Here is a 56635-nt window from a genome sequence, read left to right on the forward strand (position 1 = left end):
CCCCGCCGGCCCACAGCCCCCACCACGCCCCCACCCCCCCCCCACCCCCCCCCGCCCCCCCACCGCGCCGGGGACGGGAGGGGACCAGGGGGCGGGGCGGCAGGGGAATGCGGGGGTCTCGAGGCAGAGGGGCGGACCGGGGGTGGGGACGGCGGGCGGGTGCCTACGAGGTGAGGACCTGCTCCACCGCGTCGGCGAGCAGCCGCTGCCCGTCCGGCGTCGGGTGCACGTCGTCCGGGTACACCAGCCCGGCGTCCACGGTGCTGCCCCCGGCGGCCTCGGCGACCGGCTGGAACGCGCCGAACGCGTCGGCGACCTGCGCGTCGTGGGCCTGCGCCGCCGTCGTCAGCGCCCCGTTGATCTGCTGGATGCCGAACGTGGTGATCGGGTCGGAGTAGTCGAGCGCGTAGTAGCCGACGACGACGATGCGGCCGTCGTAGCCGCCGTCCCCGCGCAGCCGGGTGAGGATCGTGTCGACGTTGGCCCGCACCTGCTCGGCCAGCGCGGTGATGCCCGGGACGTCGCTGCAGGCGCCGGTGGCCTGGCAGATGAACCCGTCGTTCGCGCCGATCTGCAGGGTGACGAGTTCGACGCCGCCCTCCTGCAGCACCCGCACCGCCTCGTCGACCTGCGGGCCGTCGTAGTCGGCGTGCAGCGGGTACTGGTCCCGGAACCCCGGCTCCTGCCCGCGGTCGTTGGTGCAGCCGTTGCTCTGCGCGGCCTCGTCGAGGAAGCTCGCCGTCGTCTCGCCGGGGCAGGTCGCGTTGAGCAGCTCCAGGTCCTCGTCCTCGGCGACCAGCTCGGGGTAGCCGACGAAGGCGTCCTCGTCCTCGTAGCCGTCCGGGTCGTTGCCGATGTAGCCGAACGGCACCGAGTCCCCGAGCGCCAGGTAGGTCACCTCCGCGGGCGCCGCGCTGCTGCTGGTGGCCGAGCTCTCCGGGGCCGCGCCGCCGGAGCCGGGGTCGTCGTCGGAGCCGCAGGCGGCCAGCGCCGTCGCGGTCAGCAACGCCAGCAGCGAGCAGCGGGCCCGGGGCCCCAGGGGCGAGCGCATGGGGTCTCCTCGTCGAGACGGTGACGCGGGGTGAGGCCGTCACCGTAGGGCGTGCGATCCGGGGACGCACGTCCCCCCGCTCAGCCGGGACCGCCGCCCTCCCGCGCCGGGGGACGCCAGCCGGGATCGCGCCCGGCACGGCCCAGCAGGCGGTCGAACGGCGCGGCGTCCTCGGGCACCGGCACGGGCGGGCCGAACAGCCCCTCCGGTGCGGCTCCCCCGCCGGTGGCCGTGAGCACGAAGCCGGCGGCCACCTCGGTCGCGCCGGGGTCGGGCCGGTAGGGCTGCCCGGTGGCGACGGCGAGGTCCCAGCCGTGCACGAGCACCTCGTCGACGGCGACGGCGGCCATCGCGGTCGCCGGCATCGTCACCCCGCCCGCCTCGGCGTCCCCCGCCCAGGCCGACGGGTCCCGCCAGGCCGCGGCGAGCGCCGCCAGGCGTTCGGGGACCCGCGTGCGCCAACTCGGGTGCAGGGCGTCCGCGTCGGCCGACGCCGTGCCGCCGGGCTCCTTCGCCGCGGCCAGCCGGAAGGCCAGCGCGAGACCGTCGAGGTGGTCGAGCAACCCGGCGACGGGCATGCCCGCGCACGGCGTCGGGTCGCCCAGCTGCTCGTCGCGGACGGCGGCCACCACGCGGGAGGTCTCCGCGGCCGCGGCGGCCAGGGCCTGCTGGATCGTGTCCATGCGGGTCCGACCGGCCGGGCGGGCCGGACTCATCGGCCCGCGCGCGGCGTCAGCGGCGGTCGACCACGCCGGGCACCGGCGGCGCCGAGGGCCGGCCGCGCCCGGCGGCCCGCCGCACGACGGCGGTCACCGCCGCCGCGTCCAGCAGCGCGCCGGCGACGACCAGCACCCAGCCGAGCGTGGTCGACCCGGTGACGAGCAGGACGATGCCGACGGCCAGCACGGCCATCGCGACGGCGACGAGCAGGAACTCCCGGGGAACGGCACCCATGGCGGCACTCTGGCACGCCCTCCGCGCGCCGGACGAGGCCTCGGCGCTCGCCCGGCCGGACCGGCCGGTCCTGGGTACCGTCGAACGGTCGCCGTCGTCGGAGGGGGAGCCGGTGGACGCCGCCCTGTCGCTGCCCAGCGTCGGCCCCGACCCGATCGACGCCGGCGACGCGCTGGACGCCGTCGTCGGCTACGCCCTGGGCCGCCGGCCCTTGCGCTTCCGGGCACCGAACGCCCGCGAGGGCCGCTGGGTCCTGGTCAAGGCCTTCGCCTTCGAGCGCTTCGACCGCCAGCCCCCGGAGACGTCGGCGCGGATGACCGACCGCGACGTGCTGCTCGCCGAGGGCCTGCACGGCCGGCTCGACCCGGCCGGCTGGGCCGCCGTCCGGGCCGCGCTGGACGCCGTCGTGCCGGCGGCCGAGCAGGCGGTGCGCCGGGCCGCCGGCCGGGCGTTCTGGGAGCTGCCGGAGGACGAGACGTCGGTGCTGGCCGAGCCCGGCACGGTCGGGTCGGTGCTGCGCGGGATCACCGAGAGCCCCCACGGGCCCTACCTGCTCGCCGCGCTGCACCACCGGCGGCCCGAGCTGTTCCCGCTGCTCGACGGGGTCACCCGCCGGCAGCTGTGGCCGCACACCGCGGAGGGCGACAGCGGCGTGCACGCCGTCGTCCTGCGCGAGCTGCGGGCCAACGCGACCGCGTTCGCCCTCCTCGAGGCCCGGGTGCGCACCGCCGTCGGGCAGCCGGTCACCCGGCTGCGGCTGCACGACGTGCTGCTGTGGCTGGCCGGCTCGCTGCGCACCGAGGCCGCGGTGGCGATGGGGCGCCGGGCCGCGCGGGAGGCCGGCTCCCGCCGGCCCGCCACCGCCGGCGCGCGCTGACCCTCAGGCGCGCGGGACCGCCGTCCAGCCGGTCTCCTGGCGCAGCGTCGCCTTGAGCACCTTGCCGCCCGCGTTGCGCGGCAGCGGCCCGCCCAGCACGCGGACGAACTGCGGCACCTTGAAGTCGGCCAGCCGCTGCCGGGCGAACGCGATGAGGTCCGGCACGAGCGCCTCGGCGGTCATCCCGTCCCGCGGCAGGACGACGGCGCCGACCTTCTCCCCCATCACCGGGTCCGGGACGCCGACCACGGCGACCTCGAGAACGTCCGGGTGCTCGGCCAGGGCGTTCTCCACCTCGACCGAGTACACGTTCTCCCCGCCGCGGTTGATCATGTCCTTGGCGCGGTCCACGATCCGCACGACGCCGCCCGCGGGCAGCTGGTCGATGCGCGCGACGTCCCCGGTGTGCAGCCAGCCGTCGACGAAGGTCTCCGCCGTCCGCGCCGGGTCGCCCCAGTAGCCGGCGACCACGTTGGCGCCGCGGACCAGCAGCTCGCCGACCCCGGCCGCGTCCGGCTGGTGGATCCGCAGGTCGACGACCGGCGCGGCGAAGCCGACCGAGTCGGCGTGGTCGGTGGCGTACTCGTGCGGCAGGAAGGTGGCCAGCGCGGTGGTCTCGCTGAGCCCGAACCCGTTGCCGACCTGCGCGCCGGGGAAGGCCTCGATCAGCCGGCGGACGAGCTCGGGGGCGATGGGGGCACCGCCGTAGCTGACCGTGAGCACCGTGGACACGTCCGTGGTGGCGAAGTCCGGGTGGCGCAGCACGAGCTCGTAGATCGTCGGGACGCTGGTGAGGACCCGGACGCCGTACCGCGGGATCGCGGCCAGGAAGTCCGCGGGGCGGAACTGCGGCATGATCACCGCGGTCCCGCCCAGGTGCACCTGCGTCATGAGCTGCGAGCAGCAGCCGGTGACGTGGAACAGCGGCACCGAGATCAGGGTGACGTTGTGGACCGCCGGGTCGAACTCCCGGCAGCGGACGACGTTCTCGATGGTCGTCAGGAAGTTCTCGTGGGTGACCATCGCGCCCTTGGGCCGGCCGGTCGTGCCGCTGGTGTAGAACAGCGCGGCCACCTCGCCGGGCTCCCGGTCCGGCAGCGGCCCGTCCTCCGGGTCGGCGTCGGGCAGCGGCGCGCCCGGCTCGACGACGTAGCGGGCCCCGCAGTCGCCGAGCACGTAGTCGGCCTCGGCCTCGGCCAGCCGCGTGTTCAGCGGGACGACGATCCCGCCGGCCAGCTGCGTGCCCCAGAACGCCAGCACCCAGTCCACGCCGTTGCCGATGCGCAGCGCCACCCGGTCGCCGTCCCGGACCCCGGCGGCCCGCAGCCCGGCCGCCACCCGCCGTCCGCGGGCCAGCAGCTCCCCGTAGGTGAGGCTGCCGCCGCCGAGCTCGACGATCGCCGTGTGGTCGGCCCGGCGCCCGGCGACGTCGGCCAGCAGCGCGACCAGGTTGCGGCGCAGGCCGGTGTAGCGGCGGATGCCGTCCGGGCCGGCCTCGATCCCGCTGGTGTCGTACGGGTAGGTGCCCCGGTCGCGCGCCACGTCGTCCTCCTGGTCGTTGGTCCCGGCAACCATCCTGCGCCCGTGACGGCCGACACCCGGGTCCGGGCCGGTCCCGCCGGTCGCGGGCGGTCGCGGCCTCGATGATGAACGGACCCCCGCCGGCGCAGACGGGTGGGGCCCCCGCGGGCGGGGCATGCACCGGCGGGTGAGCGACTCCTGGGAGCTGCAGCGGTTCGTCGACGCGCAGGACGCCGCCGGCACGTACGAGCGGGCCCTGGCGGAGCTGCGGTCCGGCGCCAAGCGCACCCACTGGATGTGGTTCGTGTTCCCGCAGGTCGCCGGCCTGGGCCGCAGCCCGACGGCGCAGCGCTACGCGGTCTCCGGCCTGGCCGAGGCCCGCGCGTACCTCGCCCACCCCGTGCTGGGTCCGCGCCTGGTCGAGGCGGCGCGGGCGCTCACCGGCCTGGCCGGCCGCAGCGCCGAGCAGGTCCTCGGCCCGGTCGACGCGGTGAAGCTGCGCTCGTCGATGACCCTGTTCGCCGCGGCTGCGCCGGACGAGCCGGTCTTCCGCGCGGTGCTGGACCGCTGCTTCGGCGGCGCGGAGGACGAGGCGACGACGGCGCGGCTGCGCTGAGCCGGCGCGGACCGTCAGGCCAGCGGGCCCGGCCGGCCGAACAGCCAGCCCTGGCCCTGCGCGCAGCCCATCTCCGCCAGCGCGGTGGCCTGCTCGGCGGTCTCGACACCGACCGCGGTGACGGGGACCCCCGCCGCCGTCCCGAGCTCGACCAGCGCGGCGACGACGGACCGGTCGCGCGGGCTGTCCAGCATCCCGGCCACGTAGGAGCGGTCGATCTTGAGCCCGGCGGCACCGACCGCGGTCAGGTGCCGCGGCGAGGTCCCGCCCGGCCCGGCGTCGTCGACCACGACGGCGGCACCGGCGGCGCGCACGCCGGCGAGCGCGGGGAGGACGGCGTCCAGGGCGTCGAGCACCACCGGTTCGGCCACCTCGACCCGGATCCGCTGCGGGGCGAGGCCGGCGAGGTCGGCGACCGCGGCGATCGCCTCCCCCAGCCGGTCGGCGCGCAGCAGCCGGTCACCGCTGACGTTCACCGCCAGCGCGGTGTCCGGGCCCGCGCCCGGCCAGGCGGCGAACTGGGTGACGGCGGTGCGCAGCACCCAGTCGTCGAGCAGATGCAGCTCCCCGTCGCGGGCCAGCCGGGGCAGGAACGACTCCGGGCCGAGCACCCCCAGCCGCGGGTGCCGCCAGCGGACCAGGGCCTCCACGGCGACCGGTGCGCCGTCGGCAGGCCGACGACGGGTTGGTGGACGAGCGCGAGCTCGCCCCGCTCCGCGGCGCCGCCCACGAGCGTGGCGGCGGGGTCCTCGACCGGCATGGCCGGATCCTCCCGCCCGCGGTCGCGGCGCGCCGACGACGCCCCGAGCGGTGTCCGGTTCGTCGCCGTCCGTTCACCTGCGCGTCGTCGGGCGGGCCTCAGCCGAGGGGCGAGGGCCTCAGCCGAGGGGCAGGGCTCAGCCGACCGGCACGGCCGCGGGCAGGACCTCGGCGAGGGGACGCGGGCGACCGAAGAGCCAGCCCTGCCCGTAGCGGCAGCCCATCGCCCGCAGGGCGTCACGCTGCTCGGTGGTCTCCACCCCCTCGGCCGTGACCCGCAGCCGGGCGCCGGTGCCGAAGTCGACCAGCAGCTGCACCAGCGCCCGGTCCCGGGCGTCCGTCAGCAGGCCCTGCACGTAGGAGCGGTCGATCTTCAGCCCGTCGGCCCGGACCTCCCGCAGGTGGCGCAGCGACGTGCCGCCGGCGCCCACGTCGTCGAAGGTGACGTCGAAGCCGGCCGCCCGCAGCTCGGCGAGCCGGGGCAGCGCGCGGTGCAGCTCGTCGACCAGCAGCTGCTCGGGCAGCTCGACCCGGACCAGCCGGCGGTCCAGGCCCGCGGCGGCGGTCGCCTCGACGAGCAGCTGCTCCAGCCCGGGGGTGAGCAGCCGCTCCGGCGTCACGTTGAGGTTCAGCGCGACGGGCACCCCGCCGGGGCCCGCGGCGGGGCCGGCGGCCGCGAACTCGGCGATCGCGGTGCGCAGCACCCACTCGTCCAGGTCGAGCAGCTGGCCAGCGCGCGCCATCGCCGGGAGGAACGCGTCCGGGGTCAGCATGCCCAGGCGTGGGTGCCGCCACCGGACCAGCGCCTCGACGCTGGCGGTCCGCCCGTCGTCGAGGTCGACGATGGGCTGGTAGAGCAGCCGCAGCTCGCCGCGGGCGGCCACCTCCGGGACCGTCGTCCCGAGCAGCGGGTCGGCGTCGGCGGAGGTGGTGAGCAGGACGGGGCCGACGACCGACGCGCCGCCGTCCCGCTTGCCGGTGTACATGGCCAGGTCGGCCGCGCGCACCAGCTCCGCGGGGTCGACGTGGCCTCCCCCGGACACCGCGACGCCGGTGCTGACCCGCATCGACGGGCCGCCCTCGACGGTGGCGCCGACCGCCAGCACCGCCGCGTGCAGCCGCGCGGCGACGGCCGCGCCGAGGTCGGGGCCGTCGGCGACGTCGATGTCGACGCAGACGGCGAACTCGTCGCCGCCCAGCCGGCTGACCAGGTCGCCGTCCCGGGCGGACTCGCGCAGCGCCTGCGCGGTGGCGACCAGCAGCGCGTCACCGGCGTCGTGGCCGAGCGCGTCGTTGACCGCCTTGAAGCCGTCGAGGTCGAGGTAGACGACGGCGGTCCGGTGGCCGGGCTGCGTGGCGCTGCGGCGGCAGGACTCCTCCACGCGGCCGAAGAAGGCCTGCCGGTTGGCCAGGCCCGTCAGCGGGTCGCGCAGCGCCTGGTCGGCCAGCCCGTGCGCGAGCGCGGACAGCAGCACGGGCATGGCGACGGCGGCGGGACCCTCCGGCGCGGCGACCAGGACGTCGTCCTGCACGTGCTCGGGCGACCGCGTGATCGCGCGGCTGGCCGCCTCGACGACGCTGGTCTCGGGCGGCAGCGTCAGCGCGTCCCACTGCGCCACCTCGGTCAGCGGCCGGCGGCCGTGCAGGGAGCGGCCGTAGCCGTAGGGGCCGGACATCATCGCGGTGAACCGGGCGCGGTCGACGAGGCCGAGCACGTCCTCGTGCTGCGGGTGGCGGACCACCGCGCACGTGACCCGGTCGGCCCGCCGGAACAGCCGGTCGAGGTCCTCGCAGGTGTCGGTGCCGTCCAGCACCGGGACCGCCACGGACAGGTCACCGAGGAGGGCCTTGGCACCACCCTGCTCGCGGGGCGCCCGGAGGTCCGCCCCGGGCCACGGGAGTCTTGTCAGCACGTCTCCCTCTTCGACCCTTCCCGCCCTCCTGAGCAGCGCGGATGCCGTGATCATCGCCCATCGGGGTGACCCCGGGGGCAGGCGCCCCGCGGGGACGTGGCACGGATCACGGGCGGTCGGCTGCGTGGCGGCGGGCACCCCGCTCCCCCAGGCTGGGGCGGTGAGCGACGACAGCAGCGGGTCGGGCTACGTGAACGGCGGCCAGGAGTACTCGCGCGACACCAACTACATCACCGACCGGATCACCGCCGACGGCTCGAGCCGCTGGCCGGTGGAGCCGGGCCGGTACCGCCTGGTGGTGGCCCGCGCCTGCCCGTGGGCCAACCGGTCGACGATCGTGCGCCGGCTGCTCGGGCTGGAGCCGGTGCTGTCGATGGGCATCTGCGGGCCGGTGCACGACGAGCGCAGCTGGACGTTCGACCTGGACCCCGGCGGCCGCGACCCGGTGCTGGGCTACGAGCGGCTGCAGGAGGCGTTCCTCGCCCGCGACCCGGAGTACCCGCGCGGCATCACGGTGCCGGCGATGGTCGACGTCCCGACCGGGGCCGTCGTCACCAACGACTTCGCCCAGATCACCCTGGACCTGTCCACCCAGTGGACGGCGCACCACCGCGACGGCGCCCCCGACCTCTACCCCGAGCACCTGCGGGACGAGATGGACGAGGTGATGCAGCGCGTCTACACCGAGGTCAACAACGGCGTGTACCGCTGCGGGTTCGCCGGCTCGCAGCGCGCCTACGACAAGGCCTACGCCCGCCTGTTCACCGCCCTGGACTGGCTGTCCGACCGGCTGGCCGACCGCCGCTACCTGATGGGCGACACGATCACCGAGGCCGACGTCCGGCTGTTCACGACCGTCGCCCGCTTCGACGCCGTCTACCACGGCCACTTCAAGTGCAACCGGCAGAAGCTGTCGGAGATGCCGGTGCTGTGGGCCTACGCCCGGGACCTGTTCCAGACGCCGGGCTTCGGCGACACCACCGACTTCCCGCAGATCAAGGAGCACTACTACGTCGTCCACGCGGACATCAACCCGACGAGGGTCGTCCCGATGGGGCCGGACACGTCGACCTGGCTGACCCCGCACGGCCGCGAGGCGCTGGGCGGCTCCCCGTTCGGGGACGGGACGCCGCCCGGGCCGGTCGCCGCCGGCGAGGAGGTCCCCGCCGACCACGGCCCGGGAGGCATCGGGCACCGCTGACCCGCGGCTCAGTCGCCGCCGCCGCCTCCGCCGCCGTCCCCGCCGCCGGAGTCCGCTCCCCCGTCCGATCCGCCGTGGTGGCCGCCGTGGTGACCGCCGTGGTGGCCGGGCCCGTCGTCGTAGGAGCTGCCGCCCGGCCCGGAGCCGCCCGAGTCACCGCCGTCGCGCCCCCGGGGGCGACGGGCGGGGGCGGAGCGGCGTGAGTTCACGAGGACCACACCGACCAGGACCAGGAGCACGACGAGGACGAGCCACTTCATGCAGGCACTCTCGCCGAGCGCCGGCGGGCAGGCCACTCCCGCCCCGGACGATCAGTCGCTGCTGCCGCTCCCCGAGTCCGAGGAGCCCCCGGAGTCCGACGAGCTGCTCGAGTCCGAGGAACTGCTCGAGTCCGAGCTGCTCGAGTCCCACGAGCCGCCGCCGTCGGAGCTGCTGCCCCCGTCGGAGCCGCTGCCGCCGTCGGTCCCCGAGGCGCCGCCGTCGCCGGGCCAGGGGTCGCGGTCGTCGCGGGACCGGTCGTCGGCGGGCCGGTCGTCCGAGGAGGCCCCGCCGTCGCCGGCCCAGCCGGGGTGGTGGTGCCGGTGGTCGTCGGTCGAGGTACCGCCGTCACCGGCCCGGGTGCCGGTGCGCGGCGGGACGGGCCAGGGGGCGCCGGTGACCTCCTCGGGCGACGGCGACGTCCGGCGCGGCCCCCAGGCCCCGGCCAGGCGGGCGCCGAGCGCTATCAGCAGGAGGACGACGACGAGGAACACGGCCGTGTACAGCACGGACGCCACTGTGCCGCCCCGGGCAGCGTCTGCCCAGGGCGGCACAGTGGGTGTCCGGCCGGGGCGGAGAGGTCGGGAGTCACTGGGACGCCGCATCGTCCGTGGTGCGTGACTCCAGCCCCCGTTACCTCCCCGCCTCGTGCCGCCACCCGCCTCGCGGGACCGGCGGCGGCACGACCGGTGTGAGCGGCCGGCCGGTACGCGCTCGCGGAGGGGAGCCGGCGCCCCGGACCGGGCAGCTGCGGGCGGCCGGACGGGCCGGGAGCGAGTGACCTCCTCCGGGAGCGCGCAGTCCGCACTCCTCGTGGCCGCGCCGCCGGCGGCCCGCGGTCAGCGGGCAGGGCCGGGCGCGGCCGGGAGGAGGGTCAGTCGGGCGAGGTGCCCGGGCCGTCGAGGACCGCGGCGGACGCACCGGCCGGCGAGGTGTCGACGGGCAGGATCCCGCTCCCCGGGCCGGGGAGGACGGGCGAGGACGCCAGGTCGGCGGGAGCCACCGGGGCGGACGTCGACGAGGTGGTCGTCGAGGAGGACGACGTGGGTGCCGGTGCAGGCGGCTGCTGGGTGTCCGGGCGGGCAGGCGCCGTCGGCTGTGCCGGGGCCGGCGCGGTCCCGCTGGCGGTCGCCGACCGCGGGAGGGCGGCCGGGGTCGTGGCACCGGCGGTGGCGGCGAGGGAGCTCGTCAGACTCGGTGCCTCAGCCGGCTCCTGGGACGGGGTCGCGGCAGGCGTCGGGGCCGAGGCGGGCGTCAGAGCCGGGGACCCGTCGCCGGACGGCGGTGGGGGTGCGAGCCCGTCGGTGACCGGGAACAGGGGCGCCGGGACCTCGGCCGGCACGGCAGGCAGCACCGGCGAGAGGACGTCGGCCACCGGGGCGGCGACGGGGTCCGCCGCCGCCACGACCGGCGTCAGCACGCCGTCGACCACCGGCGCGATGACGGGGAGGACCGGCTCGACCACGTCCCCGGCCGCGACGACCACGGGTGCGGCCACGTCGACGACGGGGGTCACGGCCTCGACCACGGGCTGCAGCACGGGCGTCACGGCCTCGAGAACCGGGGCGAGCGCCTCGACGACGGGCGCCACGACGTCGGTCACCATCGGCGGGACGGCCCGGGTCACGGGAGTCACCACGGGCGTGACCGTCTCCGCGACGGGAGCCAGCGACTCGACGACCGGCGCCACCGCGTCCACCACCGGCGGCACGGCCTCGACGACCGGCGGCACCACCGCATCCACGACAGGCGGCACCACCGGAGTGACCGCCTCGACGACCGGCGCCACAGCGTCCACCACCGGCGGCACGACCTCGACGACCGGAGCCACCACCGCATCCACGACAGGCGGCACCACCGGAGTGACGGCCTCGACAACCGGCGCCACCACCGGCACCACCGGAGTGACGGCCTCGACAACCGGCGCCACCACCGGCACCACCGCGTCCACCACCGGCGGCACGACCTCGGCGACCGGCGCGACCGCGTCGGCCGCGGGCGCCGCGGCGTCGACCGGCGCGGGCACCGACTCCGTCACCGCCGGGACGGCCGGAGCCACGGACGCGACGACCGGAGCCGCCGCCTCGACCGCCGGAGCAGCCGACTCGGCGACAAGTCGACCAGTCGACGCGACGACCGGGGCCGGCGTCTCGACCACCGGAGTCGCGGCCTCCACCACCGGCGCGGTCTCGACGACCGGTGCGGCAGAGTCTCCCCCGCCGACGACCGTGCCGACCGTCCCGGTCACGGCGCCGACCGGATCGGGCAGGACGTCGGCGCGGGCCGTCGAGGCGAGGCCGATCCCGGCCAGCACGCAGGCGCCCAGGAGGCCGAGGAACAGCAGCAGCCGTACCGCCCACGGGTCGAGCCGGCCTTCCGGCGGCGGCCCGGCGCACGGCACCGGCAGCGGGCGCACGCGTCGTGCGCTGCGGAGCCGGAGGACGGACATCGAGGGTGTCCTTCCCCGCCGGACGCCGGCTCACGCACGACGTCCGGCGGGAAGGCCCCCGCTACAGGTAGGGGCGGGTGATGAGCTCGAGACCGTGGCCGGCGGGGTCCATCACGTAGAGCCCGCGCCCGCCGTGCTCGGTGTTCGTCTCGCCCGGCCGGGTGCGCTGCGGATCGGCCCAGAAGTCCAGGCCGCGGGCGACGAGCAGGCCCAGGGCCCGGTCGAAGTGGTCGTCGTCCACCAGGAAGGCGCAGTGCTGCATCTGGATCTCGACCGGTGGCTCGGCGAACTGCAGAAGCACGCCGTCGTCCAGCAGCAGGTTGGTGAACAGGCCCCACCCCGGTGCGGGCCGGGCCTCGAGGAGATCGCGGTAGAAGCGCGCGGACCCCTCGCGGTCGAGGGCGGCGATGATCGTGTGGTTGAAGCGTGCGGGCATGGCGGACTCCGTCCGTGTCGAACCTCGGATTGACCGACCGGTCCGGCGGCACGGCGGACGACGTCGACGCCATGTGCTCCGCGAGCGCGAGACGGACGGGATGTCGTCGACGTCTGCGCCGGCCGGTGACGCTGGAGACCTCCTGCAGCAGGCCCATCCGGGGCTCGACCAGGACGGTAGCAGGCACGGGCCCTCGCGGTCGTGCCCCGCCGTGGCGGCCCCGGCATGCTGCCGGGGTGACCCCGCGCGAGGAGCCCCCGACGCCCGACGAGCTCGTCGCCCGCGTCGCGGCCCTCGCCCGGCGCCGGCCGCGGGTGGTGCTGGGCCTCGCGGGGGCGCCGGCGGCCGGCAAGTCGACGCTGGCCGCCTGGCTCGTCGCCCGGCTGAACGCCCGGCGGCTGCCCGCCGTCGGCGTGCCGATGGACGGCTTCCACCTCGCCGACGCCGCCCTCGACGCCCTGGGCCGCCGCGACCGCAAGGGCGCCGTCGACACCTTCGACGGGCACGGCTACCTCGCCCTGCTGCGCCGCCTGCGGACCGAGCAGGAGACGACGGTGTACGCGCCGGCCTTCGAGCGCGACCTCGAGCAACCGGTCGCGGGCAGCATCGCCGTGCCGCCGGGCACCCGCGTCGTGGTCTCCGAGGGCAACTACCTGCTGCTGGCGGAGCCTCCCTGGCCGGAGGTGTGGGCGGCGTTCGACGAGGTCTGGTTCGTGGGGCTGGACGACGCGACCCGCCGCGCCCGGCTGCTGGACCGCCACGTGCGCTTCGGCAAGGCCCCGGACGCCGCTCGGGCCTGGGTGGACACCGTCGACGAGCCCAACGCCCGGCTCATCGCGGCCACCGCCGACCGGGCCGACCTGCGCGTCGACGTCTCGGGCACGGACCTCCGGCCCGGCTGACCCCTCCGGCCAGTGACCGAGGGCCCTGTCGCAGCGCCCGGGACGGGACGAGGGTCGGCCCCGCGGCGGCGCCGCACGGGCGACGTCGTGTCCCGTGAGGAGGAGCGGCATGTACGCACGGACGACGACCGTCCACGGCGACCCGAAGCGCGTGGACGACGGGATCGCCCACATCCGCGACCGGGTGATGCCCGCGGTCCTGGACATGGACGGCTGCGTGGGGCTGTCGATGCTGGCCGACCGGGACTCCGGGCGCTGCATCGTCACCGCCGCCTGGCAGGACGAGCAGGTCATGCGGGCCAGCGCCGACACCGTGGCGACGATGCGCGAGCAGGCCCGCCAGGTCCTGGGCGGGGAGATGGAGGTGCAGGAGTGGGAGATCGCCGTCATGCACCGCCGGCACGAGGCCCCGCCCGGCGCCTGCACGCGGGTGATCTGGAGCCGCGCTGACACCGGCCACATCGACCGGGTGCTGGACGCCTACCGGATGACGATGGTCCCCCAGCTCGAGGAGCTGCCCGGTTTCTGCAGCGTCAGCCTGATGGTCGACCGTGGCATGGGCCGGGGCGCGTCGGCGGTCACCTTCGACAGCCGCGAGGCGATGGAGGCCAGCCGGGACGACGCCACCCGGATGCGCGACACCTTCGTCTCGGCGATGGAGGTGACCATCACCGACGTCGCCGAGTTCGAACTCGTGCTCGCCCACCTGCGAGTACCCGAGATGGCCTGACCGGCCGGGCCGCGGGCGCCCGCCCCGGGTGCCCGCGGCGCGATCCGGCGGGCGGGCGGCGCGACTCTGCGGGCGGGGTCCCGCCCTCGCGGGCGGGATCCCGCCCGCACCGCCGGGAACCCGCCCGCGGAGTGCGGCGGAGGAGCCGGGTCGGCCCGGTCAGCCGCCGAGGCGGGTGAGCGTCGGCCACAGCTCCTCGGCGCCGCCGGCGAGCAGGCCGGCACCGAGGACGCGCGACCAGGTCGCCTCCCCGCCGGCCTCGTCGCGCCACGACCAGCACCGCCGGGTGAGGTGGTGCAGCCGGTGCTCCTGGGTGAAGCCGATCGCGCCGTGCACCTGGTGCGCCAGCCGCGCGACGACCTCCACGGCCGCGCCGGCGCGCACCTTCGCCGCGGCGGCGAGCAGCGGCAGCTCCGGCGCGCCGCGGTCCAGGCCCTGCACGGCCGCGTCGACGATGGCCGTCACCGCGGTGACCTCGCCCGCCATCTCGGCGAGCTCCATCTGGATGGCCTGGAACTTCGCCAGCGGCCGGCCGAACTGCACGCGCTCGCCGGCGTACTGCACGGTCCAGGCGAGCACCTGCTCCAGCGCCGCGGCCATCTGCACCGACCGGGCCAGCGCGTACCGGGCCCGCAGGTCGGCGACCTGGGCGGGCCGCAGCAGCGCCCCGGACGCCGGGACGCCGTCGAGCACCAGCGACCCGCGCGGCTCCCCGGCCAGGTTCACCGCCCGCGTCGCGGTCAGGCCCGACGCGTCGACCAGCGCCAGCACCCCACCCTCGATGCCGGCCGGCGCGGCGGCCAGCACGGCCACGTGCCGCGCCACCCCGGCCCACGCGACGTCGGGGGCGGTGCCGGTCAGCGTCCACCGGCCGGGCCCGTCGCCGTCGTCGGAGGGCTCGGCCGTCACCGTCGGCGCCACTGCGATCGTGAGCGGCTCCTCCGGCGCGGGCACGTCGAGCCCGGCGGCGAGCACCGCGGGGGCGGCGACCAGCAGCTGCTCGGCGACGGGCACGGCGGCGGCGCCGGCGGCCAGCGTGCGGACGATCGCGACCGCGTCGGCCAGCTCGCCCCCGGAACCGCCGGCCTCCTCGGGCACGCCGACGCCGGTCAACCCGGCCTCGGTCAGCGCGGTCCACAGCCCCTCGTCCCACGGCCGCTCGGGCGTGAGCACGAACGGCTCGGAACCGCCGAGGACGTCCCGGACGGTCGCGACCAGCAGGTCCTGCTCGGTGGCCATCAGCTCTGTCCCCCGCTCGTTCCGCTCCTCGGTCGCCGGCGCTCCGCGCGACGCTCGCCCACCGTCGTCATCGCAGCCCCAGTCCGCGTGCCACGATCCCGCGCAGGATCTCGTTGGTGCCGCCCCGCAGCGTGTAGCCGGGCTGGTGCAGCTGCGCCTCGGCCAGCGCCCGCCCCAGCGGGTCGGGCGAGTCCAGCGACGCCGGCACGTCCACCACGCGGCGCACCTCGTCGACCACGTCGGCCTCGAACGTCGTCCCCACGTCCTTCACCAGGGCGGCGGGGATGTTGGGCAGCTCGCCACGGTCCAGCGCCGCCGCGATGCGCAGCGACAGCTGCCGCAGCGCGAGCAGCCGCGCCGACAGCCGGCCGAGCGTCGCCAGCTGCGCCGGGTCCTGCGTCTGCGCCGCGCGCCGGCCGAACTCGGCGATCAGGGGGTAGGTCGACAGGAAGCGCTCCGGGCCGGACCGCTCGAACGCGAGCTCGGCGGTGACCTGGTGCCAGCCGGCGCCCTCCTCCCCCAGCAGCATGTCCCCGGGGACGACGACGTCGTCGAACACGACCTCGTTGAAGTGGTGCCCGCCGTCGAGGATGCGGATCGGGTTGACCGAGATCCCCGGCAGCGACAGGTCGACCAGCAGCTGGGACAGGCCCGCGTGCCGGTGGGCCGGGTCGGCCGGGGAGGTGCGCACGAGCACGATCCCGTAGTGGCTGTGGTGGGCGTTCGACGTCCACACCTTCGCGCCGTTGACCACCCAGTTCCCGTTCGCGTCGCGGGTCGCCCGGGTGCGGATCGAGGCGAGGTCGGAGCCGGAGTCCGGCTCGCTCATGCCGATGACGAAGTAGCACTCGCCCGCCGCGATCCGCGGCAGGATCGTCCGGCGCTGCTCCTCGGTGCCGTAGCGGAGCAGGTTGGGCCCCGACTGGCGGTCGGCGATCCAGTGCGCGGCCACCGGGGCGCCCGCGGCGAGCAGCTCCTCGGTGACGGCGTAGCGCTCCATGGCGGTGCGCTCGTGGCCGCCGTACTGCTTCGGCCACGTCATGCCCAGCCAGCCGCGCTCGCCGAGCTTGCGCGAGAAGGCCGGGTCGACACCGGAGAGCCAGGTGTCGACGTGCGTGGTGAACGAGCCCGCCGCCAGCTCCGCCGCGAGGAACTCCCGCACCTCCGCCCGCACCTGCTCGGCCGCGTCCGACCGGGGCGCGGGCGCCAGGGTCAGTGCATCGCTGCTCATGGTCGCCAGGTCCCTCGCATCGTCCCTCGCATCTCGTCGTCTGAGGCCGTGCTGTCGTCACCGGTTGTACCTGCCCGCGGCCCCCGGCACGCCCCAGGGGGCTGATCTCACACGCGCGCGATGGCCAGCAGGGCGACGTCGTCGAAGCGGTCATCGCCGATCAGCCGGTCGAGGAGGTGGTCGCACAGCTCGTCGGGAACCGTCCCGGCCGCGTCCCGGGCGGTGCGCAGCAGCAGGTCCAGGCCCTGGTCGATGTCGGCGCTGCGGCTCTCCACCAGCCCGTCGGTGAACAGCAGCAGCGTCGCGCCGACCGGGAGGACGCCGGCCCACTCCACCGCCGGGGCGGGCGCGGCGGGTGCACCCAGCATCCGGCTGGGCCGCACGTCGAGGTACTCGGCCGTCGAACCGGTGACCAGCAGCGGGCTCGGGTGCCCGGCCGAGGCCAGCCGCAGCTGCCCGGTCGCCGGGTCCAGCGAGCCGAACAGCGCCGTGGCCATCCGCTGCAGGCCCAGCAGCGACCAGCCGGCCTGGAACCGGTCGATGATCGCGCTGGGCGCCGGGCGGTCGGCCAGCAGCACGCGGTGGACGCTGCGCAGCTGCCCCATCACCGCGGCCGCGGTGATGTCGTGCCCGACGACGTCCCCGACGGCCAGGGCCACCCCGCCGTCGGGCGGCAGCGGCACGACGTCGTAGAAGTCGCCGCCGACGTCGGCGCCCCGGCTGGCGGCCACGTACCGGACCGCCACCTGCAGGCCCGGCACCGGCGGCGGCGCCGGCGGCAGCAGGTTGGCCTGCAGGACGTGTGACGTGCGGGTCTCCAGCTCCAGCCGCTGCGCCTTGTCCACCACCTGCGACACCTGCAGGGCCAGCTGCTCGGCGACCTCGACGTCGGCGCCGGTGAACGGGCCGCGGCGCCGCCCCGAGCCGAAGGTGAGCACCCCCAGCAGCCGGCCGTCGGCCAGCAGCGGGACGGCGACCAGCCCGGTCAGCTCCAGCTGCCGGAGCACCGCCAGGTGCCGCTCGTCCCGGGAGATGACCCGCGCCCAGTCGTCGGTGGGGTCGCGCACCCACACCGTCCGCATCCGCTCTGCGGCCTGCACGATCGGGTGCGGCGCGCCCGACATCGGCAGGTGGATCTCGCGCAGCCGGTCGGCCAGGTGCTGGCGGGCCGGGTCGGCGTGCCTCGCCGCGGGCCGGACGAAGCCGTGGTCGGCGACCAGGTCGATGACGCACAGGTCGGCCAGCCGCGGGACGGCGAGCTCGGCCAGCCGCTGCACCGTGTCGGTCACCCCGGTGGCCGCCGACATCAGCCGCGCCGCGTCGAGCAGGAACGCCGAGCGGGCCGCCTGGCGCGCCGTCTCCTCGTGCAGCCAGACCCGCTCCAGCGCCTGGCCGGCCTGGCGGCCGACGGTGCTGAGCAGGTCCGCGTCGGCGGGCACCAGGTCGGCGGGCACGCCGGGCTCGGCGAGGCTGATCAGGCCGTCGTCGGACTCCGGGCCCAGCACCAGCACCAGCGCCCCGCGCCGGCGGCCCTCGGCGGTCACCGGGACCAGGACCAGCGAGTCGACGTGCTCCTCGGCCATCGCGGCGGCCAGCCCCGGCCGGCTGCGCTCCACGTCGGGGCCCAGCGGCACGACCCGGACCCCGCCGGGGCGCACCAGCCGCGCACCCCAGTCCCCCGCCGCGGCCAGCTCGGTCAGCAGCCGGGGGCCGATCCCCGCGTCCGCGACGAGCTCCAGCGCCGTCGCCCCGGCGGCCGGGCGCGCGGGGGCGTCGGGGGCGAGCAGCCACACCGCCCCGCCCGACGCGTGCGCCACGGCCCGCCCGCGCTCGACCAGCACCCGGGCGACGTCCGCCACGGACACGGCCGTGGCCAGCTCGGACACCACCTGGTGCAGCGTCCGGCTGCGGGCCTCGGCCTCGGCCGCGTTGCGCTGCGCGGCCAGCAGGGCGCGCTCGTAGCGGCGCCGCGAGGTCGCCTCGAACAGGGTGGCCCGGATCAGCAGCGGCTCGCCGGCGTCGTCGCGCAGCTCCACCGCGTTGACCAGGCAGGGCAGCACCGTCCCGTCGGGCAGCGCCAGGTCCAGCGCCACCTCCCGCACGGCCCCCTGCATGCGCAGCAGCGGCAGGACGTGGGTCTCGTGGAAGACCCGGCCGCCCACGGTCAGCAGGTCGGGGAAGGCGACACCCAGCAGGTCCTCGGTGGTGTCCCGCCGGCACCAGTGCGCGAACGTCCGGTTGACCTTGACGATCCGGCCGTCGGGGAGGGTGGACAGGTAGCCGCAGGGCGCGTTCTCGTAGAGCTCGGCCGGGTCGTCCTCCAGCAGCCGGGTCAGCTCGAACCGGTCCCCGGACGGGCTGTCGCCCACGGTCGTGGCGGTCACGGCCGCGTCGCGGGCCCCGGCAGCCAGGCCCGGATCGCGGCGACGGTCTCGCGGGGAGCGCTCAGGTGCGGGCAGTGGCCGGTCGCGGCCAGCTGGGTGAACGCGCTGCCGGGCACCTGCGCGTGCACGTACCTGCCGACGGCGTCGGGCGCGATCACGTCCTGCGAGCACTGCAGCACCAGCGTGGGGACGGCGACGCCGGCGAGGTCGCCGCGGTTGTCGGAGAGGAAGGTGACGCGGGCGAAGTGCCGGGCGATGTCGGGATCGGTGCGGCAGAAGCTGTTGGTCAGCTCGTCGGCCAGCTCCGGTCGCTCCGGGTTGCCCATGACCACCGGGCCCATCGCGGCCGACCAGCCGAGGTGGTTGGCGTCCAGCGAGTCCAGCAGACCGGCGATGTCGGCGCGGCTGAACCCGCCGGTGTAGTCGCCGTCGTCGACGTAGCGCGGGTTCGGCCCGATCATCACCAGCGCGCCGAACAGCTCCGGCGCCTGCTGCACGGCGAGCGCGCCGATCATCGCGCTGACCGAGTGCGCGACCAGGACGACGTCGGTGAGGTGCAGCTCCCGGCAGATCTGCACGACGTCGTCGGCGTAGCCGGCCAGGGAGCCGTAGCGCCGCCGGTCGTAGGCCGACAGGTCCGAGCCGCCGGAGCCCACGTGGTCGAACAGGACGATCCGGTGGTCCCCCTCGAACGCCGGTACGACGTGCCGCCACATGGTCTGGTCGCAGCCGAACCCGTGCGCGAACAGCATCGGGCGACCGCCCGCGACCCCGCTCTCCCGGACCCGGTTCCGCGCCACCACCGACACGGCGTGAACCTACCGGGACAGCCGCGCGGTTGTGACCCTCCACGGGCTCCGGATCGCCCGGCCGGGACGGGACGCCGGGCCCTGCCGCCCGGGACACCGCCGGCCCTAGCGTCGCCGCCGTCCCGAGCCGAACCCTCCCCCCGACGAGGTGTGCCATCCCTGCGACCGCGACCCTCCGCCACCCCGCTCCCCGGCCCGCCCCGGCACCTGCCGCCGGACCGGCGACGGCGGCCCCCGCGGCCGCCTACGAGCGGGTGCTGCACCGCCTGGTGCGCCGCGAGCTCCGCCTGCTCGCCGAGCTGTCCACCTGGGCTCCCGCCGACGACCCCGCCCGCGCCCGCGCCCTCACCGCCCACGCGGACCTGCTGGGCCGGGTGCTGCTGCAGCACCACGCCACCGAGCGCGACCTGATCTGGCCGGCCCTGCTGCGCGCGCTGCCCGGAGACGCCGCCGCGGGCGAGCGCGTGGCGGCGTGGGGGGCGCGGTGCGCCCGGCTGGACCACCTGCTGCGTGACATCTCCACGGCCGCCCGCCAGTGGGCCGTCGCCGGCACCGGCCCGGCACGCGACGGGTTCGCGATGGCCTGCCTCGTCCTCGCCGACGCCGTCGACGCGCAGGTCGCCGAGGAGGAACGGGAGCTGCTGCCGCTGCTGGCCGCGCTGCCCGCCCGCGACTGGGCGGCGGTCACCGCGGCCAGCCGGAGCCCGCTGTCCGGCCGGGAGCGGCTGCTCGTCCTCGGCCTGGCGCTGGAGGACGCCTGCCCCGGCGAGCGGGACCGGGTGCTCGCCGCCCTCCCGCCGGCCACCCGCCTGGCGTGGCGGCTGGCCGGGCGGCGCCGGTACCGCGCGGCGGTGGTGCGCCTGCGCGGCGAGCCGCCGGCCGCCTGAGCCCGGGCCCGCGCGGGGAGGCGGCTAGTGCCGCGAGGTCCCGCAGTCGGCGCACCGCTTCCGCCGCGCCCGGGACTCCCCCGAGCAGTTCGGGCAGGTCCAGCTGCGCTCCCGCGTGCCGGTCGGGCTCATGGCGGCTCCCTCCTCCACGGCGGCGCGGATCTCGCGACCACCGGCGGCGACGCTAGGAGCGCCCGGTGACACCGAGGTGACCTGCAGGTGGCGGCGCCGGACGCGTCGGGTGAGCCCGCTCTCACGCGGACCGTGACGGCGCGCGGGCCTCCGGGGGCGCGTGCGTGGCGGACCGCCGGCCGGCGAGCACAATGGCGGGTCCGTCCGCAGCGACCCGACAGAGAGAAGCGCGTTGCCGCCCACCCGGTCCGATGCCGTCCCCTCCACCGAGCCGACCTCGGCGCCGAGCACCGAGCTGGCCGCCGAGCAGGAGTACGTCAGCGACCTGTACGCCCGGCTCGACGCCGCCCGCGACCTCGCCGCCCGCCGGCTGCGCCAGGCGATCACCTCCCCGGCGGTCTCCCCGCAGGACCTGCAGGAGCGCGACGCCACGGTCCGCTTCCAGTCCGAGCGCGTCACCGCGCTGGACGCCGCCGAGGCCGGCCTGGTGGTCGGGCGGATCGACCGCAGCGAGGAGGGGCCGCTGTACATCGGCCGGATCGGGCTGGCCGCCGACGACACCGCGACCGACCCGGCGCTGGTCGACTGGCGCGCACCCGCGGCCCGGCCGTTCTACACCGCCACCCCGGTGCACCCGCTGGGCGTCGTCCGCCGCCGGCACATCCGCACCCGGGGCCGCGCCGTCGTCCGGCTGGACGACGAGGTGCTCGACGTCGCGACCGCCGCGGGCACCGAGGGACTGCAGCTGACCGGCGAGGCGGCCCTGCTGGCCGCCGTCGGCGCCTCCCGGACCGGGCGGATGACCGACATCGTCCGCACGATCCAGGCCGAGCAGGACCGGGTCATCCGCGCCGACGCCGCCGGCGTGCTCGTCGTGCAGGGCGGCCCGGGCACCGGCAAGACCGCGGTCGCGCTGCACCGCGCCGCCTACCTGCTCTACACCCACCGCGAGCGACTGGCCCGCCGCGGCCTGCTCGTCGTCGGGCCGACGCCGACCTTCCTGCGCTACATCGCCGACGTGCTGCCCTCCCTCGGCGAGACCGGGGTGCTGCTGTCGGGGCTGGGGCAGCTGCGGCCCGGCGTCGACGCCCGCGCCGAGGAGTCGCCGGAGGCCGCGGCCGTGAAGGGCCGGCTGGACATGGTCGAGGTGCTCGAGCGGGCGGTCGCCGCGCGCTCGGTGGTCCCGGACGCGCCGGTGGAGCTGGTCCTCGACGGGACCCCGCTGCGGCTGCGCCCGGTCGACGTCGCCCGCGCCCGGCGGGGCGCGCTGAGCCGCGCGAAGCTGCACAACCTCGCCCGGCCCGAGTTCGCCCGCCGCCTCGTCGACCTGCTGACCCGGCGCTACACCGACAGGCTCGGCGAGGGCATCGAGGGCGGCCGGGACCTGCTCGGTCGCGACGACGTCGCCGCCCTGCGCGACGACGTGGCCGGCGACCCCCGCGTGCAGGCGCTGGTGCAGCGGCTGTGGCCGCGGCTGACCCCCGAGCGGTTCCTGCACGAGTTCTACGCCGACCGCGCCGCGATCGCCGCCGCCACCCCCGGCTGGAGCGACGCGGACCGGGCCCTGCTGCACCGCGACCCCGACGGTCGGGCCCCCGGGGAGTGGACGCCGGCCGACGTCCCGCTGCTGGAGGAGGCCGACGAGCTGCTGGGCACCGACGACTCCGCCGAGCGCGGCCGCGCCGGCCGCGACCGCCGCCGGCGGCTCGCCGAGGCGCAGGCCACCCTGGACCTGCTGCACGGCTCCCGCTCCACCGACGTGGAGGAGTCCGACGAGGAGTCCGAGGTGCTCGGCGCCGGGGACCTGCTCACCGCCGAGCAGCTCGCCGACCGGCAGCGCGAGCTGGACCTGCGCACCACCGCCGAGCGGGCCGCCGCCGACCGCACCTGGACGTTCGGGCACGTCGTCGTCGACGAGGCGCAGGAGCTGTCCCCCATGGCCTGGCGGCTGCTGGTGCGCCGCTGCCCCACACGGTCGATGACCGTCGTCGGCGACGTCGCCCAGACCGGCACCCTGGCCGGCGCCGACCGCTGGGCCGAGGTGCTCGACCCGCACGCCGCCGGGCTGTGGCGGCTCGAGGAGCTGACCGTCAACTACCGCACCCCGGCCGAGATCATGGCCGTGGCCGCCGACGTGCTGGCCGCCGGCGGGACCGGGCTGACCCCGCCGCGGTCGGTCCGCGACAGCGGTGAGCCGCCGTGGGCCGCGCGGGTCGAGGAGGCCGAGCTCGCCGTGCGGGCGGCCGCGTGCGCCGCGGAGTGGGCGGGGCTCGGGGGGACGCTCGCCGTGCTCGCGCCGCCCAGCCGGGTCGCGGCGGTGGCGGCCGCGCTGTCCACGGTCCTCGACGACGTCACCTCGGGCCCGGCGGCCGACTCCGCCCGGGGTCCGGTGGTCATCACGCCCACCGAGGCGAAGGGCCTGGAGTTCGACTCGGTGCTGCTGCTCGACCCGCAGGGCGTGCTCGACGAGGGGGTGCGCGGGCGCAACGACCTCTACGTCGCGCTGACCCGCGCCACCCAGCGGCTCGGCGTCCTCACCCCCGGGCCCCTGCCCGCGGAGCTCGCCCGCCTGGCCTGACCCGGGCGGGCCGCAGCGTCCTCCCCCACCGCCCGGTGTGCGGGAGGACGCTGCGCCGGCCCGTCGCCGGTGCCGTCAGCACCTGGCCCACGCCTCGTCGCGCATCCGGAGCACGATCACCCCGCACCAGCCCAGCGACAGCGCGACCAGGGCGGTGCTGAGCGAGGGCAGCCACGCGTCCGCGGCGAAGAAGACGAAGACCGTCCAGCCGACGACGCCCAGCGCGACCGGCGGGAACGGGATGGCGCCGGCCCGCCACGCGGCGACCACGGCGAGGTTCACGCCGACCACCAGGCCCAGGATCGCCGGGACCGTGATCAGCGCCGACTGCCCGTACCCGTCGGTGGTCTCGTACAGGCGCACCGCGACGTCGGCGGGCAGCTCGGTGGCGGCGGCCACCGCGGAGAAGTCGACCGAGACCACCCCCGCCAGGCCGACCCCCAGCCCGGCGGCCACCATCGCCACCATCGCCGTCCGCGGGAGCCGGCGGCGGGCCAGCCGGACCAGGGTGAGCGCCGCGGGGAGCAGCAGCAGGTAGCCGTAGTGCAGGACCACGGCCGCCCAGAGGACGGGGCCGGTGTGCTCGACGGCGGTCTGCACGTACTCGGCGTCGGTGGCGCTCTCGTAGGGGATGAGCAGGAGGCTGGCGCACACCAGGGTGCCGGAGGCGAGCAGCGACAGCCCGCCGCCGACGCGGGCGAGGCGGGTGCCGGGCGGGACGGCGCCGGGAGCCGCCCCGGCGGGGACGGCCGGACCGGCGGCCGGGTCGGTCGAGGCGGTCATGGGGTCCTCCGGGAGATCTGGATCGGTGCGCCGACGCTCCCCCGCCCCGCGTCCCCGACCCCAGGGCCCGCTGTCCCGTCCCGCCGGGAGCGCGGGTGCCGGGAGCACTCCTGCGCGGTGCGGGTCCGGTCCTGCACCGGGGCCTCCCCCGGACGGGGGAGTCCCCGGGCGACGGGGCGCGCGTCCCTGCCGCCGGGGACGCCGTCCCCGGCAGGATGTCGCCCGTGCCGGACCCCACCGCCGACCGCGCCCCCGCCGGTCCCCGCGCCTGGCTGCCCGGGGTGCTCGCCCTGACCGGCGTCCTGTGCACGCTGGTGGCCGTGGGGCTGGGCGCCTGGGCGGGCGGCACCCCCGTCTACGGCGCCGACGCCGTGATGGGCCTGCTGTACCCGCCCGTCGCCGCGCTGGTGCTGCGGCGGGAGCCGGGCAACCGCGTGGGCTGGCTGCTGCTGACCACCGCCGTCTTCGGGCCGTACCTGCTGGCCGGCCAGTACGTGCAGGGCCCCGCGGCCGAGCACGGCTGGTCCGGGCCGTTCGCCGGGTTCGCCGTCTGGCTCACCGCCTGGGGCTTCACGCCCTACTTCGTCGTCCTGGCGCTGGTGCCGCTGTTCTTCCCGACCGGCCGCCTGCCCTCGCCGCGCTGGCAGCCGTTCGCGCGGGTGCTCGTCGGCGCCGTGGTGCTCACCGTGCTCGCCACGATGGTGCGCGGCAGCTCCGACTTCACCGAGGCGGTCGCCAACCCGCTGTCGGTGACCTCCTCGCTGGTGCCCGAGTACGTGCTGCGCGTCGGCTCGCAGGTCACCTTCCTGCTCGGCGCCCCCGCCGGCGTGGTCGCGCTGGTGCTGCGGATGCGCCGCTCCCGCGGCGTCGAGCGGACCCAGCTGCAGTGGCTGACCCTCGGCGTCGCCGCGCTGGTGCTGTGCACGCTGGGCTCCTTCGTCGTCGAGGCCACGCCCGTGACCGACGTCGTCTTCGCGCTCGGGTTCGCCGCGGTGCCGGTCAGCGTCGGGATCGCCGTGCTGCGCCACGGCCTGTTCGACGTGGGCCCCGTGGTGAGCCGCGCGGTGGTGTTCACCGTGCTGTCGGTGCTGCTGCTGGTCGCCTACGCCCTGTTCGTCGCGGCGGTCGGTGAGATCAGCGCCGGGGAGCGGCGGATCGCCGTCGCCGCGGCGGCCGGGGCGGCGCTGGCCGCCGCGGCCGGCTGGGAGCGGGCGCAGCGCGCGGTCGAGCGGCTGCTGTACGGCGAGCGGCGCGACCCGCTCGCGCTGGCCACCCGTGTCGGCGACAGCCTGGACCTGGCGGCGGCGCCGGCCGAGGCCCTCGACGCGCTCGCCGAGGAGGTGCGCCGCGGCCTGCGGCTGCCGCGGGTGCAGATCGCGCCCGCCGACCCGCGCCTGCCCACCGCCACCGCGACCGGCCCCGGCCGAGACGACGGCGACGTGACCGTGCTGCCGCTGACCTCGCTGGGCTCGGCCGTCGGCGAGCTGCGGGTGACCCACCGCTACCCGGGCGAGCGGTGGCGGCGCACCGAGCGCAGCGCCTTCGCCGACGTCGCCCGCCGCGCCGCCACCCTGGTGTGGGCCGCCGAGCTGGTCGTCGACCTGCAGGCCAGCCGCGAGCGGATCGTCGCCGGCCGCGAGGAGGAGCGCCGCCGCCTGCGCCACGACCTGCACGACGGCGTCGGTCCCGAGCTGGCCGGCATGGCGCTGCAGCTGGAGCGGCTGGCCGGCCGGCTTGGCGGCAACGAGGAGGCCGCGGCGATCGCCGGGCGGCTGCGCGACCAGATGCGCCGCACCGTGGCCGCGGTCCGGCGCGCGGTCGACGACCTGCGCCCGCCGGCCCTCGACGAGCTGGGCCTGGTCGGGGCGCTGCGGGAGCACGTGGCCGCCTACCGGCTGACCCTCGCGACCGCGGACGGCGCCCTGCCCGGGCCCGACGACGGCGAGGCCGGGGTGAGCGTGGTCGCCGACGAGCTGCCGCCGCTGCGGGCCGCCGTCGAGGTCGCCGCCTACCGGATCGCCACCGAGGCGGTCGCCAACGCCGTCCGGCACGCCGGGGCGACCCGCTGCCGGGTCCGCCTGGCCGTGACCGGCGACGTCCTCGCCGTCGAGATCGCCGACGACGGCCGCGGCATCGACCCCGGCGCGGTCGCCGGCGTCGGGTCCACGAGCATGCGCGAGCGCGCCGCCGAGGTCGGCGGCAGCCTCGAGATCCAGTCCGCACCCGGCGAAGGGACCACCGTGCGCACCCGACTCCCGCTGGCCACGACCGGGGCGGCGCAGCCGTGACCGCGCCCATCCGCGTGCTGGTCGTGGACGACCACCCGGTCTACCGGGACGGCGTGGCCGACGCGCTCGGCGACGAGCCGGACGTCGACGTCGTCGGCACCGCCGCCGACGGCGAGGCCGCCGTGGCCGCCGCCGCGCAGCTGCGGCCCGACGTGGTGCTGATGGACCTGCGCATGCCCGGAGCCGGCGGCGTCCCGGCGACGGCGCGGATCGCCGCCGCGCAGCCGGAGGTGGCCGTGGTCGTGCTGACCATGAGCGACGACGACGACTCGGTGTTCGCCGCCCTGCGCGCCGGCGCCCGCGGGTACCTGCTCAAGGAGTCCGAGGCCGCCGACATCGCCCGTGCGGTGCGGGCGGCCGCCCGGTCGGAGGCGGTCTTCGGGCCGCGGATCGCCGACCGCGTGCTGGCGTTCTTCGCCTCGTCGCGGGCCCGCTCGACCGCGGTCCCGTTCCCCGAGCTCACCGACCGCGAGCGCGAGGTCCTCGACCTGGTCGCGCACGGGCTGCCGAACGCCGCGATCGCCGCGCGGCTGTTCCTGTCGGAGAAGACGGTCCGCAACCGGGTGTCCGACGTCCTGGCCAAGCTGCACGCAGCCAGCCGCGCCGAGGCCGTCGCCCTGGCCCGCGACGCCGGTCTGGGGCCCGCGCCCGCGGGCTGAGCGCCGCCGGTCAGCCCGCGCGCGGCGGGCGGGGACGGCGGGCCGCCGGCCCCCGACCCGCCGGCATCCGCGGTGCCGGTGCCCGCCGGGCTGCGGTCAGCTCCACGACGGCCACGCCGGCGCCGGCCAGCACCAGGCCGACCACGCCCCAGAGGACGAGCGACACCCCCGCCGTCGTGGCCTGCACGCTCTCGGCGGTGACCAGGCCGACGAGGAGCACGAGCAGGGACACCGCCGCACCGATCGCCGCGATCCACCGGCTCACCCAGCCACCTCCTCCGTCGTGCGGGCCGGTCCGCGCCGGGTCCGCGTCGTCGGGGGCCACGGTCCCCCGCCCCCGGCGGCCCGTCCAACTCCGCGGGGCGCGCGTCGGTGGGGTCCTCGCGGACCGTGAGGGACCGGCCACCCAGGTGACACGGCTCAGCCGCGGACGCGCAGCACGACGCCGCTGGCCGGGCGGGCGGGGATGCGGCGCAGCGAGATGCTCAGGTCCTGTTCCGGCGCCTCGGCGTCCAGCCGCGCCAGCCGGACGGCGAGCGCCGACAGCAGGCCGACGGTGATCCGCTCACCGGGGCAGCGGTGGCCCGTCCGCGGGTCGCCGCCGCCCTGCGGGACCAGCTCGAACGCGCCGATCGAGCGGTCGAGGAAGCGCTCGGGCCGGAACGCGTAGGGCTCGGGCCACAGGTCGGGGTCGTGGTTGGTGCCCCACAGGTCCAGCAGGACCATCGAGCCGCGCGGGATCCGCTCGCCGTCCCACTCCACGTCCCGGGGTGCGCGGCCGCCGATGAAGGGCGCGAACGGGTAGAAGCGGCGGACCTCGTGCGCCCACGCCTCGGCGAACGCCGGGTCCCCGGAGGCCAGCCGCTCGCGGTGCTGCGGCCAGCGGGTCAGCGCGTGCCCGGAGAACGCGACGAACCAGGTCACCGCCGTCGTGGGGCGGATGACGTTGAGCAGCTCCACGGCCGCGACGCGGGGGTCCAGGAGCTCGCCGTCGGCGTCGCGGTGGTGGACGACGACGTCGACGGCCGAGCCCGCCGGCACCTCGCGGCGTCCGGCGCGCACGTCCTCGACCAGCACCGCCAGCTCCGCCTCGCGCCTTCCGCGGGCCCGTCGGGCACGCCAGTGCCGCGGGCCGCCGGTGGCGAAGCCGTCGACCATCGCCAGCAGGTCGCGCGCGAGGGCGGGCACCTGCTCGTCGGCGACGGGGATGCCCGCCCAGCGGCTGACCGCCCCAGCCAGGACCTCCGCGGCCTCGTCGAGGAGCACGATCTCGCGGCCGGTCCAGCCGGCGGCGGCGTCGTCCCAGGCCCGCGTCGTGCCCTCGACCAGCGAGGCGACCCGGTCGCCCATGAGCAGCGCCACGAACATCGCCTTGCGGACCCGGTGCTGGTCGCCGTCGAGGGTGTGGACGGCGCCCTTGCCGAACAGCGTGCCCTGGACCGGCTCGGGGAGGGCGTGCGAACGCAGGACGTGCGCCTCGTCGTAGAGGAAACGCCCCGCGTCGGGGCCCACGATGCCGGTCGCCGGCAACCCACCGAGGCGGACGGCCACGGTGCGCCGACGTCGGGCGCGGCGCGCGTCGGGCAGCCACCCGTAGCCCTTGGCGAACAGCAGAGGCGAGTTCTCGAGGCGCATGAGGTGCCCCCTGCCCACGGCGTCGTGCGCTGACACGGATACGGCCTCACGGCGTCCCTTCAAGCCCGTCCGCGATCTGTGGACAGCGCTCTGGGCTGGGGATTCATGTCGCCGACGATGCCTTGAGCCGGTATGATCGAACACGTGTTCGAGGCGTTCGGGAGGCGGGATGGGTGAGCTGCGGTCGGCGCTGGACGCCCTCGCCGACCTCGACCTCGACGACCTGCCCGACGGGCTGCTGCTCGACCACGTCCGTGAACTGGTGGCGGCATCCCACCGGCTGGAGGCGCAGGTGACCCGGGCGGTGCGCCGGGCCGACGTCCGCTCGGCGACCGAGCACGACGGCGCGGCGACGGCGAGGGCGTGGCTGCGCGGGATCGTGCGGCTGTCGGGCTCGGCCGCCGGGCGCCTGGTCGCGCAGGGGCGGGCGCTGGAGCAGCTCCCGGCCACCGAGCGAGCCTTCGCCGACGGGGTGATCGGCGCCGACCAGGTGGAGCTGATCGCCCAGATCGTGAAACCGGCGCACCTGCAGCTCGCCGAGGCCCAGGGCATCGACGTGCCCGCGGTCGAGACCGCGCTGGTCGAACTGGCGTGCCGGGGGACGCACCGGGACCTGCAGCAGGCAGTCGGGATGTATCTGGCCCAGCTGGACCCCGACGGGCCCGAGCCCGACCCCACCGAGGACCGCGCCCTCACCCTCGTCCAGCACCCCGACGGCAGCTGGACGGTCGGCGGCACCCTCGACGCGATCGGCGGGGAGAAGGTCGCCACCGCACTCGAGTCGATCGCCGCCGCCGGCCGCTACGCCGCCGACAGCCGCACCCGCGCCCAGCGCACCGGCGACGCCCTCGTGCAGCTGGCCGACCTGGCGCTGGCATCGGGTGATCTGCCGGTACTGCGCACCGTCAAGCCGCACGTCATCGTCACCGTCGGCCTCGAAGACCTGCTGGACCCGGCCACCGGACCGGCCGCCGCCGACACCGGCCTGCGCGCCACTCTGTCGGCCGCCCGCGCCCGCTGGATCGCCTGCGACGCCACCGTCACCCGCATCGTCCTCGACCCCGACGGACTCCCCCTCGACGTGGGCCGCAGCCAGCGCATCGTCCCCGCCCACCTCCGCAAGGCCGTCGAACACCGCGACGAGCACTGCGTGTTCGCCGGTTGCGCGGCCCCGCGGTGGTACTGCGACGTCCACCACGTCGTCGAGTGGATGTTCGGCGGGCAGACGTCCCTGGAGAACTCCGCGCTGCTCTGCGAACGCCACCACACCAACGTCCACCACGGCTACCGCATCGAACGCGACGACGGCGCACCACCAGGCCGGCGCTGGCGCACCTACCGCCCCGACGGCACCGAGATCGTCATCGCCGCGCCGCTCCGCGCCTGAGCGCAGCACCCCGCCCACCCCACGACCGGCACCCCGCGACCGACCTGGACGCGGGGAGACCAGCGCGCCCGGAGGCCACCTCCCGACGTGGACACGGGCAGCCGTCGGCGACGCTCCTCCCCCTCTGCCGGTCCACGGCGTGTCCGGTCCCCCGGCCGGCGACCGTCACCCGCGCGACGTGTGCCCTGGGGTGGGCCGGGGGTCCACACCCGGCCGCTCCTGCGGGTCACCGGGACAGCAGCCCCGCTGGCCGCTGACCCGCGCTCGGCGGGCACAGCACTCTGGCCCTCCGGTCGCGGGGGTCAGCCGGCACCGAGGATCTCTCTCGGGTCGAAGGTCACGCGGATGCGCGCGATCCGCCCACCCGAGACGTGCATCCAGTTGGCCACCGGGTGGGCGGGGCGACCGTCGTCCGCAGCTCGAACCAGGTGAGCACGTCGTCGCCGTCAGCCCAGCGCCGGACCACGACGACGTCGTCGAGCACCTGCGCCATCCCGAGCAGGCCGGCGACGCACTCGTCGGCACCCTGGGCCGTCCCCAGCGGGCCGGCGAAGTCGGCGTCGGGAGCGAGCACCGACCGCAGGCCCGCCTCGTCGCGCGCAGCCCACGAGCGGAAGTAGGCGTCGGCCAGGTCGGTGGGAGTCGTCGGGGCATTGGTCGCGGTCACGTCGTCCTCCTGTGCGTCGGGATCGGCTCTCCCCTCCACCGTGCGACGCGAAGGTCCAGAAGTCCAAGACACATCGGTGCCCGCTCCCATAACCTCTCATGGTGGAACTCCAACAGCTCCGCTATGCCGTGGCCGTCGCCGACGAGCGCAGCTTCACCGCGGCCGCCGCCCGGGAACGGGTGGCCCAGCCGGCCGTCAGCGCCGCGATCCGGCGACTGGAACGCGAGCTCGGCCTGCAGTTGTTCGAGCGCGGCCGGCACGGCGCCCGGCCCACCGCCGCCGGGACGGCGGTCCTGGCGCGGGCCCGGGAGACGCTGGCCGCCGCCGAGGCGGTGCGGACGGCGGCCGGCGAGCTGACCGGCCTGCTGACCGGCCGCGTCACGGTGGGCATGGTCGTCGGCTGCGTGTCCGAGGTGCTGGCCGACCTGCTCGCCGACTTCGCCCGGACCGCCCCCGCCGTCGAGGTCGTGCTCGTCGAGGGGACCAGCGCCGACCTGCTCGGCGGGCTCGCCGACGGGACCCTCGACCTGGCCTGGGTGGGCCGCGCCGACGCCCCACCCCCCGGTGTGACGACCGCGGTCCTCTACGAGGAGGACCAGGTCGCCGTGGTCGCCCCCGGTGACCCGCGCTCCCGAGACCCGCTGCCGGTGGCGGAGCTGGCCGCGCGGCGGCTGGTCGCGCTGCCCCGCGGCACCGGCGGGCGGACGGCGCTGGAGGCGGCCTGCGCCCGGGTCGGGACGACGCCCACGGTGGCGCTGGAGGCCACCGGCCTGGAGATGGTGCTGCGGCTGGCCGCGCGCGGTCTCGGCACCGGCGTGGTGCCGGCCTCGGTCGCGGCGGCCGCGACCGTCGACGTGCGGGTGCTGGCGATCGAGCCGCCCGTGCGCTCGCGGATCGAGCTGGCGTGGCGGGCCGGTGGGCCGCCGTCCCCGGCGGGGCGGGAACTGGTCCGGGTCGCCCGGGACCACGTGGCCCGGGCGCGCGACGGGAGGTCGGACCCCTAGAGGCCCGGGCGCGCGACGGGAGGCCGGGGCCCCGAGGCCCCGGGCCGGGGTCCTAGAGGCCCGAGCCGCACCCGCCGCCGGAGCACGCGCAGCCGCCGCACCCGGCGGGCTTCTGCGGCGGCAGCGGACGGGCGGCGGCGGCCCGCAGCCCGGTGGAGCCGGTCACGAGCACCACGCCGAACACCCCGACGGCCAGCGCCGCGACGAGAGTGGCACCGTCCCGGGCGCGGTCCCAGTCGGCCGCCAGCCCGGTGACCCCGAGCAGGACGGTCACCAGCACCGACCAGACGAGGGCGACGAGGCCCCCGCGACGGGCGACCCCGCCCCGCGCGAGCAGGGCGAGGCTGACGGCCAGCAGGCCCACCGGCGCGCCGACCAGCAGCACCCAGCCGGCGAGCGTCCCGGGCACCGCGGCGACGGCCAGCGCCGCCACGCCGGCCACGGCGGTGGCGGCACCCACCCCGCGCACCCGGCGGTCCAGGCCCGCGCGGCCGGCGCCGGCGAGGAGCACCCCGCCGCGGACCGCGGCGAACAGGCCGAGCGCCCCGAGCAGCAGCCGGGCGCCGCCGGCGTCCCAGAAGGCGGAGACGACCGCGACGGCGACCAGGGCCACGCCCAGCGCCAGCCAGCGGGGCCAGGCCCGCCGGGCCACCTCCGGGTCCGCCTGCACCGTCGCCGTCGCCACACCGCTCGCCACGGACCCAGTGTCCCCCACGCCCGGTCCACGACGGCTCGCCGGGCGCCGTGATCTCCGTTGTGCCATCTTCGTGCCGCACGGGGCGGAGGACAGGGGTGCCGGGATGAGCGTCGGGTCGCCGATGAGCGCCGCCGACCGGGCGGGTGGGAGCGACGGGCTGGAGAACGCGGCGCGCGTCGGTCTGGTGGCCTACGGCGTCGTCCACCTGCTGATCGCCTGGCTGGCCCTGCAGCTGGCGTGGGGAGGGGGCGGCGGCTCGGCCGACCAGTCGGGGGCCATGGCCACCCTCGCCGACTCCCCCGTCGGCACCCCGCTGCTGTGGCTCGTCGCGATCGGGATGATCGCCCTGGCCGCGTGGCAGCTCGCCGAGGTGCTGCGCTGGCGGCACGGGCTCACCGGCTCCGGGGAGGCCCGCAAGAAGGCCCTCGGCAGGACAGCGAAGTCGGTGGCCAAGGCGGTCGTCTACGTGGCGCTCGCCGTCCTGGCGATCCGCTTCGCCACCGGGTCGGGCAGCTCCAGCGGCCAGCAACAGCAGCAGACCACGGCCGGCGTCCTCGGCTGGCCCGGCGGCCGGTGGTGGGTGAGCCTGGCCGGGCTGGTGCTCGTCGGCGTCGGGGTCTACCACGTCTACAAGGGCGTCTCGCGGCGCTTCCTCAAGCAGATCGACCTCGCCTCCGCCTCACCGGGCGCCCGGCGGCTGGTCGAGCGGGTCGGCCTGGTCGGCTTCCCGGGCAAGGGAGTCGCCCTCGGCCTCGTCGGGGGCCTGCTGGTGTACGCCGCGGTCACGTTCGACCCGGAGAAGGCCAGCGGGCTCGACGGCGCGCTGCGCACCGTCCTCGACGCCCCCTTCGGCCAGGTGCTGCTGACCCTGGTCGCGCTCGGCATCGCCGCGTTCGGCGTCTTCTGCCTGATCCGCGCGCGCTACCCCGAGCGCACCTAGGAGCGCTCCGGCCGTTCCGGTTCGCGGGGACGGCGGCGCGGTACTGGACGCGGGTGCCGTCCCCCCGTGCCCTGCTCGACCGCGTCGGCGGCGCGGTCGCCCGGGCCCGGGCGGTCACCGACCACCCGGTGCTGCGGGCCTCCGCCCGCGGCGGGCTGGTCGCCTACGGCGTGCTGCACCTGCTCATCGCCTGGCTCACCGTGCAGGTGGCGCGCGGGGTCGGGGCCGCCGACGCCGACCAGACCGGCGCCCTGCGGACGGTCGCGGACGGGCCGGGCGGGCGGGTCCTGCTGTGGGCGGTCGGGCTGGGCCTGCTGTCGCTGGCGCTGTGGCAGGCCGGGGAGGTGCTGCTGTGGTGGCGCGGCCTGCTCGACCCGGCCCGCCGGGTGCGCACCGCCCTGGTGTGCGCGAAGTGCTTGGTCAAGTCGGCGGTCTACGCCGTCCTCGGGGTCACCGGCCTGCTGTTCGCCGCGGGTGCCGGCTACGAGGCCGACGAGCGCCTGCAGGAGCTCACCGGCGACACGCTCGAGGTCCCCGGGGGCGCGGTCGCGGTGGGCGCGGTCGCCGTCGTCGTCGCCGCGGTCGGCCTCTACACCGTCGCGCGCGGGGTCACCGGCGGGTTCATGCGCGACATCGACCTGCCCGCCGCGCCCGACCAGTGGGAACCGGTCATCGAGGTCGTCGGCCGGGTCGGGTACCTCGCCAAGGGCGCCGCGTTCGTGCTGGTCGGCCTCCTGCTCTGGCGGGCGGCGAGCTCCGCCGACGTGTCCACCGCGACCGGGCTGGACGGCGCGATGACCACGATGGCGGGGGTGGCGGGCGGCCCGTGGCTGCTCGGGGCGGTCGCCGCCGGCTTCGCGGCGTTCGGGCTGTACGCGCTGGCCCGCGCCCGCTATCCCGACCGCGACCCGTCGTCCTGACCCGCGGGCGGGCGACCGGGCACCCGTGCGCGGTGCAGGGGTGCCCGGTCGCCCCGGCGATCAGGTGCGGGGGCCGCCGGCCACGTAGACGACCTGGCCGGACACGAAGCCCGCGCCCTCGCTGACGAAGAACGAGACGGTGTGGGCGATGTCCTCGGGCAGCCCGCCCCGGGCCACCGGGATCGCCGCGGCACGCTCGGCCACGTACTCGTCCCAGTCCCGGCCGATGCGCTCGGCGGTCGCCTTGGTCATCTCGGTCTGGATGAAGCCGGGGGCGATGCAGTTGGCGGTGACGCCGAACTTGCCCAGCTCGATCGCGAGGGTCTTGGTGAAGCCCTGCAGGCCGGCCTTCGCCGCGGCGTAGTTGGCCTGGCCGCGGTTGCCCAGCGCCGAGGTCGACGACAGGTTGACGATCCGGCCCCACGTGGCGTCGATCATGTGCTTCTGGGCCGCGCGGGTCATGAGGAACGAGCCGCGCAGGTGCACCGCCATGACCAGGTCCCAGTCGGACTCGGTCATCTTGAACAGCAGGTTGTCGCGGGTGACGCCCGCGTTGTTGACCAGCACCACGGGCGGGCCGAGCTCGGCGGCGACGCGGTCGACGGCGGCCTGCACCTGCTCGGCGTCGCTGACGTCGGCGCCGACGGCGAGCGCGCGGCCGCCGGCGGCCTCGATCGCGGCGACGGTGCCCGCGGCCGCCGACTCCTCGAGGTCGACCACGGCGACGGCGAAGCCGTCGGCGGCCAGGCGCTGGGCCGTGGCCGCACCGATGCCTCGGGCGGCGCCGGTCACGATCGCGACGCGCTGGGACGACTCACTCATGCGTACTCCTCGGAGGACGGGGACGGGACGACGGCGAGCCCAGGTGGAGGGACCCGCGGCGAGGGGTGGGCGGCGGCGCGACCCGGCATCAGGCGCGCTCGAACAGCGCGGCCAGCCCCTGACCGCCGCCGATGCACATGGTCTCCAGGCCGTAGCGGGCCTCGCGGCGCGCCATCTCGCGGGTGAGCGTGGCGAGGATGCGGCCGCCGGTGGCACCGACCGGGTGGCCGAGGGAGATGCCCGAGCCGTTGACGTTGACCCGCTCGAAGTCCTTCTCCACCAGACCCCACTCGCGCGTCACGGCGAGCACCTGGGAGGCGAAGGCCTCGTTCAGCTCGATCAGGTCGACGTCGGCCAGGGTGACCCCGGCCAGGGCGAGGGCCTTGGCCGTGGCGGGCACCGGGCCGATGCCCATGGTCTTCGGCGGCACGCCGGCCACCGCCCACGAGACGAGGCGGGCCAGCGGGCGCAGCCCGAGCTCGGCGGCCTTCTCCGGGGTGGTGACGACGCAAACGGCGGCGCCGTCGTTCTGCCCGCTGGCGTTGCCGGCGGTGACCGTGGCCTCGTCGTCCTGGCGGCCCATGATCGGACGCAGCTTGGCGAGGGTCTCCACGTTCGCGTCGGGGCGGATGTGCTCGTCGCGGTCGACGACCGTGTCGCCCTTCCGGCCCTTGACCGTCACCGGCACGATCTCCTCGGCGAACCGGCCGGCCTCGGTGGCGGCGGCGGCCCGCTGGTGGCTGCGGACGGCGAACTCGTCCTGCTCCTCGCGGCTGATGCCGTACTCGCGGCGCAGGTTCTCCGCGGTCTCGATCATGCCGCCGGGCACCGGGTGGTGGACGCCGCCGGCGGTGACCCGGCCGCGGGCCAGGCCGTCCTGCAGCAGCACGCCCGGCCCGGCCTTGACGCCCCAGCGCATGGCCGTGGAGTAGAACGGCGCGTTGCTCATCGACTCGGCGCCGCCGGCCAGCACCAGGTCGGCGGCGCCGGTCTGGACCGACATGGCGGCGTAGAGAACCGCCTGCAGGCCGGAGCCGCAGCGGCGGTCGATCTGCAGGCCCGAGGCGGTGACCGGCAGGCCGGCGTCCAGGGCGGCGACGCGGCCGATCGCCGGCGCCTCCATGGTCGGGTAGCAGTGGCCGAGCAGGACGTCGTCCACCGACTCCGGCGGCAACCCGGTGCGCTCCATCAGCGCCCGGATGACGGTGCTGGCCAGGTCCTGCACGGGGACGTCGCGCAACAACCCGCCGAACCCTCCCACCGGCGTCCGCAGGGGCTCACAGATGACGGCGTCGCGCACGGGGACCTCCTCGACGAGGCGACGCACCCGGCCGCCTGGACGCCCCGAAGTCTCCCCCGTGGGGGCGGGCGGCGCCGCAGGGACCCCCTCGCCGCCCGGTGGTCAGGCGGCGCCGGCGCCCGCGCCGGGGGCCACCTGCTCGACCGCGAGCACCTCGGCCAGCCCGGTGACCTGGATGGGGCGCAGGACGGCGCGGGTGGCGACGAGGACCCGCAGGCGCGTGCCGGCCCGGCCGGCGCGCCCGTGCGCGGTGACCAGCGCGTGCAGGCCGGCGGAGTCGAGGAAGGTGACCTCGGTCAGGTCGACGACGACCTCGGCCGGCGCGTCGTCGAGCACGCCGTCCAGGGACTCGGTCAGGCGGGGCGCGGTCGAGCAGTCGACCTCGCCGGCGACGTGGACGCGCGCACCGGACTCGCTGCGCGAGGTGGTGACGGCGATGAGCTCGGTGACGGGGGGTGGGCCGGTCCGGTCCTGGGACACGAGACGCCTCTCGGAGGGGCGGGCCCGTACGGAGAACCACGGGCCCGGAGGGTCGTGGTGCGGCGAGGAGCTCGAGGGTGGCGCAGCGGCTGGCTGGTGAACCGCGTCCCGCACGCTACGGACAGGCCGCAGTGGTGACAAGGGAGAGGAGGTGCCGGTCACCTCACCGTCGCCGGCCGGACACCGGCCCGACCCGGGCGATACTGGTCCTCGTGCGCAGACGACTGGTCCCCGGGGCCCTGGTGTGGGCCGTCGCCACCGCGGCGGCCTTCCTCCTCCTCGACCCCGTCGTCGGTGCCGCCGTGGCGGTCTTCGGGGGCGCCCTCGTCGCCCTCGTCGTGACCGCGGCCGACTGGGACCAGCACTCCAGCTACGAGCAGCGGGAGGACGAGCGCGCCCGGAGGCGCAAGCAGAAGTGGGAGCGCGACGCCGGCAAGCGGGCCCGCGACCGCGCCCGGTGGGAGGCCCACCAGGCGCGCCAGGCGCAGCGGACCGACGGCGGCGGCACGGCCTGAGCACGGCCTGAGCGCGCGGATCCACGGGCGGCTCCCGACCGGCGCCGGCGGTCTGCGGTAAATCGGTGGCGCGCGCACGGCGGCGTCCCTAACGTCTGCGCCATGCGTTCCTGAGCCCCCCGGCACGTCCCCGCGGGTCGAGCACCGCTCCCCGCCGTCGCGTCCCCGCGCCGCCGTCCTGCCCGTCGTGGCACCGCGGCGCCCCCGCACCCGGGGCGCGTCCTCCGCTCCCGTACCCGGTCGCCGGCTGCCCGCGCTCCGGCGCGCACCTCCCTGGAGGTCCCCTTGTCACGCCCGCTGCACGCCCTCCCGCCCGCCGCCGTCCCCGCCCGCGACGCCCTGCCCGCCGCCGAGGTGGGGGACTTCGAGCGGCTGGTCCACGCGGTGGTGTCGGCGCCCTCGCCCGCCCTCGGGCCGGTGCTGCGCGCCCAGCTGCCCGGCGGTGCCGGCGTCCGCTGGCTGGCCGCGGCCGGCCTGCCCCCGACCGCCCGCGTGGCCGCGCTCGCCACCGACCAGTGGCTGTCGCTGTTCCGCTGCTGGCAGTCGGCCGGGCGGGTGCCCACCGGAGCCCCCGGCGGACGGCGCGGCGGCGGCCGGCCGTCCCCGCACGGCCACGCCCCCGGCGCGCACGCGATCCCGCGCTGGCAGTAGACCCGCTACCGAGGGACACCCCGCCGGCCCCCGCGGCCGGCGGGGTGCTCGCGCGCTCAGGTCCCGACGCCGTCCTCCGCGGCCAGCGCGTCCGCCCGGTCCGGCTCGGCGAACGCCTCGGCCAGCGCCTGCCGCAGCGGCCACGCGCCCGACCGCCAGGCCAGGGCCCGGCCCAGCGCGCCGGGACTGCCGTCGACGGCGTCGCGCTCCTCCCCCGGCCACCACGCGACCGCGCGGCCGCGGACGGTCGGCCGGTCGTGGACGGCGACCTCGCCCGCCAGCTCCGGCAGCCCCAGCCGGGCCGCGGCCACCCCGGCCCCGGGCAGGTCGGCCCACCGCGCCACCCGGGCGGGCGCGCCCTGGACCGCCCCGGACAGCTCCTCCCCGGCCAGCGGGAGGTCCAGCAGGTCGGCGACCGCCCCGGGCGCCCCGCCGGCCGGCACCAGCGGCCCGTCGGCCAGTGGGTACAGCCACGGCACGTCGAGGACCAGCACCCGCTCCCGGTCGGGATCGGCGACCCGCGCCGGGCCCACCCGCACCCGCGCCGGCGGCGCGACGTCGAGGCCCGCCAGCGCCGCGGCCAGCCGGGCGTAGACCGTCCGGAGCACGTCCGGCCGCACCGTCCGGTCCGGGTCCCCCAGCCGGTCGAGCAGGTCGATCGCGGCGTCCGGGTCGGCGAGGACGTCGTCCACCGTGACCGCGGGGGCCAGCAGGTCGAGCACGGCCGGCGCGGCCTGCGCCGGTTCGTACAGTCCCTGTAACTCCGTGCTGCCCGGCGCCCGCAGGCGGTCGGGACGGCGCCCGTCCAGGACCGGACGGGTGCGCAGCCACCAGCGCAGGTACCCGGGGACGGCGGTGCCCGCGAACCGGACGTCGGCCCGCACGTCCGCCGGGAGCGCGGCGAGCAGCGGCAGCGCCCGTGGCCAGTCGGCGACCAGCTCCAGGTCCCGGACGGCGGTCACCGGCGGCCACACCGGCGGGCCGCTCCCCGCGGGCAGCCGGTCGAGGACGGCGTCCGCCCACTCCCGCGCCCCGTCGACGTCCAGGTCGTCGGGGTCCTCGGCGCGGACGACGGCGAAGGTGTCCAGCACCCCGGCCGCGCGCAGCACGGCCGGGTCGTGCTCCGCCGCGACCGCCGGGTCCAGCGCCCCCAGCGACCCCGGCGCCAGCACCGCGGCCAGCGGCGCGCCGGGCAGCAGCAGGTCACCGGCGGGCGCCCAGCCCCCGGCGGCGTCGGGCAGGGCGAGCTCGGCCAGCCACGGCAGCGCGCCGGGCGCGGGGCGGGCGGCGGCCACCAGGGCGAGCACGGCGGCCGCCCGCCCCGCGGGGTCCCCGCCGGCGTCCTCGGCCGCGTCCAGCGAGTCCTCCACCGCGGCGCGGACGGCGGGGTGGTCCAGGACCTGCGCGGCGGTGGCCGGCCGGGCGCCCAGCCGCTCGAGCAGCCGCCGGGCCGCGGCCGGCGCCGCCACCTCCGGGGAGGCCAGCGGCAGCCGCAGCGGGTCCAGCCCGGTCGCCGGCAGGCCGGGCCCCGGCAGCAGCACCCCGGCGGCGCGGGGGGCGGTGCGCCCGTCGGCCAGCGGCACCGGCAGGGCGCCGAGCTCGCCGGCGTCGAGCCCGTCCAGGGCCTCGTACAACCGCGCCCACCACCGCGGCGGCCGGTCCACCCCGGTGACGGCCTCGGCGACCGCCGCCGTGCCGACGCGGCGCATGCCGAGCGCCGCCAGCGCCGGCGCGGCGGCCCGACCCGACCAGGCGTCGGGCAGCAGCCCGGGCACGACGCCGGCCAGCGCCGCGACCCGCCCGGGGGCGGGCTCGGCCAGCACGGCGGCCCGCCCGGGCGGCTGCCGGGACCCCGGCTCCCCGGCGACCGGCAGCCAGGCGCCGTCGCGCAGCCGGTCGAGCACCGCACCGCCCAGCGCCGCGTCGAGCTCGGCGGCGGCCAGCCCCACCCGCGGGACGAGGGCCAGGACCGCGGCGTCACCGTCCTCGGCGAGCGCGGCGACCAGGTCGGCGTAGGCGTCGGCCGCCACCCGGACGAGCAGGTCGGTCACCGGGCCGGGCAGGACGTGCCGGCGGTCGGGACCGAGCGGCAGGGGCGCGAGCAGCCGGGCGGGCAGGGACAGGGGCTCGTCGCTCGGGGTCGGGGCGTGCACGACCTGCGGCAGCGGGAGCGGCACCGGGCGGCCGTCGTCGTCCAGCGGCACGGCCCAGGTGGCGGCGGCGCGGCGGCGGTCGCGGTCCTCGACGGCGCGGTCGTCCCGGAGGTCGTCGGGCAGCTCGGCGGAGCGCTCGGCCAGCCGCCACGTCGTCGTCCGGCCGCCGTCGGTGAGCCGGGCGGTGTCCCCGTCGCGGGCGCACGCCAGCAGCCGGGACGCGCCGTCGACCACCACCTCCACCTCCGCCAGGCCCGGCAGGGCCAGCAGCAGCTCGGCGGTCAGGCCGTCCAGGGCCGCCCGCACGGCGGCGCGGGCACCGGCGCGCAGCGGCAGCACCACCTCGGTGGCGAACCCCTCCGGCGGGGCGCCGACGTCCGGCCAGGGCAGGCGCAGCACCGGCACGCCGCCGTCCCGGCGGGCGACCTCGGCGGCGAGCGCGGGGACGGCGGTCACCGCCGCCCGGGTCGCGGCGGCGCCGAAGCGGACCCCGCCGGTCGTGGAGAGCACCGCCGGCTCGTCGCAGACCGCGAGGACGGCGGCGAACCCGACGCCGAAGCGGCCGACGCTGCCCGGCTCGTCCCGCTTCGCCGACGCGCGCAGCGTGGCCAGGCCCTCGACGCCGGCCGCGTCCAGCGGGGCGCCCGTGTTGGCCGCCCGGAGCACCTCACCCGCCGGGCCGGGAGCCAGCTCCAGGCGCAGCCGGCCGGGGACGCCGGCGCGGGTGGCGGCGTCGGCGGCGTTCTGCGCCAGCTCGACCAGCAGCCGGTCCCGGTAGCCGCCGCGGACCAGGTCCTCCTCGGCGTTGGCGTCCTCCCGGAAGCGGGCGGGCGACGCCGACCACGCGGCCAGCACCCGCTCCCGCAGCGCGGCCGTGGCGAAGACGTCGGGGCGGGCGTCGGGCACGGTCGCCAGCATCGCAGCGGGACGGGTGAGGGCCGGTCCGGCCCGGGTATCCCCGCGGGGTGACCGCCCCCGCGCCCTCCCTCGCCTCGGCCATCGACCTCTCGCAGTACCGGCTCAAGGCCCTGCCCGACGTCGACTCCGACGAGGACTGGGACGACGACGGCGAGCTGTACGGCCCCGACGGGCGCCGGGTGGAGACCTGGCGGGAGGACTACCCGTACACCGAGCGGCTGCCCCGCCCCGACTACGAGCAGGAGAAGCGCCGGCTGCAGATCCAGCTGCTCCGCTTCCAGTACTGGGTCAAGGAGACCGGCCAGCAGGTCGTCGTGGTGTTCGAGGGCCGCGACGCCGCCGGCAAGGGCGGCACGATCAAGCGGTTCACCGAGCACCTCAACCCGCGCGGCGCGCGGGTGGTCGCGTTGGACAAGCCCTCGGAGCGCGAGCAGAGCCAGTGGTACTTCCAGCGCTACGTGCAGCACCTGCCCGCGGCCGGCGAGATCGTGCTCTTCGACCGGTCCTGGTACAACCGCGCCGGCGTGGAGCGGGTGATGGGCTACGCGACCGAGGAGCAGTACCAGCGGTTCGTCCGCCAGTGCCCGGAGTTCGAGCGGATGCTGGTGGACAGCGGCATCACGCTGGTCAAGTTCTGGTTCTCCGTCTCCCGCCGCGAGCAGCGCACCCGCTTCGTCGTCCGGCAGCTGGACCCGGTGCGGCAGTGGAAGCTCTCCCCCACCGACCTGGCCTCCCTGGACCGCTGGGACGACTACACCGCCGCCAAGGAGGCGATGTTCGCCGCCACCGACACCCCGTGGGCGCCGTGGACGGTGATCCGCAGCAACGACAAGAAGCGGGCGCGGCTGGAGGCCATGCGCTACCTGCTGTGCCGCTCGGAGTACGACGGCAAGGACGACGACGTCGTGGGCCGGCCCGACCCGAACGTCGTGGTGGCCGCCGCCGACGTCCTGGAGTCCGACCGGGAGGCCCTGGAGGACGCCGCCGGCACCTCCTGAGCGGCCCGCCGCCGGACGCGGTCGCGGGCCCGGGAGCGGGGGGTCCTCGCGCTACGCGCCGGTAACCTGCGGCTCATGTCGCTCGCCGATGACCTGGACACCGACGCCGCGGCCCCCGCGGGCACGGCCGACCGGGACGCCACCGCCCCGACGTTCGAGTCCACGGACCCGGCCACCGGGGCGGTCGTGGGGGTCTTCCCCGTGCACGACGCCGCCGCGGTCGCCGAGACCGTCGAGCGCGCCCGGACCGCCGCGCGGGCCTGGGCCGCCCTCGGCCACGACGGCCGCCGCACCCGGCTGGCGGCCTACCGCGGTCACCTGGCCCGGCACATGGACGAGCTCGCCGGCCTGGTGCACCGGGAGAACGGCAAGCCGCACGCCGACGCGGTCCTCGAGATCACCCTGGCGATCGACCACCTCGCCTGGGCCGCCAACCACGCCCGCAGGGTGCTCGGCCCGCGCCGCGTCCCCTCCGGTCTGCTCGCCGCCAACCACGCCGCCCACCTGGAGTACCAGCCACTGGGCGTCGTCGGCGTGATCGGCCCGTGGAACTACCCGGTGTTCACGCCGATGGGGTCGATCGCCTACGCGCTGGCCGCCGGCAACGCCGTCGTCTTCAAGCCGTCCGAGCACACCCCGGCCATCGGCGCCTGGCTGGCCGACGCGTGGCGCGCCGCCGTGCCCGACGCCGCCGACGCGCTGCAGGTCGTCACCGGCTCCGGCGGGACGGGGGCGGCGCTGTGCCGCGCCGGCGTCGGGAAGATCGCCTTCACCGGCTCGGCGCCGACCGGCCGTCGGGTCATGGCCACCTGCGCCGAGACCCTCACCCCGGTGCTCATGGAGCTCGGCGGCAAGGACGCGATGATCGTCGACGACGACGCCGACGTGGCCGCCGCCGCCGACGCCGCGGTGTGGGGCGCGATGAGCAACGCCGGGCAGACCTGCATCGGCATCGAGCGGGTGTACGCCACCGACGCCGTCTACGACCGCTTCGTCGCCGAGGTCACCGCGCGGGCGCGCGACCTGCGCCCCGGCTCCGGCGACGGGGCCGCGTACGGGCCGATGACGATGGCGTCGCAGACCGACGTCGTCCGCCGGCACCTGGACGACGCCACGGCCGCCGGCGCGCGGGTGCTCGTCGGCGGCACGGTCGAGGGGCGCTACGTCTCCCCGACCGTGATCGTGGACGCCCCCGAGGACTCCGCCGCCGTCCGCGAGGAGACCTTCGGGCCCACCGTCACGATCACCCGGGTGCGCGACGCCGAGGAGGCGCTGGAGCGCACCAACGCCAACCCGCACGGGCTGGCCGGCGCGGTGTACTCCCGGTCGCGGGCGAAGGCGATGGACCTGGCCCGCCGGATGCGCAGCGGCATGACGTCGATCAACGCGGTGCTGGCCTTCGCCTCGGTGCCGTCGCTGCCCTTCGGCGGTGTCGGCGAGAGCGGCTTCGGGCGGATCCACGGCGCGGACGGGCTCAAGGAGTTCACCCGCGCCAAGGCGATCACCCGCCAGCGGTTCCCGCTGCCGGGGAACCTGATGAGCTTCAGCCGGCCGCCGCAGGCCACCGACGGTCTCGTCCGCCTCATGGGGCTGCTGCACGGGCGCCACCGGTAGCGCTCCCGCCGCCCGAGCGTGTGCGCTGACGCGGCGCTCCGGGGCCCCGTTCGCGGCCGGGGCGCACACGCTCGGCCGGAGGCGGCGGGGTGCGGCGGACGATCGAGACCGACATGAGCGCCGCGGCCAGGCACAGCCCCCCGGCGACCAGCCAGGCCACGTCGTAGGACCCGGTGACGTCGCGGACGACGCCGCCGCCGAAGGCCGCGAACGCCGACCCGACCTGGTGGGCGGCGAACACCCAGCCGAAGACGACCGGCGCGCGGGCACCGAAGTGCTCCCGGCACAGCGCGAGCGTCGGCGGCACCGTCGCGACCCAGTCGAGGCCGTAGAAGACGATGAACACGATCATGCTGGCCTGCAGGTCGGGCCCGAACAGCGCCGGCAGCAGGAACAGCGACGCCCCGCGCAGCCCGTAGTAGGCCAGCAGCAGCATCCGCGGGTCGACCCGGTCGGTCAGCCAGCCGGACAGGACGGTGCCGGCGATGTCGAAGACGCCGACCAGCGCCAGCAGCCCCGCGGCCGTGGTCACGGGCATGCCGTGGTCGTGCGCGGCCGGGATGAAGTGCGGCTGCACCAGGCCGTTGGTCGACAACCCGCAGATGAGGAACCCGCCGGCCAGCAGCCAGAACACCCGCGAGCGCGCCGCCGACAGCAGCCCCTGGACGGCGGTGCGCGCGGCGCCGCTGCGGACCGGGTCGACGTCGTCGGCCGCCGTCCCGCCGTAGGGGACGGCGCCCACGTCGCGCGGGCGGTCCCGCAGCAGCCACGCCACCAGCGGGACGACGGCCAGCGCGGCCGCGGTCGTGCCCAGCGACGCCGCCCGCCAGCCCCAGGTGCCGTCGATCCAGGCGACCAGCGGGAGGAACACCAACTGCCCGGCCGCGCCGCCCGCGGTGAGGACGCCGGAGACCAGCCCGCGCCGCGCGACGAACCACCGGCCGGTGACGGTGGCGACCAGCGACAGCGCCATCGAGCCGGCGCCCAGGCCGACCAGCACGCCCCACAGCAGCACCAGCTGCCAGCTCGCCGTCATGAGGACGGTGAGCCCGCTGCCGAGCGCGACCAGCAGCAGCGCGCACACCACGACCCGGCGGATGCCGAACCGCTCCATGAGGGCGGCGGCGAACGGCGCGGTCAGCCCGTACAGCGCCATGTTGACGGCGACGGCGGCGGAGATGGTGGAGACCGACCAGCCGAACTCCTCGCGCAGCGGGTCGATGAGCACCCCGGGCACCGCGCGGAAGGCCGCCGCGCCCACCAGCGCCAGGAACGTCACCGCGGCCACCCACCAGGCGGGGTGGACCCGCCGGGGAGCGGCGGGCGGTGCGGCGGCGGGAGCCGGACGGGGCGCGGCGGTCGTCACGCCGGACAGGATCGCCCGCCCGGCCCCGGCACGACGAGTGGCCCGACGGCCAACATGTGCAAACATCCGGCCATGTCCCCGATCCGCCACGAGGTCGTGGTGCTCGCGCTGCCGAACTGCATCGCCTTCGAGCTGGGCCTGCCGCACCGGCTGCTGGGCTCGGCGGTCGACGGCGAGGAGCGGCCGCTCTACCGGGTGCGCGTGGCCACCCTCGACGGCGGCCCGGTGCGCACCTCGGCCGGCTTCAGCGTGCTGCCCGAGCACGACGCCTCGGCGCTGGCGGGCGCCCGGACGGTCGTCGTCCCCGGGGTCTTCGGCGGCCCGGCGATGACCGAGGGCCGGGTGCCCGAGGAGCTCGCGGGGGTGCTGCGCGGTGCGGCCACCGCCAGCGCCCGGCTGGTGTCGATCTGCACCGGCGCGTTCGTGCTCGCCGCCGCCGGGCTGCTGGACGGCCGCCCCGCCACCACCCACTGGATGCACGCCGAGGCCTTCCGCCGGCACTTCCCGGCCGTCGCGCTGGACCCCGGCGTCCTGTTCGTCGACGACGGCGACGTGCTCACCTCGGCGGGCAACGCGGCCGGCATCGACCTGCTGCTGCACCTGGTCCGCCGCGACCACGGCAGCGAGGTCGCCAACCGGGCGGCGCGGCGCAACGTCGTCGCCCCGTGGCGGGAGGGCGGCCAGTCCCAGTTCGTCGAGCGGCCGCTGCCGGACCCGGGTGGCACCGGCACCGCCGCCACCCGGTCCTGGGCCACCGAGCACCTCGGCGAGCCGCTCACCCTCGCCGACCTGGCGGCGCACGCGCGGATGAGCGTGCGCACCTTCACCCGGCGCTTCCGGGAGGAGACCGGCGTCTCCCCGCTCCGCTGGCTGGCGGCCCAGCGGCTGGCGCTGGCCCGGCAGCTGCTGGAGTCCACCGACGCCTCGGTCGACCGGGTGGCCGCCGACGCCGGGTTCGGCACCCCGGCCTCGCTGCGCCAGCACCTGCGGGCGGCGATCGGGGTGGCCCCGAACGCCTACCGGCGCAGCTACCGGGGCACCGCGGCAGGCACACCCGCCGGCCCGGGTGTGACCGGACACTCCCCCGCCTGAGGGCAGCCGCGGACGGCCGGTCTGGTTGAGTGGGACGTACCGGCGCCGGTCCGCTGCCCAACCGGGGCGGCTGGACGCGACGTCGGACCGAGGCCGCGCCACCTTGGCGCGCCCGGTCGTCCGACGTCCCAGCCGACGACGCCCGCCGCTGCCCCGCAGTCGTGCGCCGGCGCGCGCCCGGGTCCCGGACGGCCACGCGATCGTCGAGGAAGTCGTCCATGAGCTCCCCCCAGAACACCCCCGCGTCCCCCGGCTCCGTCGGCGAGGGCCGCCCCCGCCGCCGCCGCGGTGGCCGCGGCCGCGGCACCCGCCCGGCCGGCGAGCAGACCCGCCCGGCCGCCGAGGCCGCCTCCGGCCCGGCCACCCGCGGCCCGGACGTCCACACCCGGGCACCCCAGGTCCAGGCCCCCGGCAGCCACGCCGCGGCCCCGGCCGCGCCCGCCGTCGTCCCCGCCGGCGACGTCGCCACCGTCCTGCCCACGGACACCACGTTCGAGGCGCTCGGCGTCCCCGCGCCGCTGGTCGAGGTGCTCACCGCCAGCGGCATCACCGCGCCGTTCCCGATCCAGGTCGCCACGCTGCCCGACACCCTCGCCGGCCGCGACGTGCTCGGCCGCGGCCGCACCGGCTCGGGCAAGACCCTGGCGTTCAGCCTGCCGCTGGTGGCCCGGCTGGCCGCCTCCGACAGCCGGCGGACGGCGCGCCGGCCGCGGGCGCTGGTGCTCGTGCCGACCCGCGAGCTGGCCAACCAGGTCGCCGCCGTCGTCGAGCCGCTCGCGTCCGCGCTGGGCATGCGCACGACCGTCGTCTTCGGCGGCGTCGGGCAGAACCCGCAGGTGCAGGCGCTGGCCGCCGGCGTCGACGTCCTCATCGCCTGCCCGGGCCGGCTCGAGGACCTCATCGGCCAGGGCCACGCCGACCTCTCCGCCGTCGAGGTCACCATCCTCGACGAGGCCGACCACATGGCCGACCTGGGCTTCCTGCCCGGCGTGAAGCGGCTGCTGGACCGGACGCCCAAGGTCGGGCAGCGGCTGCTGTTCTCCGCGACGCTGGACAACGGCGTCGACGTCCTGGTCAAGCGCTACCTCACCGACCCGACGACGCACTCGGTCGACCCGGCCGTGGCGCCGGTGTCGACGATGACCCACCACGTCTTCCAGGTGCAGGCCGCCGACAAGGCCGAGGTCGTGCGGCAGCTGGCCTCCGGACTGGGCCGCAGCGTGCTGTTCACCCGCACCAAGCACCAGGCCAAGAAGCTGGCCAAGCAGCTGACGGCCGCCGGCGTGCCCGCGGTCGACCTGCACGGCAACCTCAGCCAGAACGCCCGCGAGCGCAACCTCGAGGCCTTCTCCACCGGCGGCACCCGCGTGCTCGTCGCCACCGACATCGCCGCCCGCGGCATCCACGTCGACGACGTCTCGCTCGTCGTCCACGTCGACCCGCCGGCCGAGCACAAGGCCTACCTGCACCGCTCGGGTCGCACCGCCCGCGCCGGCGCCGGCGGCACCGTCGTCACGGTGAGCACGCCCGACCAGGCCGGCGAGGTGCGCACCCTGGCCCGCCAGGCGGGCATCTCCCCCACCGTCACCGCCGTCCGGCCCGGCGACGCGGCGATCACCGGGCTGACCGGCCCGGCCGCGCCGTACGTCGAGCCCGCCCCGGCGCCGGCCCCGCAGCCGCAGGGCACCGGCGGCGGCCGCCGCCGGCGCTCCGGTGGTGGCGGGACCGGCGCGGGCGGGAACGCCGGCGGCGCCCGCACCGGTGGCTCGGGCGCCTCGGGCGGCTCGGGGACCTCGGGCCGCGGCGGGGCGGGCCGCACCGCCGGTCCGGCGCGCACCCGCGCCGAGCTCGCGGCCCGCGCGGGCACGCACTCGGCGGCCTCCTTCAGCGGTGGGCGCTCGCGCCGGGCGCGCTGACCCGGCCCGCCGGCCACGGCGCCGCCCGCGCCGTGGCCGGCGGCCGCCCGGACGTCATGATCGCCGGGTGGCCGCCGGAGGGTTGACCTGCCCGGGGACGGGCACAGGGAGCCGGAGGTCGCCGGCCCCCGGTGGCCGATCCACCGCTCCAGCGAGGTGTCCCATGGGTCTGCCCATCACCCTGTCCGAGATCGGCCCGCGGCTGTCCGCGGGCGCGTTCATCCTCAACAGCGGCCTCGGCAAGCGCGACGCCGACGAGGCGACCGCGGCCGGCCTGCACGGGTTCGCCGCCGGCACCTACCCCTTCCTCAAGGACGTGCAGCCGGCGCAGTTCGTCTCCGGCCTGGCGGCCGCCGAGATCGCCATCGGCGCGGCCCTGCTGACCCCGTTCGTGCCGACCGCCGTCGCCGGCCTGCTGCTCACCGGCTTTTCCGGCGGCCTGCTCGGCCTCTACCTGAAGACGCCGGGCATGCGGAAGGAGGGCAGCCTGGCGCCGACCCAGGAGGGGCTGGCCGTCGCCAAGGACGTCTGGCTGCTCGGGATCGGCGTCGGCCTGCTGACCCGCGGGGCGATGGAGCGCCGGCCCCGCATCACCGTGAAGAAGGCGCGCAAGCAGGCCGCCCGGCAGGCCAAGCAGGCCGCCCGAGAGGCGCGCCGGGCCGCCCGCAGCGCCTGACCGCGGCGCGGTGGGTCTCGGGCAGGTCACGGCCGCCTGTCAGGACCCTGGACGGGGCTTCCCGCACCTCCTTCAAGGTTGCAGGATCTCGGGGAGGGGGCACCGGCCGGCGCTCCCCGTCCGCGAGGAGGACCCCGTGAAGCGTCCGACCGGCACCACCCCCCGGACCCGCCGCCTGCGCGCCGGGCTGCTCGCCGCCGCGCTCGGCCTGCTGGCGGCCTGCGGCGGCGGGGACGACGACGGCGGCTCGGCCGCCGACAGCCCGACCACCGCCGGCGAGACCGCGGCCAGCTCCACCGCGGCCAGCTCCACCGCCGCCGGCACCTCCGGCAGCCAGGCCCCGCAGAGCGGCGAGGCCCCGCAGGCGTCGACCCTGGCGGTCACCTCGGTGGACTTCGACTTCGAGCTGCCCGCGACCGAGCTCGCGGCCGGGCAGTACACGATCGAGCTCACCAACGACGGGAGCGGCACCCACGACCTCGTGGTCGAGCGGGACGGCGCGGACGTGGCCGGCACCGACACCGTCGCCCCCGGCGCGACCACGTCGGTCGAGGTGACCCTGGAGCCGGGCGAGTACGTCTTCTACTGCTCGGTCGGCAACCACCGGGCCATGGGCATGGAGGTGACGGTGACGGTCACGTGACCGCCGCCCCCGCCCCGCCCGCGGCCACCCGGCGACGGGGCGGCGGCACCGCCGTCGCCCTGCTGCGCCTGGCCGGCGCCGCCCTGCTCGCCGCGATCGCCGGCATCCACCTGTACCTGTGGCAGGACGGCTACGACTCGATCGACGTCATCGGGCCGGCCTTCCTGCTGCAGGCCGTCCTCGGGTTCGGCGGCGCCCTGCTGGTGCTCGTCGCGCCGCCCCGGCTCCTGCCCCTCGCCGCCACGCTGGGCGCGCTGTTCGCGGCCGGGTCGCTGGCGGGGCTGCTGCTGTCGAGCGTGGAGCTGTTCGGCCGGTCACCGGGGTTGTTCGACTTCGTCGAGTCACCCGCGGCGCACCTGTGGGGCGAGACCGCCGTCGTCGAGATCGGCGCCCTCGTCACGCTCGCCGTCCTCGCGGTGCTGGCCCCCCGGCGCCGCTGACCCGCGGACGGCGCGCAGCAGCGCTGCCACCTCCGCCGGGTGGGTGTGCACCGTCATGTGCACCGCGCCGGGCAGCTCCACGAGCCGCCCGCGCGGTGCCGCGGCGGCGACCGCCGCCGCGAACGGGGCCGAGCACAGCAGGTCCCGGCTGCCGCGCACGACGGTGACCGGGACCGCGACCTGGCCCAGCCGCGCGGTCACCGGGTCCGGCGACAGCCGTCGCCACAGGGCGGCCATCGCCCGCGGGCCGGTCGCCAGCCACTGGGCGAGGACCAGCGGCACCTGTGCCCACGGCTCCCGCCAGGCGGTGACCAGCCAGCGGCCCAGCAGGCCGCGGGCCGAGCGCAGCCGCGGGTCGGTGGTGGGGCCCAGCAGCACCACCGCGGCGACCCGCGGGTCCGTGGCGGCGGTGGCCACCACCTGGCAGCTCTGCGAGTGGCCGACCAGCACGACCGGCCCGTCGGGCAGCGCCGCGCGCAGGCGCCGGGCGAGCAGGTCGAGCCCGGGCACCGGTCCGCGCCGGCCCATGCCGGGCAGCAGGACGACGTCGGCGTCCAGGCGGGCCCGCAGCCGCGCCGAGGACCGCTCGTCGAGCCCCAGACCGGGCACCAGCACCAGGCGCGTCGGCGACATGCCCCCGGTCTACCGTCCCGCCCGGCCGGATGCGATGCGGCCCGGCCGGGTGAGCGGCGCCGGAGCGGGTACAGCGCCCGGGAATGTGTCCTAGGTCGCTCGCGCTGCAGGCGGGCGGGCCCCGAGGAGCGATGGGATGATGGAGTCATCATGACGACAGCACGAACGGTTTCCCAGACGGGCGAGAGCACCGCATCGACCAGCACGTCCGGGCGGCCGCGCGTCGTCATCGTCGGCACGGGCTTCGGTGGGCTCTTCGCCGCCAAGGCCCTCAAGCGCGCGCCGGTCGACGTCACGATCGTCGGCAAGACCACCCACCACCTGTTCCAGCCGCTGCTGTACCAGGTGGCCACCGGGATCCTGTCCGAGGGCGAGATCGCCCCGGCCACGCGCGAGATCCTGCGCCACCAGAAGAACGCCACGGTGGTGCTCGGCGAGGTCGTCGACATCGACCTGGCCGCCCGCACGGTGACCTCGACCGTGCTCGGGCGCACCACCGTGCACCCCTACGACGAGCTGATCGTCGCCGCCGGCGCCGGCCAGTCGTACTTCGGCAACGACCGGTTCGCCGAGCACGCGCCCGGCATGAAGAGCATCGACGACGCCCTGGAGTTGCGCGGCCGGATCTTCGGGGCCTTCGAGCTCGCGGAGCTCGCCACCTCGCAGGAGGAGATGGACCGGCTGATGACCTTCGTGGTCGTCGGCGCCGGGCCCACCGGTGTGGAGATGGCCGGCCAGATCGCCGAGCTCGCCCGCCGCACGCTGCGCCGCGACTTCCGCAGGATCGACCCGACGCAGGCGCGGATCATCCTGCTCGACGCCGCGCCCAAGGTGCTGCCGTCCTTCGGCGAGAAGCTGGGCGACCGCGCCCGCCGGCAGCTCAACGGCATCGGCGTCGAGGTCCAGCTGGGCGCGATGGTCACCGACGTCGACGCCCTCGGCCTGGAGGTCAAGGACGGCGACGGGCAGGTCCGCCGCATCGAGGCCGCGACCAAGATCTGGGCCGCGGGCGTGCAGGCGTCGGGGCTGGGCCGGATGCTCGGCGAGCAGGCCGGCGCCGAGGTGGACCGCGCCGGCCGCGTCACCGTGCAGCCCGACCTCACCCTGCCCGGGCACCCCGAGGTGCACGTCGTCGGCGACATGATGAGCCTGGACAAGCTCCCCGGCGTCGCCCAGGTCGCCATCCAGGGCGGCAAGTACGCCGCGAAGGCGATCGTCGACCGCATCCAGGGCAAGCCCGCCCAGAAGCCCTTCCGCTACTTCGACAAGGGCTCGATGGCGACCATCTCCCGGTTCTCGGCGGTCGCCGACATCGGGAAGTTCAAGTTCGAGGGCTTCATCGCCTGGGTGCTGTGGCTGGTCGTGCACCTCATGTACATCGTCGGCTTCAAGAGCCGGCTCACGACCGTCTTTCACTGGCTGATCAGCTTCCTGGGCCGCGGCCGCTCCCAGCGGGTCGCCACCCAGCAGCAGGTCTACGGCCGGCTGGCGCTCGAGGAGCTGGGGCCGGGGTTCTCGGCGTCCAAGACCGGGCGCGGCACGGCCGAGGCCGCCGCGGACGAGGACGTCACCGAACGCCAGTCCGCCTGAGGCGCCCCGCACGACGAACGGCGCACCACCCCGCCCGGGGTGGTGCGCCGTTCGTCGTCGGCGGCCGGTCAGGCCGAGCCGGGCTCGGCCATCTTCGCGTGCCCGGCGGACTTGAGCTTGTCGGGCAGCACGCTGTTGGCCGCCGCCTGCGCCTTCGTCAGCAGCGACCCGGCGACCACCTTGTCCCGGCCGGCCATGAGCGCCTCGAACCCCTGCGCCGCCACCTGGGCCGGGTCGTCCTTGGGACCCTGGCCGAGCTTGGTGTCCATCAGGTCGCCGCGCTCGAAGAACTCGGTGTCGGTCGGACCGGGCATCAGCGACGTGACCGTGACGCCGGTGTCGCGCAGCTCGGTGGCCAGCGCCTCCGCCAGCGACTGGACGAAGGACTTCGAGGCGTTGTAGACCGCCTGGTAGGGCCCGGGCATGGTGGAGGCGATCGACGAGGTGAACAGCACCCGCCCCTCGCCGCGGGCGACCATGTCCCGCACGAACAGCTTGGCCAGGCGGTAGGTGGCCGTGACGTTCAGGTCGATGATCGCCAGCTCGTCCTCGATCGGGTTGTCGACGAACGCCCCGCCCTTGCCGACGCCGGCGTTGAGGGCCACGGCGGCGACGGGCCGGCCGGTGGCGACGACGGCGGCGTAGAGGCCCGCCACGCCGTCGGGGGTGCGCAGGTCGGTCCGGACGGCGGCCACGTCCACGCCCTCGGCGCGCAGCTGGTCGGCGGCGGCGGCCAGCTCGCCGTCCTCGGCGTTGACGATGAGGTCGAACCCGTGGCCGGCGAACTGGCGGGCGAGCTCGAGCCCGATGCCGCTGGAGGCGCCGGTGACGACGGCGAGGGGGCGTGAGGTCATGGCGTGCCGGTACCCGGGCGGGCAGCGCCGGACACCCCCTCGGTCAGCCGGCGGCGGCCCCGGCGACCACGGGCGCGGCGACCGCGCCGGTCCCGTCGGGCCCGCCGGTCAGGGCTCGGCGAACCAGGCGAAGCCGAGGCCGGGGACGACCACCCGCCCGTCGCGCACGACCAGGGGGCCGTCGCTGCCGTGCACCCAGGCGAGGGCCCCGAACCCGGTCACGGTGTCGGCGTCGACCGCCCGCGGGCCGGGTGCCACGTTGGCCAGCCCGACGAAGGCCCCGCCGCGGGGGTGCCGGCGCCGCCAGGCCAGCACGCCGTCGTCGCCGGCGTCCAGCAGCTGCGGCTCCACCCCGCCGCGCAGCGCCACCAGCGACCGGCGCACCTCCCCCAGCCGGCGGACGGCGGCCAGCACGCGCCCCTCCGGCGTCGCCGGGTCGGCGGCCCGGGCGGCCGCGGCCCAGTCCATCGGCGGCCGGTGCAGCCACCGGTTGTCCGGGGCGCGGGCGGGGTCGGCGAGGTAGCCGCGGTCGTTGCGCAGCGCCAGCTCGTCGCCCATGTACAGCAGCGGGATCCCGCCCCACGCGTAGACGACGGAGTACAGCAGCACCAGCCGGCGGATCCCGGCCTCCAGCGCGGCGTCGTCCCCCGCCTCCAGCGCCGCCTCGATGCCGCACAGCGAGGCGGTGGAGCCGGAGATCCGCGCGTCGCCGGTGGCCTCGTTCTCCTGGAAGAGCTCGCCGCGGGCGAACGAGCCGGGGAACCGGCCGGAGTAGAAGTCGTTCAGGAACCGCCGGTGCGCGAACCCGTCCAGCCCCACCGCCGCGGCGTCGGCGTCGGTCACCGCCCAGCCGATGTCGTCGTGCCCGCGCACGTAGGTCACCCAGGTGGTCTCCGGCGGGATCGGCCGCATCCGGCCCAGCGCCTGCCGGGCCAGCCGCACGTCCTGCTCGGCCAGCGCGCTCCACAGCAGCACCATGAGCGAGTTGTGGTAGGCCAGCTCGCACTCGGGCCGGTACCGGTCGTGGCCGCCGAGGTAGGGCACCAGGTCGTCGGGCGCGACGATGGCCTCGGCCTTGAACACCACCCCGGGGGCGGCCAGCCGGGTCAGCGCGTGCAGCAGCTGCAGGAGGGTGTGCCCCTCGGGCTGGTTCTGGCACGTGGTGCCCAGCCGCTTCCACAGGAACGGGACGGCGTCCATCCGGAAGACGTCGACGCCCCGGTTGGCCAGCCAGGTGATCTCGCCGAGCATCGCGAGGGTGACCTGGGGGTTGGTGTAGTCCAGGTCCCACTGGTAGGGCCAGAACGTCGTCCACACCCAGCCGCCGGCGCCGCCGAGCGCCTCGGGCACCCACGTGAACGAGCCGGGCGCCCGGTCGGGGAACACCTCGGGGATCGTCGCGTCGTAGGCGTCGGGCACGGTCCGGTCGGGGAAGGCGGAGTAGAAGCCCGCGTACGCCGGGTCGCCGGCCAGCCAGCCCTGCGCCCACCGGTGCTCGCGCGCGGTGTGGTTGACCACCAGGTCGATGCACAGGCTCATGTCCCGCTCGTGCAGCGCCGCGGCGACCGCCTCGAGGTCGGCCATCGTGCCCAGCCGCGGGTCGACCGAGCGGTGGTCGGCGACGGCGTAGCCGCCGTCGTTCTCGCCCTCGCGCGGGCGCAGCAGCGGCATCAGGTGCAGGTAGGTGGTGCCGAGCCCGGCCAGGTGGTCGAGGTGGCCCGGAAGCCGGTCGAGGGTGCCGCAGAACCGGTCGACGTAACAGACGTAGCCCTGCACCCGGGCGCGCTGGAACCAGCCGGGGTCGATCTCCCGGCGGCGGTCCAGCCGGCGCAGCTGCGCCGGTCGGTCGGCCGCCGCGGCCAGCACGACGCGCAGCGCCCGCTCCAGCAGCGCGTCCGCCCGGTCCCCGTAGAGGACGGCCAGCGGCTCGTGCACGTCGAGCAGCGCACCGTCGGCGCGGGCCAGGAACGCGTCGGCCTCCTCCCCCAGGACCGCGCCGGCCTCGACGGCCAGCCGGGGGCGCAGCTCCGCCCAGGCCCGGCCGGCGGCCGCCCGCCCCCCGGCGGTGGAGGTCGTCACCGGGCCGGGCGGGACGGGTCGCGGCTGCTCACCCGGCCAGTATCTCGGCGGTGTCCGCCCTCGGCGAAGCGACGGCGCGACGGCCCCGGACGGGCGTTCACTGGGGCGGTAACCGTGTAATCGGACGAATGGGACCCCGAGGGAGGCCGCCGTGGACCCGGACACCACCGCGCTGGACGCGTACTCCACCACCGTCACCGCGGTCGCCGAGGAGCTCGCGCCGCACGTGGCCGCCCTCGCCGTCCGCGGGGGCGCGGGGTCGGCCGTCGTCGTCCCCGGCGACCGGCTGCTCGTGACCAACGCGCACGTGGTCGGCCGCGCCCGCACCGGCCGCGCGGTGTTCTCCGACGGCACCGAGGCCGACGTCGACGTGGTCGGCGCCGACCCGCTCTCCGATCTCGCGGTGGTCCACGCCCGGGCCGCGGTGCCGGCCCCCGCGCAGCTGGGCGACGCCGCGCGGCTGCGCGTCGGCCAGCTCGTGGTCGCGGTCGGCAACCCGCTCGGGCTCGCCGGCTCGGTCACCGCCGGCGTGGTCAGCGGGCTGGGCCGCTCGCTGCCCACCCGCGACGGGCGGACCGCGCGCGTGGTCGAGGACGTCATCCAGACCGACGCCGCCCTGAACCCGGGCAACTCCGGCGGGGCGCTGGCGGACTCGGCCGGGCGGGTGGTCGGCATCAACACCGCCGTCGCCGGCTGGGGGCTGGGCCTGGCGGTGCCGGTCAACGAGACGACGCGGCGCATCCTCGCCGCGCTGGTCGCCGACGGGCGGGTGCGCCGGGCCTACCTCGGCGTCATCAGCACCCCCGCCCCGCTGCCGGCGGACCTCGCCGCCCGCACCGGCCGGCGCCGGGGCCTGCGGGTCGTCGACGTCGTCCCCGGCTCACCCGCCGCCCGGGCCGGGCTGCACGCCGGCGACCTGGTGCTTGAGGCGGGCCGCTCCCCCGTCGCCGAGGCGCAGACCCTGCAGCGGCTGCTGTTCGCCGACGCCATCGGCTCCCCGCTGCCGGTGACGGTGCACCGCAACGGCGCGATGGTCGACGTCATCGCCGTCCCCACGGAACTCACCGGCTGACTCCCCCGTCGGGGTGGAGGGGGGCGCGGGCGCTGCAGCACGTCCCCCCACCGGTCGATGACGTCGTCGACGAGGTCGAGGCGGGAGAGGAGGGACCGTGCACGGAGACCGCAGCACCGCGGGGTCGCTGCTGGCGCTGCTCTACGGCGTGAGCGGGCTGCTGTGCGCCCTCGGCGCGCTGTGGCCGATGTCCCCGCAGACGCCGGTCGCCCTGCTCGGGGTCCTGTCCGTCGTCGGGCTCTGGTCGTCGGGGGTGCTCTGGCTGCGCCGCGACGTCCTGTCCGACCACGCCGTGCACACCGCGTTGGCCGTCGTCGGCCTGCTCGTCGGCGTGCTCGCCTGGCAGTCGGTCACGGCCGCGGGCGTCGTCGGCCTGGGCCCGGCGATGGTCGCCGTCGGCGTCTTCGCCGGTCACTTCCTGCCGGCGCGGGCCGCGCGGCTGCACGTCCTCCTGCTGCTGTCGGCCGCCACCGCCGGCGCCCTCGCCGCGGTGCCCTCGGGCATCGCCGCCCCGTGGATCACCGCCGTCACCACCGTCGTCGCACTCAGCGAGGCGCAGCTGCGGATCTCCGCCCGCCTGCGGCACGCCGCCGGCACCGACCCGCTCACCGGCCTCGCCAACCGGCGCAGCTGGGAGGAGCAGGCGGCGCGCAGCCTGGCGCACAGCCAGCGCACCGGCGAGCAGCTCACCGTCGCGGTCCTGGACCTCGACCACTTCAAGGAGGTCAACGACCAGGACGGGCACTCCGCCGGCGACGAGCTGCTGCGCGGGCTGGCCTCCGCGTGGGCACGCGAGCTGCGCGGCGCGGACCTGCTCGGCCGCTACGGCGGCGACGAGTTCGTCCTGTGCCTGCCGGGCACCGGCGCCCAGGCGAGCGCCGAGCTGGTCGGCCGGCTGCGTGCCGGCCACCCGGCG

The 56635-nt window shown here is 77.2% G+C and carries 51 protein-coding genes and 1 pseudogene (1 of these 52 cut by a window edge); 25 read left to right on the plus strand and 27 right to left on the minus strand.

Going from position 1 to position 56635, the window contains the following annotated elements:
* Positions 1–163 precede the first annotated feature (163 nt).
* The 3 genes from ACI781_RS08640 to ACI781_RS08650 all read right to left on the minus strand — a co-directional run bounded on the left by ACI781_RS08640 (position 164) and on the right by ACI781_RS08650 (position 2005).
* Positions 164–1051 carry an SGNH/GDSL hydrolase family protein gene (locus ACI781_RS08640; protein ID WP_456565677.1) on the minus strand — a complete coding sequence of 296 codons (888 nt, stop codon included), beginning with the start codon at positions 1049–1051 and terminating at the stop codon, positions 164–166.
* A gap of 80 nt (positions 1052–1131) precedes the next feature.
* The gene (locus tag ACI781_RS08645) at positions 1132–1734 is read right to left on the minus strand and encodes a TIGR03086 family metal-binding protein (RefSeq protein WP_456565678.1); all 603 of its coding nucleotides are present in this window, start codon (positions 1732–1734) and stop codon (positions 1132–1134) included.
* Positions 1735–1783: 49 nt separating this feature from the next.
* Complete coding sequence (locus tag ACI781_RS08650) at positions 1784–2005, minus strand: hypothetical protein (protein WP_456565679.1); 222 nt, start codon at positions 2003–2005, stop codon at positions 1784–1786.
* On the opposite strand from ACI781_RS08650, the gene ACI781_RS08655 reads away from it, so the two are divergent.
* On the plus strand, positions 2004–2882 hold the full coding sequence (locus tag ACI781_RS08655; RefSeq protein WP_456565680.1) for a DUF6308 family protein: 879 nt from the start codon (positions 2004–2006) through the stop codon (positions 2880–2882). The genes ACI781_RS08650 and ACI781_RS08655 overlap by 2 nt on opposite strands.
* A 3-nt stretch (positions 2883–2885) precedes the next feature.
* Here the strand turns inward: ACI781_RS08655 and ACI781_RS08660 are convergent, their stop codons facing one another.
* Complete coding sequence (locus tag ACI781_RS08660; protein WP_456565681.1) at positions 2886–4424, minus strand: class I adenylate-forming enzyme family protein; 1539 nt, start codon at positions 4422–4424, stop codon at positions 2886–2888.
* A 166-nt stretch (positions 4425–4590) separates the two neighbouring features.
* Between ACI781_RS08660 and ACI781_RS08665 the strand changes: the two genes are divergently transcribed.
* Positions 4591–5019 (plus strand): DUF1810 domain-containing protein, encoded by a 429-nt coding sequence (locus ACI781_RS08665; protein ID WP_456565682.1) that lies wholly within the window; start codon positions 4591–4593, stop codon positions 5017–5019.
* Between the two features lie 14 nt (positions 5020–5033).
* On the opposite strand, the pseudogene ACI781_RS08670 reads toward ACI781_RS08665, so the two are convergent.
* Positions 5034–5678: pseudogene (locus ACI781_RS08670) on the minus strand (EAL domain-containing protein); the annotation flags it as partial.
* A gap of 237 nt (positions 5679–5915) precedes the next feature.
* Positions 5916–7691, minus strand: coding sequence for a putative bifunctional diguanylate cyclase/phosphodiesterase (locus ACI781_RS08675; RefSeq protein ID WP_456565683.1), 1776 nt, complete (start codon positions 7689–7691; stop codon positions 5916–5918).
* Positions 7692–7851: 160 nt separating this feature from the next.
* On the opposite strand from ACI781_RS08675, the gene ACI781_RS08680 reads away from it, so the two are divergent.
* On the plus strand, positions 7852–8892 hold the full coding sequence (locus tag ACI781_RS08680; RefSeq protein WP_456565684.1) for a glutathione S-transferase family protein: 1041 nt from the start codon (positions 7852–7854) through the stop codon (positions 8890–8892).
* An 8-nt stretch (positions 8893–8900) separates the two neighbouring features.
* Here ACI781_RS08680 and ACI781_RS08685 read toward each other — a convergent pair whose 3' ends face one another.
* The 4 genes from ACI781_RS08685 to ACI781_RS08700 all read right to left on the minus strand — a co-directional run bounded on the left by ACI781_RS08685 (position 8901) and on the right by ACI781_RS08700 (position 12035).
* The gene (locus ACI781_RS08685) at positions 8901–9152 is read right to left on the minus strand and encodes a hypothetical protein (RefSeq protein ID WP_456565685.1); all 252 of its coding nucleotides are present in this window, start codon (positions 9150–9152) and stop codon (positions 8901–8903) included.
* Between the two features lie 51 nt (positions 9153–9203).
* Entirely contained in the window at positions 9204–9659 is a 456-nt protein-coding gene (locus ACI781_RS08690) for a hypothetical protein (protein ID WP_456565686.1), read from the minus strand.
* Between the two features lie 365 nt (positions 9660–10024).
* A complete protein-coding gene (locus ACI781_RS08695; protein WP_456565687.1) occupies positions 10025–11599 on the minus strand; it encodes a hypothetical protein in 1575 nt (524 codons plus the stop codon).
* 61 nt (positions 11600–11660) lie between these two features.
* Entirely contained in the window at positions 11661–12035 is a 375-nt protein-coding gene (locus ACI781_RS08700; protein ID WP_456565688.1) for a VOC family protein, read from the minus strand.
* Between the two features lie 236 nt (positions 12036–12271).
* On the opposite strand from ACI781_RS08700, the gene ACI781_RS08705 reads away from it, so the two are divergent.
* Complete coding sequence (locus tag ACI781_RS08705) at positions 12272–12937, plus strand: nucleoside/nucleotide kinase family protein (RefSeq protein ID WP_456565689.1); 666 nt, start codon at positions 12272–12274, stop codon at positions 12935–12937.
* 109 nt (positions 12938–13046) lie between these two features.
* A complete protein-coding gene (locus ACI781_RS08710; protein WP_456565690.1) occupies positions 13047–13667 on the plus strand; it encodes a hypothetical protein in 621 nt (206 codons plus the stop codon).
* 159 nt (positions 13668–13826) lie between these two features.
* Here ACI781_RS08710 and ACI781_RS08715 read toward each other — a convergent pair whose 3' ends face one another.
* From ACI781_RS08715 to ACI781_RS08730, 4 genes are all read right to left on the minus strand, one after another.
* On the minus strand, positions 13827–14906 hold the full coding sequence (locus ACI781_RS08715) for an acyl-CoA dehydrogenase family protein (RefSeq protein WP_456565691.1): 1080 nt from the start codon (positions 14904–14906) through the stop codon (positions 13827–13829).
* 67 nt (positions 14907–14973) lie between these two features.
* Positions 14974–16137, minus strand: coding sequence for an acyl-CoA dehydrogenase family protein (locus ACI781_RS08720; RefSeq protein WP_456565692.1), 1164 nt, complete (start codon positions 16135–16137; stop codon positions 14974–14976).
* A gap of 107 nt (positions 16138–16244) precedes the next feature.
* Positions 16245–18521, minus strand: coding sequence for a SpoIIE family protein phosphatase (locus ACI781_RS08725; RefSeq protein ID WP_456565693.1), 2277 nt, complete (start codon positions 18519–18521; stop codon positions 16245–16247).
* Positions 18518–19330 carry an alpha/beta fold hydrolase gene (locus ACI781_RS08730; RefSeq protein ID WP_456565694.1) on the minus strand — a complete coding sequence of 271 codons (813 nt, stop codon included), beginning with the start codon at positions 19328–19330 and terminating at the stop codon, positions 18518–18520. Before ACI781_RS08730 ends, ACI781_RS08725 begins: the two co-directional genes overlap by 4 nt.
* A 254-nt stretch (positions 19331–19584) precedes the next feature.
* Here ACI781_RS08730 and ACI781_RS08735 point away from each other — a divergent pair, with 254 nt between their 5' ends.
* Together ACI781_RS08735 and ACI781_RS08740 are read left to right on the plus strand one after the other, a co-directional pair.
* Positions 19585–20217: a hemerythrin domain-containing protein gene (locus ACI781_RS08735; RefSeq protein WP_456565695.1), complete on the plus strand. Its 633-nt coding sequence runs from the start codon at positions 19585–19587 to the stop codon at positions 20215–20217.
* A gap of 364 nt (positions 20218–20581) precedes the next feature.
* Positions 20582–22927 (plus strand): HelD family protein, encoded by a 2346-nt coding sequence (locus ACI781_RS08740; protein ID WP_456565696.1) that lies wholly within the window; start codon positions 20582–20584, stop codon positions 22925–22927.
* 75 nt (positions 22928–23002) lie between these two features.
* Here the strand turns inward: ACI781_RS08740 and ACI781_RS08745 are convergent, their stop codons facing one another.
* Positions 23003–23710, minus strand: coding sequence for a hypothetical protein (locus ACI781_RS08745; protein ID WP_456565697.1), 708 nt, complete (start codon positions 23708–23710; stop codon positions 23003–23005).
* Positions 23711–23934: 224 nt separating this feature from the next.
* Between ACI781_RS08745 and ACI781_RS08750 the strand changes: the two genes are divergently transcribed.
* Positions 23935–25998, plus strand: coding sequence for a sensor histidine kinase (locus ACI781_RS08750; RefSeq protein WP_456565698.1), 2064 nt, complete (start codon positions 23935–23937; stop codon positions 25996–25998).
* On the plus strand, positions 25995–26657 hold the full coding sequence (locus ACI781_RS08755) for a response regulator (RefSeq protein ID WP_456565699.1): 663 nt from the start codon (positions 25995–25997) through the stop codon (positions 26655–26657). Before ACI781_RS08750 ends, ACI781_RS08755 begins: the two co-directional genes overlap by 4 nt.
* 10 nt (positions 26658–26667) lie before the next feature.
* Here ACI781_RS08755 and ACI781_RS08760 read toward each other — a convergent pair whose 3' ends face one another.
* A complete protein-coding gene (locus ACI781_RS08760; RefSeq protein ID WP_456565700.1) occupies positions 26668–26922 on the minus strand; it encodes a hypothetical protein in 255 nt (84 codons plus the stop codon).
* 155 nt (positions 26923–27077) lie between these two features.
* The gene (locus ACI781_RS08765) at positions 27078–28292 is read right to left on the minus strand and encodes a cytochrome P450 (RefSeq protein WP_456565701.1); all 1215 of its coding nucleotides are present in this window, start codon (positions 28290–28292) and stop codon (positions 27078–27080) included.
* Between the two features lie 169 nt (positions 28293–28461).
* Between ACI781_RS08765 and ACI781_RS08770 the strand changes: the two genes are divergently transcribed.
* On the plus strand, positions 28462–29679 hold the full coding sequence (locus ACI781_RS08770; protein ID WP_456565702.1) for a DUF222 domain-containing protein: 1218 nt from the start codon (positions 28462–28464) through the stop codon (positions 29677–29679).
* A gap of 337 nt (positions 29680–30016) precedes the next feature.
* Here ACI781_RS08770 and ACI781_RS08775 read toward each other — a convergent pair whose 3' ends face one another.
* Complete coding sequence (locus ACI781_RS08775; protein ID WP_456565703.1) at positions 30017–30346, minus strand: nuclear transport factor 2 family protein; 330 nt, start codon at positions 30344–30346, stop codon at positions 30017–30019.
* Between the two features lie 101 nt (positions 30347–30447).
* On the opposite strand from ACI781_RS08775, the gene ACI781_RS08780 reads away from it, so the two are divergent.
* Entirely contained in the window at positions 30448–31350 is a 903-nt protein-coding gene (locus tag ACI781_RS08780; RefSeq protein ID WP_456565704.1) for a LysR family transcriptional regulator, read from the plus strand.
* Positions 31351–31402: 52 nt separating this feature from the next.
* Here the strand turns inward: ACI781_RS08780 and ACI781_RS08785 are convergent, their stop codons facing one another.
* On the minus strand, positions 31403–32047 hold the full coding sequence (locus ACI781_RS08785) for a hypothetical protein (protein WP_456565705.1): 645 nt from the start codon (positions 32045–32047) through the stop codon (positions 31403–31405).
* Between the two features lie 103 nt (positions 32048–32150).
* Between ACI781_RS08785 and ACI781_RS08790 the strand changes: the two genes are divergently transcribed.
* Both ACI781_RS08790 and ACI781_RS08795 read left to right on the plus strand, forming a co-directional pair.
* A complete protein-coding gene (locus ACI781_RS08790) occupies positions 32151–32987 on the plus strand; it encodes a DUF1206 domain-containing protein (protein ID WP_456565706.1) in 837 nt (278 codons plus the stop codon).
* A gap of 53 nt (positions 32988–33040) precedes the next feature.
* Positions 33041–33907 (plus strand): DUF1206 domain-containing protein, encoded by an 867-nt coding sequence (locus tag ACI781_RS08795; RefSeq protein WP_456565707.1) that lies wholly within the window; start codon positions 33041–33043, stop codon positions 33905–33907.
* A gap of 60 nt (positions 33908–33967) precedes the next feature.
* Here ACI781_RS08795 and fabG read toward each other — a convergent pair whose 3' ends face one another.
* From fabG to ACI781_RS08810, 3 genes are all read right to left on the minus strand, one after another.
* Complete coding sequence (gene fabG / locus ACI781_RS08800) at positions 33968–34729, minus strand: 3-oxoacyl-ACP reductase FabG (RefSeq protein ID WP_456565708.1); 762 nt, start codon at positions 34727–34729, stop codon at positions 33968–33970.
* A gap of 88 nt (positions 34730–34817) precedes the next feature.
* Positions 34818–36029, minus strand: coding sequence for an acetyl-CoA C-acetyltransferase (locus ACI781_RS08805; RefSeq protein ID WP_456565709.1), 1212 nt, complete (start codon positions 36027–36029; stop codon positions 34818–34820).
* A gap of 102 nt (positions 36030–36131) precedes the next feature.
* Positions 36132–36509 (minus strand): STAS domain-containing protein, encoded by a 378-nt coding sequence (locus ACI781_RS08810; protein WP_456565710.1) that lies wholly within the window; start codon positions 36507–36509, stop codon positions 36132–36134.
* Between the two features lie 212 nt (positions 36510–36721).
* Here ACI781_RS08810 and ACI781_RS08815 point away from each other — a divergent pair, with 212 nt between their 5' ends.
* Entirely contained in the window at positions 36722–37024 is a 303-nt protein-coding gene (locus tag ACI781_RS08815; protein ID WP_456565711.1) for a hypothetical protein, read from the plus strand.
* Positions 37025–37309: 285 nt separating this feature from the next.
* Positions 37310–37675, plus strand: a complete 366-nt coding sequence (locus ACI781_RS08820) for a hypothetical protein (protein WP_456565712.1) — start codon at positions 37310–37312, stop codon at positions 37673–37675.
* Positions 37676–37731: 56 nt separating this feature from the next.
* On the opposite strand, the gene ACI781_RS08825 is transcribed toward ACI781_RS08820, so the two are convergent.
* The gene (locus ACI781_RS08825) at positions 37732–40734 is read right to left on the minus strand and encodes a sacsin N-terminal ATP-binding-like domain-containing protein (protein ID WP_456565713.1); all 3003 of its coding nucleotides are present in this window, start codon (positions 40732–40734) and stop codon (positions 37732–37734) included.
* Positions 40735–40793: 59 nt separating this feature from the next.
* Between ACI781_RS08825 and ppk2 the strand changes: the two genes are divergently transcribed.
* Positions 40794–41744, plus strand: coding sequence for a polyphosphate kinase 2 (ppk2, locus tag ACI781_RS08830; RefSeq protein WP_456565714.1), 951 nt, complete (start codon positions 40794–40796; stop codon positions 41742–41744).
* Positions 41745–41819: 75 nt separating this feature from the next.
* The gene (locus ACI781_RS08835) at positions 41820–43358 is read left to right on the plus strand and encodes an aldehyde dehydrogenase family protein (protein ID WP_456565715.1); all 1539 of its coding nucleotides are present in this window, start codon (positions 41820–41822) and stop codon (positions 43356–43358) included.
* On the opposite strand, the gene ACI781_RS08840 is transcribed toward ACI781_RS08835, so the two are convergent.
* Positions 43327–44724 (minus strand): MFS transporter, encoded by a 1398-nt coding sequence (locus tag ACI781_RS08840; RefSeq protein ID WP_456565716.1) that lies wholly within the window; start codon positions 44722–44724, stop codon positions 43327–43329. The two genes, ACI781_RS08835 and ACI781_RS08840, sit on opposite strands and share 32 nt — an antisense overlap.
* Before the next feature lie 72 nt (positions 44725–44796).
* Between ACI781_RS08840 and ACI781_RS08845 the strand changes: the two genes are divergently transcribed.
* The 5 genes from ACI781_RS08845 to ACI781_RS08865 all read left to right on the plus strand — a co-directional run bounded on the left by ACI781_RS08845 (position 44797) and on the right by ACI781_RS08865 (position 49491).
* On the plus strand, positions 44797–45816 hold the full coding sequence (locus ACI781_RS08845) for a GlxA family transcriptional regulator (RefSeq protein WP_456565717.1): 1020 nt from the start codon (positions 44797–44799) through the stop codon (positions 45814–45816).
* Positions 45817–46034: 218 nt separating this feature from the next.
* A complete protein-coding gene (locus tag ACI781_RS08850; RefSeq protein ID WP_456565718.1) occupies positions 46035–47732 on the plus strand; it encodes a DEAD/DEAH box helicase in 1698 nt (565 codons plus the stop codon).
* Positions 47733–47895: 163 nt separating this feature from the next.
* Positions 47896–48408 (plus strand): hypothetical protein, encoded by a 513-nt coding sequence (locus ACI781_RS08855; protein WP_456565719.1) that lies wholly within the window; start codon positions 47896–47898, stop codon positions 48406–48408.
* A 136-nt stretch (positions 48409–48544) separates the two neighbouring features.
* Positions 48545–49051 carry a cupredoxin domain-containing protein gene (locus ACI781_RS08860; protein ID WP_456565720.1) on the plus strand — a complete coding sequence of 169 codons (507 nt, stop codon included), beginning with the start codon at positions 48545–48547 and terminating at the stop codon, positions 49049–49051.
* Positions 49048–49491 carry a hypothetical protein gene (locus tag ACI781_RS08865; protein WP_456565721.1) on the plus strand — a complete coding sequence of 148 codons (444 nt, stop codon included), beginning with the start codon at positions 49048–49050 and terminating at the stop codon, positions 49489–49491. Before ACI781_RS08860 ends, ACI781_RS08865 begins: the two co-directional genes overlap by 4 nt.
* Here the strand turns inward: ACI781_RS08865 and ACI781_RS08870 are convergent.
* On the minus strand, positions 49393–50124 hold the full coding sequence (locus tag ACI781_RS08870; protein WP_456565722.1) for an alpha/beta fold hydrolase: 732 nt from the start codon (positions 50122–50124) through the stop codon (positions 49393–49395). The genes ACI781_RS08865 and ACI781_RS08870 overlap by 99 nt on opposite strands.
* Positions 50125–50274: 150 nt before the next feature.
* Between ACI781_RS08870 and ACI781_RS08875 the strand changes: the two genes are divergently transcribed.
* Entirely contained in the window at positions 50275–51714 is a 1440-nt protein-coding gene (locus ACI781_RS08875; protein ID WP_456565723.1) for an NAD(P)/FAD-dependent oxidoreductase, read from the plus strand.
* Between the two features lie 68 nt (positions 51715–51782).
* Here the strand turns inward: ACI781_RS08875 and ACI781_RS08880 are convergent, their stop codons facing one another.
* Both ACI781_RS08880 and ACI781_RS08885 read right to left on the minus strand, forming a co-directional pair.
* The gene (locus ACI781_RS08880) at positions 51783–52568 is read right to left on the minus strand and encodes an SDR family NAD(P)-dependent oxidoreductase (RefSeq protein ID WP_456565724.1); all 786 of its coding nucleotides are present in this window, start codon (positions 52566–52568) and stop codon (positions 51783–51785) included.
* 108 nt (positions 52569–52676) lie between these two features.
* Complete coding sequence (locus tag ACI781_RS08885; RefSeq protein ID WP_456565725.1) at positions 52677–54647, minus strand: alpha-amylase family protein; 1971 nt, start codon at positions 54645–54647, stop codon at positions 52677–52679.
* Positions 54648–54798: 151 nt separating this feature from the next.
* Between ACI781_RS08885 and ACI781_RS08890 the strand changes: the two genes are divergently transcribed.
* Complete coding sequence (locus ACI781_RS08890; RefSeq protein WP_456565726.1) at positions 54799–55719, plus strand: S1C family serine protease; 921 nt, start codon at positions 54799–54801, stop codon at positions 55717–55719.
* 97 nt (positions 55720–55816) lie between these two features.
* Positions 55817–56635, plus strand: the 5' portion of a protein-coding gene (locus ACI781_RS08895) for a GGDEF domain-containing protein (protein WP_456565727.1). Its footprint extends 108 nt past the window's final position; only the first 819 of its 927 coding nucleotides appear in the window; its start codon is at positions 55817–55819; the stop codon falls past the right edge of the window.

The sequence above is a fragment of the Blastococcus sp. SYSU D00695 genome, from assembly GCF_054050555.1.

Excerpts from the sequence above, each read along its gene's own strand:
- ACI781_RS08745 (WP_456565697.1), bottom strand. The coding sequence starts at position 23,710 with ATGACCGCCTCGACCGACCCGGCCGCCGGTCCGGCCGTCCCCGCCGGG.
- ACI781_RS08655 (WP_456565680.1), top strand. The coding sequence starts at position 2,004 with ATGGCGGCACTCTGGCACGCCCTCCGCGCGCCGGACGAGGCCTCGGCG.
- ACI781_RS08710 (WP_456565690.1), top strand. The coding sequence starts at position 13,047 with ATGTACGCACGGACGACGACCGTCCACGGCGACCCGAAGCGCGTGGAC.
- ACI781_RS08720 (WP_456565692.1), bottom strand. The coding sequence starts at position 16,137 with ATGAGCAGCGATGCACTGACCCTGGCGCCCGCGCCCCGGTCGGACGCG.
- fabG (WP_456565708.1), bottom strand. The coding sequence starts at position 34,729 with ATGAGTGAGTCGTCCCAGCGCGTCGCGATCGTGACCGGCGCCGCCCGA.
- ACI781_RS08850 (WP_456565718.1), top strand. The coding sequence starts at position 46,035 with ATGAGCTCCCCCCAGAACACCCCCGCGTCCCCCGGCTCCGTCGGCGAG.
- ACI781_RS08700 (WP_456565688.1), bottom strand. The coding sequence starts at position 12,035 with ATGCCCGCACGCTTCAACCACACGATCATCGCCGCCCTCGACCGCGAG.
- ACI781_RS08870 (WP_456565722.1), bottom strand. The coding sequence starts at position 50,124 with ATGTCGCCGACGCGCCTGGTGCTGGTGCCCGGTCTGGGGCTCGACGAG.
- ACI781_RS08650 (WP_456565679.1), bottom strand. The coding sequence starts at position 2,005 with ATGGGTGCCGTTCCCCGGGAGTTCCTGCTCGTCGCCGTCGCGATGGCC.
- ACI781_RS08695 (WP_456565687.1), bottom strand. The coding sequence starts at position 11,599 with ATGTCCGTCCTCCGGCTCCGCAGCGCACGACGCGTGCGCCCGCTGCCG.
- ACI781_RS08640 (WP_456565677.1), bottom strand. The coding sequence starts at position 1,051 with ATGCGCTCGCCCCTGGGGCCCCGGGCCCGCTGCTCGCTGCTGGCGTTG.
- ACI781_RS08845 (WP_456565717.1), top strand. The coding sequence starts at position 44,797 with ATGTCCCCGATCCGCCACGAGGTCGTGGTGCTCGCGCTGCCGAACTGC.
- ACI781_RS08645 (WP_456565678.1), bottom strand. The coding sequence starts at position 1,734 with ATGGACACGATCCAGCAGGCCCTGGCCGCCGCGGCCGCGGAGACCTCC.
- ACI781_RS08765 (WP_456565701.1), bottom strand. The coding sequence starts at position 28,292 with ATGCGCCTCGAGAACTCGCCTCTGCTGTTCGCCAAGGGCTACGGGTGG.
- ACI781_RS08790 (WP_456565706.1), top strand. The coding sequence starts at position 32,151 with ATGAGCGTCGGGTCGCCGATGAGCGCCGCCGACCGGGCGGGTGGGAGC.
- ACI781_RS08770 (WP_456565702.1), top strand. The coding sequence starts at position 28,462 with ATGGGTGAGCTGCGGTCGGCGCTGGACGCCCTCGCCGACCTCGACCTC.
- ACI781_RS08880 (WP_456565724.1), bottom strand. The coding sequence starts at position 52,568 with ATGACCTCACGCCCCCTCGCCGTCGTCACCGGCGCCTCCAGCGGCATC.
- ACI781_RS08715 (WP_456565691.1), bottom strand. The coding sequence starts at position 14,906 with ATGGCCACCGAGCAGGACCTGCTGGTCGCGACCGTCCGGGACGTCCTC.
- ACI781_RS08855 (WP_456565719.1), top strand. The coding sequence starts at position 47,896 with ATGGGTCTGCCCATCACCCTGTCCGAGATCGGCCCGCGGCTGTCCGCG.
- ACI781_RS08875 (WP_456565723.1), top strand. The coding sequence starts at position 50,275 with ATGACGACAGCACGAACGGTTTCCCAGACGGGCGAGAGCACCGCATCG.
- ACI781_RS08835 (WP_456565715.1), top strand. The coding sequence starts at position 41,820 with ATGTCGCTCGCCGATGACCTGGACACCGACGCCGCGGCCCCCGCGGGC.
- ACI781_RS08685 (WP_456565685.1), bottom strand. The coding sequence starts at position 9,152 with ATGAAGTGGCTCGTCCTCGTCGTGCTCCTGGTCCTGGTCGGTGTGGTC.